The sequence below is a fragment of the Brevundimonas sp. Root608 genome, assembly GCF_001427825.1.
Lineage (GTDB): Bacteria > Pseudomonadota > Alphaproteobacteria > Caulobacterales > Caulobacteraceae > Brevundimonas.
The window spans coordinates 162705-216715 of sequence record NZ_LMGT01000001.1 but is presented as its reverse complement, the minus strand read 5'-3'; the positions used below and the strand labels follow the sequence as shown (position 1 = coordinate 216715).

The 54011-nt window shown below is 70.0% G+C and carries 56 protein-coding genes and 1 tRNA gene (2 of these 57 cut by a window edge); 22 read left to right on the top strand and 35 right to left on the bottom strand.

Annotation, left to right across the window (positions count from 1 at the left end; translation table 11 throughout):
* Positions 1–741: the 5' portion of an intermembrane phospholipid transport protein YdbH family protein gene (locus ASD59_RS01120; protein WP_055827048.1), read on the bottom strand. Its footprint begins 2442 nt before the window's first position; 741 of the gene's 3183 nt are visible here — the first part of the coding sequence; its start codon is at positions 739–741; its stop codon lies off the left edge, out of view.
* A gap of 393 nt (positions 742–1134) precedes the next feature.
* On the opposite strand from ASD59_RS01120, the gene ASD59_RS01115 reads away from it, so the two are divergent.
* Positions 1135–2511, top strand: coding sequence for a M23 family metallopeptidase (locus tag ASD59_RS01115; RefSeq protein ID WP_055827045.1), 1377 nt, complete (start codon positions 1135–1137; stop codon positions 2509–2511).
* Positions 2512–2520: 9 nt separating this feature from the next.
* Here ASD59_RS01115 and ASD59_RS01110 read toward each other — a convergent pair whose 3' ends face one another.
* The gene (locus ASD59_RS01110) at positions 2521–3171 is read right to left on the bottom strand and encodes a glutathione S-transferase family protein (RefSeq protein ID WP_055827042.1); all 651 of its coding nucleotides are present in this window, start codon (positions 3169–3171) and stop codon (positions 2521–2523) included.
* 47 nt (positions 3172–3218) lie between these two features.
* On the opposite strand from ASD59_RS01110, the gene ASD59_RS01105 reads away from it, so the two are divergent.
* The gene (locus ASD59_RS01105) at positions 3219–4109 is read left to right on the top strand and encodes an alpha/beta fold hydrolase (protein ID WP_055827040.1); all 891 of its coding nucleotides are present in this window, start codon (positions 3219–3221) and stop codon (positions 4107–4109) included.
* Here ASD59_RS01105 and maiA read toward each other — a convergent pair.
* A complete protein-coding gene (gene maiA / locus ASD59_RS01100; RefSeq protein ID WP_055827037.1) occupies positions 4106–4738 on the bottom strand; it encodes a maleylacetoacetate isomerase in 633 nt (210 codons plus the stop codon). The genes ASD59_RS01105 and maiA overlap by 4 nt on opposite strands.
* Positions 4735–5388 carry a fumarylacetoacetate hydrolase family protein gene (locus tag ASD59_RS01095; protein WP_055827034.1) on the bottom strand — a complete coding sequence of 218 codons (654 nt, stop codon included), beginning with the start codon at positions 5386–5388 and terminating at the stop codon, positions 4735–4737. The genes maiA and ASD59_RS01095 overlap by 4 nt, the downstream gene beginning before the upstream one ends.
* Positions 5389–5524: 136 nt before the next feature.
* Between ASD59_RS01095 and ASD59_RS01090 the strand changes: the two genes are divergently transcribed.
* The 3 genes from ASD59_RS01090 to ASD59_RS13775 all read left to right on the top strand — a co-directional run bounded on the left by ASD59_RS01090 (position 5525) and on the right by ASD59_RS13775 (position 6560).
* A complete protein-coding gene (locus tag ASD59_RS01090; protein ID WP_055827031.1) occupies positions 5525–5905 on the top strand; it encodes a glycine zipper domain-containing protein in 381 nt (126 codons plus the stop codon).
* Entirely contained in the window at positions 5905–6309 is a 405-nt protein-coding gene (locus tag ASD59_RS01085; protein ID WP_055827028.1) for a hypothetical protein, read from the top strand. Before ASD59_RS01090 ends, ASD59_RS01085 begins: the two co-directional genes overlap by 1 nt.
* A gap of 86 nt (positions 6310–6395) precedes the next feature.
* Positions 6396–6560 (top strand): DUF1328 family protein, encoded by a 165-nt coding sequence (locus tag ASD59_RS13775; protein ID WP_082559993.1) that lies wholly within the window; start codon positions 6396–6398, stop codon positions 6558–6560.
* A 41-nt stretch (positions 6561–6601) separates the two neighbouring features.
* Here ASD59_RS13775 and ASD59_RS01080 read toward each other — a convergent pair whose 3' ends face one another.
* The 3 genes from ASD59_RS01080 to ASD59_RS01070 are packed head-to-tail and all read right to left on the bottom strand — an operon-like array spanning position 6602 to position 8821.
* Positions 6602–7453: a metallophosphoesterase family protein gene (locus ASD59_RS01080; protein WP_055827026.1), complete on the bottom strand. Its 852-nt coding sequence runs from the start codon at positions 7451–7453 to the stop codon at positions 6602–6604.
* A complete protein-coding gene (locus ASD59_RS01075) occupies positions 7453–8424 on the bottom strand; it encodes a diacylglycerol/lipid kinase family protein (RefSeq protein WP_055827023.1) in 972 nt (323 codons plus the stop codon). Before ASD59_RS01075 ends, ASD59_RS01080 begins: the two co-directional genes overlap by 1 nt.
* A gap of 55 nt (positions 8425–8479) precedes the next feature.
* Positions 8480–8821 carry a hypothetical protein gene (locus ASD59_RS01070; RefSeq protein ID WP_055827020.1) on the bottom strand — a complete coding sequence of 114 codons (342 nt, stop codon included), beginning with the start codon at positions 8819–8821 and terminating at the stop codon, positions 8480–8482.
* A gap of 159 nt (positions 8822–8980) precedes the next feature.
* Between ASD59_RS01070 and ASD59_RS01065 the strand changes: the two genes are divergently transcribed.
* The 4 genes from ASD59_RS01065 (at position 8981) to ASD59_RS01050 (ending at position 12850) form a co-directional block, all read left to right on the top strand.
* Entirely contained in the window at positions 8981–9322 is a 342-nt protein-coding gene (locus ASD59_RS01065; protein ID WP_055827017.1) for a YMGG-like glycine zipper-containing protein, read from the top strand.
* Positions 9323–9402: 80 nt separating this feature from the next.
* Positions 9403–9849 carry an OmpA family protein gene (locus tag ASD59_RS01060; protein ID WP_055827014.1) on the top strand — a complete coding sequence of 149 codons (447 nt, stop codon included), beginning with the start codon at positions 9403–9405 and terminating at the stop codon, positions 9847–9849.
* Positions 9850–10060: 211 nt separating this feature from the next.
* The gene (locus ASD59_RS01055) at positions 10061–12109 is read left to right on the top strand and encodes a protein-disulfide reductase DsbD family protein (RefSeq protein WP_082560065.1); all 2049 of its coding nucleotides are present in this window, start codon (positions 10061–10063) and stop codon (positions 12107–12109) included.
* Positions 12110–12259: 150 nt separating this feature from the next.
* Positions 12260–12850, top strand: coding sequence for a superoxide dismutase (locus ASD59_RS01050; protein ID WP_200943562.1), 591 nt, complete (start codon positions 12260–12262; stop codon positions 12848–12850).
* Between the two features lie 122 nt (positions 12851–12972).
* On the opposite strand, the gene ASD59_RS01045 is transcribed toward ASD59_RS01050, so the two are convergent.
* Together ASD59_RS01045 and ASD59_RS01040 are read right to left on the bottom strand one after the other, a co-directional pair.
* Positions 12973–13347 carry a hypothetical protein gene (locus tag ASD59_RS01045; RefSeq protein ID WP_156376874.1) on the bottom strand — a complete coding sequence of 125 codons (375 nt, stop codon included), beginning with the start codon at positions 13345–13347 and terminating at the stop codon, positions 12973–12975.
* Positions 13348–13563: 216 nt separating this feature from the next.
* Positions 13564–13818, bottom strand: a complete 255-nt coding sequence (locus tag ASD59_RS01040) for a GlsB/YeaQ/YmgE family stress response membrane protein (protein WP_055827007.1) — start codon at positions 13816–13818, stop codon at positions 13564–13566.
* A gap of 185 nt (positions 13819–14003) precedes the next feature.
* On the opposite strand from ASD59_RS01040, the gene ASD59_RS01035 reads away from it, so the two are divergent.
* Both ASD59_RS01035 and hisN read left to right on the top strand, forming a co-directional pair.
* Positions 14004–14381, top strand: coding sequence for a helix-turn-helix domain-containing protein (locus ASD59_RS01035; RefSeq protein WP_055827004.1), 378 nt, complete (start codon positions 14004–14006; stop codon positions 14379–14381).
* Positions 14382–14478: 97 nt separating this feature from the next.
* Positions 14479–15264 carry a histidinol-phosphatase gene (gene hisN / locus ASD59_RS01030; protein ID WP_055827002.1) on the top strand — a complete coding sequence of 262 codons (786 nt, stop codon included), beginning with the start codon at positions 14479–14481 and terminating at the stop codon, positions 15262–15264.
* Positions 15265–15303: 39 nt separating this feature from the next.
* Here hisN and ASD59_RS01025 read toward each other — a convergent pair whose 3' ends face one another.
* The 3 genes from ASD59_RS01025 to ASD59_RS01015 all read right to left on the bottom strand — a co-directional run bounded on the left by ASD59_RS01025 (position 15304) and on the right by ASD59_RS01015 (position 18172).
* Positions 15304–16332 carry an alpha/beta fold hydrolase gene (locus tag ASD59_RS01025; RefSeq protein WP_055826999.1) on the bottom strand — a complete coding sequence of 343 codons (1029 nt, stop codon included), beginning with the start codon at positions 16330–16332 and terminating at the stop codon, positions 15304–15306.
* On the bottom strand, positions 16329–17240 hold the full coding sequence (locus ASD59_RS01020) for a class I SAM-dependent methyltransferase (protein WP_055826996.1): 912 nt from the start codon (positions 17238–17240) through the stop codon (positions 16329–16331). Before ASD59_RS01020 ends, ASD59_RS01025 begins: the two co-directional genes overlap by 4 nt.
* Before the next feature lie 104 nt (positions 17241–17344).
* On the bottom strand, positions 17345–18172 hold the full coding sequence (locus ASD59_RS01015) for a class I SAM-dependent methyltransferase (protein WP_055826993.1): 828 nt from the start codon (positions 18170–18172) through the stop codon (positions 17345–17347).
* A gap of 254 nt (positions 18173–18426) precedes the next feature.
* On the opposite strand from ASD59_RS01015, the gene ASD59_RS01010 reads away from it, so the two are divergent.
* Positions 18427–18891: an Hsp20 family protein gene (locus tag ASD59_RS01010; RefSeq protein ID WP_055826991.1), complete on the top strand. Its 465-nt coding sequence runs from the start codon at positions 18427–18429 to the stop codon at positions 18889–18891.
* A gap of 71 nt (positions 18892–18962) precedes the next feature.
* Here ASD59_RS01010 and ASD59_RS01005 read toward each other — a convergent pair whose 3' ends face one another.
* From ASD59_RS01005 to gpmA, 3 genes are all read right to left on the bottom strand, one after another.
* Positions 18963–20246, bottom strand: coding sequence for a pentapeptide repeat-containing protein (locus ASD59_RS01005; protein ID WP_055826988.1), 1284 nt, complete (start codon positions 20244–20246; stop codon positions 18963–18965).
* A gap of 98 nt (positions 20247–20344) precedes the next feature.
* Positions 20345–20983 carry a bifunctional diaminohydroxyphosphoribosylaminopyrimidine deaminase/5-amino-6-(5-phosphoribosylamino)uracil reductase RibD gene (locus tag ASD59_RS01000; protein ID WP_055826984.1) on the bottom strand — a complete coding sequence of 213 codons (639 nt, stop codon included), beginning with the start codon at positions 20981–20983 and terminating at the stop codon, positions 20345–20347.
* Positions 20980–21696, bottom strand: coding sequence for a 2,3-diphosphoglycerate-dependent phosphoglycerate mutase (gene gpmA / locus ASD59_RS00995; protein WP_055826981.1), 717 nt, complete (start codon positions 21694–21696; stop codon positions 20980–20982). Before gpmA ends, ASD59_RS01000 begins: the two co-directional genes overlap by 4 nt.
* 256 nt (positions 21697–21952) lie before the next feature.
* On the opposite strand from gpmA, the gene ASD59_RS00990 reads away from it, so the two are divergent.
* On the top strand, positions 21953–23452 hold the full coding sequence (locus ASD59_RS00990; RefSeq protein ID WP_055826978.1) for a phosphomannomutase/phosphoglucomutase: 1500 nt from the start codon (positions 21953–21955) through the stop codon (positions 23450–23452).
* A 174-nt stretch (positions 23453–23626) separates the two neighbouring features.
* Here ASD59_RS00990 and ASD59_RS00985 read toward each other — a convergent pair whose 3' ends face one another.
* Both ASD59_RS00985 and ASD59_RS00980 read right to left on the bottom strand, forming a co-directional pair.
* Positions 23627–24181 (bottom strand): ActR/PrrA/RegA family redox response regulator transcription factor, encoded by a 555-nt coding sequence (locus ASD59_RS00985; RefSeq protein ID WP_055826976.1) that lies wholly within the window; start codon positions 24179–24181, stop codon positions 23627–23629.
* Positions 24182–24251: 70 nt separating this feature from the next.
* Positions 24252–25724 carry an ActS/PrrB/RegB family redox-sensitive histidine kinase gene (locus ASD59_RS00980; RefSeq protein ID WP_156376872.1) on the bottom strand — a complete coding sequence of 491 codons (1473 nt, stop codon included), beginning with the start codon at positions 25722–25724 and terminating at the stop codon, positions 24252–24254.
* Between the two features lie 75 nt (positions 25725–25799).
* Here ASD59_RS00980 and ASD59_RS00975 point away from each other — a divergent pair, with 75 nt between their 5' ends.
* The 3 genes from ASD59_RS00975 to ASD59_RS00965 all read left to right on the top strand — a co-directional run bounded on the left by ASD59_RS00975 (position 25800) and on the right by ASD59_RS00965 (position 28596).
* Positions 25800–26423, top strand: a complete 624-nt coding sequence (locus tag ASD59_RS00975; RefSeq protein WP_327019536.1) for an SCO family protein — start codon at positions 25800–25802, stop codon at positions 26421–26423.
* 201 nt (positions 26424–26624) lie between these two features.
* Positions 26625–27905, top strand: coding sequence for a polyhydroxyalkanoate depolymerase (locus ASD59_RS00970; RefSeq protein WP_055826972.1), 1281 nt, complete (start codon positions 26625–26627; stop codon positions 27903–27905).
* A complete protein-coding gene (locus ASD59_RS00965) occupies positions 27871–28596 on the top strand; it encodes a M48 family metallopeptidase (RefSeq protein ID WP_055826969.1) in 726 nt (241 codons plus the stop codon). Before ASD59_RS00970 ends, ASD59_RS00965 begins: the two co-directional genes overlap by 35 nt.
* 153 nt (positions 28597–28749) lie before the next feature.
* Here the strand turns inward: ASD59_RS00965 and ASD59_RS00960 are convergent, their stop codons facing one another.
* Together ASD59_RS00960 and ASD59_RS00955 are read right to left on the bottom strand one after the other, a co-directional pair.
* Positions 28750–30837, bottom strand: a complete 2088-nt coding sequence (locus ASD59_RS00960) for a transglycosylase domain-containing protein (RefSeq protein ID WP_055826967.1) — start codon at positions 30835–30837, stop codon at positions 28750–28752.
* 44 nt (positions 30838–30881) lie between these two features.
* On the bottom strand, positions 30882–31928 hold the full coding sequence (locus ASD59_RS00955) for an alpha/beta fold hydrolase (protein WP_235561687.1): 1047 nt from the start codon (positions 31926–31928) through the stop codon (positions 30882–30884).
* A gap of 117 nt (positions 31929–32045) precedes the next feature.
* Between ASD59_RS00955 and ASD59_RS00950 the strand changes: the two genes are divergently transcribed.
* A complete protein-coding gene (locus tag ASD59_RS00950; protein ID WP_055826964.1) occupies positions 32046–33167 on the top strand; it encodes an aromatic ring-hydroxylating oxygenase subunit alpha in 1122 nt (373 codons plus the stop codon).
* Between the two features lie 51 nt (positions 33168–33218).
* On the opposite strand, the gene ASD59_RS00945 is transcribed toward ASD59_RS00950, so the two are convergent.
* Together ASD59_RS00945 and ASD59_RS00940 are read right to left on the bottom strand one after the other, a co-directional pair.
* Positions 33219–33878 (bottom strand): TetR/AcrR family transcriptional regulator, encoded by a 660-nt coding sequence (locus tag ASD59_RS00945; protein WP_055826961.1) that lies wholly within the window; start codon positions 33876–33878, stop codon positions 33219–33221.
* A 216-nt stretch (positions 33879–34094) separates the two neighbouring features.
* Entirely contained in the window at positions 34095–35930 is a 1836-nt protein-coding gene (locus ASD59_RS00940) for a cation:proton antiporter domain-containing protein (RefSeq protein ID WP_055826958.1), read from the bottom strand.
* 152 nt (positions 35931–36082) lie between these two features.
* Between ASD59_RS00940 and ASD59_RS00935 the strand changes: the two genes are divergently transcribed.
* The gene (locus tag ASD59_RS00935; RefSeq protein WP_055826956.1) at positions 36083–38209 is read left to right on the top strand and encodes a M13 family metallopeptidase; all 2127 of its coding nucleotides are present in this window, start codon (positions 36083–36085) and stop codon (positions 38207–38209) included.
* A 400-nt stretch (positions 38210–38609) separates the two neighbouring features.
* Here ASD59_RS00935 and hisS read toward each other — a convergent pair whose 3' ends face one another.
* The 5 genes from hisS to ASD59_RS00910 all read right to left on the bottom strand — a co-directional run bounded on the left by hisS (position 38610) and on the right by ASD59_RS00910 (position 43363).
* Entirely contained in the window at positions 38610–40103 is a 1494-nt protein-coding gene (gene hisS, locus ASD59_RS00930) for a histidine--tRNA ligase (RefSeq protein WP_055826953.1), read from the bottom strand.
* A gap of 51 nt (positions 40104–40154) precedes the next feature.
* Positions 40155–41420, bottom strand: a complete 1266-nt coding sequence (locus tag ASD59_RS00925) for a DUF418 domain-containing protein (protein ID WP_055826950.1) — start codon at positions 41418–41420, stop codon at positions 40155–40157.
* Positions 41421–41487: 67 nt separating this feature from the next.
* A complete protein-coding gene (locus ASD59_RS00920) occupies positions 41488–42057 on the bottom strand; it encodes a hypothetical protein (protein WP_055826947.1) in 570 nt (189 codons plus the stop codon).
* Complete coding sequence (locus ASD59_RS00915; RefSeq protein ID WP_055826943.1) at positions 42054–42932, bottom strand: 3-hydroxybutyryl-CoA dehydrogenase; 879 nt, start codon at positions 42930–42932, stop codon at positions 42054–42056. The genes ASD59_RS00920 and ASD59_RS00915 overlap by 4 nt, the downstream gene beginning before the upstream one ends.
* 125 nt (positions 42933–43057) lie before the next feature.
* The gene (locus tag ASD59_RS00910) at positions 43058–43363 is read right to left on the bottom strand and encodes a YggT family protein (RefSeq protein WP_055826941.1); all 306 of its coding nucleotides are present in this window, start codon (positions 43361–43363) and stop codon (positions 43058–43060) included.
* Positions 43364–43516: 153 nt separating this feature from the next.
* On the opposite strand from ASD59_RS00910, the gene ASD59_RS00905 reads away from it, so the two are divergent.
* Positions 43517–43592 (top strand) — tRNA-Ala (locus tag ASD59_RS00905).
* A gap of 18 nt (positions 43593–43610) precedes the next feature.
* The gene (gene trhO, locus ASD59_RS00900) at positions 43611–44582 is read left to right on the top strand and encodes an oxygen-dependent tRNA uridine(34) hydroxylase TrhO (protein ID WP_055826938.1); all 972 of its coding nucleotides are present in this window, start codon (positions 43611–43613) and stop codon (positions 44580–44582) included.
* Between the two features lies 1 nt (position 44583).
* On the opposite strand, the gene ASD59_RS00895 is transcribed toward trhO, so the two are convergent.
* From ASD59_RS00895 to ASD59_RS00875, 5 genes are all read right to left on the bottom strand, one after another.
* A complete protein-coding gene (locus ASD59_RS00895; RefSeq protein WP_055826935.1) occupies positions 44584–44862 on the bottom strand; it encodes an HPr family phosphocarrier protein in 279 nt (92 codons plus the stop codon).
* Positions 44863–44867: 5 nt separating this feature from the next.
* Positions 44868–45272 (bottom strand): PTS sugar transporter subunit IIA, encoded by a 405-nt coding sequence (locus tag ASD59_RS00890; protein WP_055826931.1) that lies wholly within the window; start codon positions 45270–45272, stop codon positions 44868–44870.
* An 86-nt stretch (positions 45273–45358) separates the two neighbouring features.
* Positions 45359–45787, bottom strand: a complete 429-nt coding sequence (locus tag ASD59_RS00885) for an HPr kinase/phosphorylase (protein ID WP_055826929.1) — start codon at positions 45785–45787, stop codon at positions 45359–45361.
* Entirely contained in the window at positions 45784–47418 is a 1635-nt protein-coding gene (locus ASD59_RS00880; RefSeq protein WP_055826926.1) for a stimulus-sensing domain-containing protein, read from the bottom strand. The genes ASD59_RS00885 and ASD59_RS00880 overlap by 4 nt, the downstream gene beginning before the upstream one ends.
* Complete coding sequence (locus ASD59_RS00875) at positions 47387–48091, bottom strand: response regulator transcription factor (protein WP_055826923.1); 705 nt, start codon at positions 48089–48091, stop codon at positions 47387–47389. The genes ASD59_RS00880 and ASD59_RS00875 overlap by 32 nt, the downstream gene beginning before the upstream one ends.
* Positions 48092–48298: 207 nt before the next feature.
* Between ASD59_RS00875 and ASD59_RS00870 the strand changes: the two genes are divergently transcribed.
* Positions 48299–50017 (top strand): hypothetical protein, encoded by a 1719-nt coding sequence (locus ASD59_RS00870; protein WP_055826920.1) that lies wholly within the window; start codon positions 48299–48301, stop codon positions 50015–50017.
* A gap of 3 nt (positions 50018–50020) precedes the next feature.
* Here ASD59_RS00870 and ASD59_RS00865 read toward each other — a convergent pair whose 3' ends face one another.
* The 4 genes from ASD59_RS00865 to ASD59_RS00850 all read right to left on the bottom strand — a co-directional run bounded on the left by ASD59_RS00865 (position 50021) and on the right by ASD59_RS00850 (position 53416).
* Positions 50021–50350, bottom strand: coding sequence for a TFIIB-type zinc ribbon-containing protein (locus ASD59_RS00865; RefSeq protein WP_055829590.1), 330 nt, complete (start codon positions 50348–50350; stop codon positions 50021–50023).
* A gap of 82 nt (positions 50351–50432) precedes the next feature.
* A complete protein-coding gene (locus tag ASD59_RS00860) occupies positions 50433–52295 on the bottom strand; it encodes a DUF885 domain-containing protein (RefSeq protein WP_055826916.1) in 1863 nt (620 codons plus the stop codon).
* A 66-nt stretch (positions 52296–52361) separates the two neighbouring features.
* Positions 52362–52979, bottom strand: a complete 618-nt coding sequence (locus tag ASD59_RS00855) for a DUF6655 family protein (RefSeq protein WP_055826913.1) — start codon at positions 52977–52979, stop codon at positions 52362–52364.
* The gene (locus tag ASD59_RS00850) at positions 52976–53416 is read right to left on the bottom strand and encodes a VOC family protein (protein ID WP_055826910.1); all 441 of its coding nucleotides are present in this window, start codon (positions 53414–53416) and stop codon (positions 52976–52978) included. Before ASD59_RS00850 ends, ASD59_RS00855 begins: the two co-directional genes overlap by 4 nt.
* A 146-nt stretch (positions 53417–53562) precedes the next feature.
* Between ASD59_RS00850 and ASD59_RS00845 the strand changes: the two genes are divergently transcribed.
* Positions 53563–54011: the 5' portion of a YqaA family protein gene (locus ASD59_RS00845; RefSeq protein ID WP_055826907.1), read on the top strand. 127 nt of this gene lie beyond the right edge of the window; 449 of the gene's 576 nt are visible here — the first part of the coding sequence; its start codon is at positions 53563–53565; its stop codon lies off the right edge, out of view.

The window sequence follows — 54011 nt, the reverse complement described above, 5'->3', positions numbered from 1 at the left end:
GTTTCCGGCGACGACGAGCCGTGGGGCCTGGCCCGCGACGCCCGGCAGGTCGGCGCTTTCGGCGGCGGCGTCGAGGCGGACGGCGATGCGGTCGCCGGTGGTGGTCAGGTCGACGACGGCCTGCAGGCCCTTCGCCTCGATCTCCCCGCTCTTGAAGGCGGTGGCGGGCATCCGGGCGTTGAGCCGCATCAGCTTGCCGTTGTCGATGCGTGCGTCGCCGAGGATGTTGGTCGGGCCATAGTCGGTGTCGAGCCGCACGCGGGCGCCCTCGACGATGACCAGGGGAGAGCGGCTGTCGGGGCGGGGCGGTCGGCCCATGAAGCGTTCCACCAGGGGGTCCAGCGAGCCGAAGGTCAGCTTGCCGCCGCGCACGCTGGCGCGCACCACGGGGCGGACCAGGCGGATGCGGGTCGGGGTGACGCCGAGGCCGCCCTTCGACCAGGGCGCGCCGATGCCATAGTCGACCTCGACCCGTTCGATCATGACGTCGGGATGGGCGGGATCGCCGATGCGGACGCGGGCGACCAGACCGTCCATCTCGAGCCGCTCGATCTGCATGTCGGCGTCGACGCCCTGTTGCTCCAGCCAGCCGACCAGCACCTGACGCGTGGCGGCGCGGCGGTTGAGCCACGCCAGGGCGACCAGCACCAGCACCACGCCCAGCACGGCGCCGACGACGATCAGCAGACGGCGACCGCGGGGACGGCGGCGGTCGGGAGCGGAGGACGCGTCGACGCTCATGGCGCGCTCATGGCCGGAGCGATGAGGCCGCGAAAAGCCCGCTGAGCAAAGGAGCCCGCCGGCCGAACACTATAGCCGTGTCCATTTAAGCACAGTTGAGTGGCGCATCGGCCACTTTGAATGCATCCAGAGTCGGGGCGAGATGGATCACACACGTCGCGGCCGACTCCTGTTCGCACGGTTGCGAATACACTGATCAACTCGCAAGGTATTCTCCTGGTTCACGCAAGCTTTACCAGCGGCGCCTGCCCCGGTTAACGGGTTGTAACGAACCGTCTTCCCATGATGGGATGGACGGGCTATAGGGCCTGTCTCGCGACGGGGGGCTCTTCGGCGCGATCCATGCTTCTAGTGGCTTTGGCGCCGGACGGCGTCGTCGTTTTTCGGGGACCGATGGCTCAGTTCGATCCACGTCGCCAACCGATGCGCATCGCGCCTCACGCCCTGACGGCGGTGGCGGCGATCTCGGTGGCTCTGCTTGCCGGACGCGTATACCAACCCGCGAAGGCGGAAGAGGCTCCGCCTCTCACCCAAATTCAGATTTCCGCCCTGGCGGACCAGGCGTTCGCCGCCGCCGGCACTCCGGCCGGCCTGACCACGCCGGAAGCCATCCCCGTCCAGATTCGCCGCGGCGAGACCTTCGAGCAGGCCGTGCGCCGCACCGGCATCGCGCCGGAAGAAGCCTCGGCCGTCGCCGCCACCCTGTCGAACGCCATGGACGTCACCGCGATGCGGGTCGGCCAGCGGTTCGAAACCGCCATCTCCAGGCCGCGCGGCGGCCGGGGCGACGCCCGCCTGATCGGCCTGACCATGCGCACGGGGCCCGCGACCCAGTTGACCGTGTCGCGCAGCTTCGACGGCGCCCTGCGCCTGCGCGCCCTTGAGGAAAAGGTCACGCACGAGACGGTGGTCCTGACCGGCAAGGTCGAGGGTTCGCTGTCGCGCACGGCGCGCCGCGAAGGGGCCCCCGCCGACGTCGCCCGCGCCGCCGGCCGGCTGTTCTCGCACAAGTTCGACATGGACCGGGACATCCATGCGAACGACGAATTCACCTATGTGTTCGGCCGCACCGTGACCGAGAACGGCCGCACCATCGGCACCGACGGCCTGTTGTACGCCGAGCTCAAGGGCGTGGTCTTCTATCGCTTCCAGCCCGCCGGAGCGAAGGAGCCGCAGTATTTCGACGGCACAGGCAAGAACACGCGTTCGGCCTTCATGCGCACGCCGCTGGAGCGGGGCTTCCGCGTCTCGTCCTCGTTCGGCTTCCGCCGCCACCCGATCGCCGGCTATCGCAAGATGCACCAGGGCATCGACTTCGCCGCGGGCATGGGCACGCCGGTGGTGGCGCCCGCCGACGGCGTCGTGGTCGAGGCCCGCCGCTGGGGCGGCTATGGCAACTGGCTGCGCATCCGTCATCCGAACGGTCTGGAAAGCGGCTACGGCCACCTGTCGCGCTACGCCTCGGGCGTCCGCGCCGGCCAACGCGTCCGCCAGGGACAGGTCGTCGCCTTCGTCGGTTCGACCGGCGCCTCGACCGGTCCGCACCTGCACTACGAACTGTGGCGCAACGGCCAGAGGATCAATCCGGCCGGCGTGCGCACCACCGAGGGCACCATCCTGGCCGGGGCCGATCTGGCCGCGTTCAGGGCTGAAAAGGCCCGCATCGACCGCATCCGCGCGGCCGGCGGCGAACGCCGTCCGCAGGTCCAGCGCGCCGCCGCGGCTCCGGCCGTCGCCGCGCCGACGGGCCTGCGTCCCGCCCAGGGCTAGGCCGCTTCCTCAGCCCTTCGCATTCGCCGCCGCGATCAGGGCGTCGTCGATCTCGCGCGCCCGCACCGCCGCCTCGCGCCCGGACAGCCGGCCCGCATAGGCCTTGAAGGCGTCGCGCTCGGGCAGGGATTTGAACTGCAGGCCCCAGCCGATCTGGCTGCCCAGATAGACGTCCAGCGCGCTGAACCGGTCGCCCAGGAGCCAGGGTCCGCCGCTGCCGGTCACCGCGGATTCGAGCGCATCGACGACCTGTTCGAAACTGCCGTAGCCGGCCATGGCGGCCTTGTCGGCCGGGGCCAACAGGTTCAGCGCCCTGGCGGTCACAGCCGCCTCGAGGGGGCCGGCGCCGAAGAACATCCAGCGCAGATAGGTCCCCCGCGCCGGGTCGTCGAGTGCCGGAGCCAGGCCGGCTTCGGGAAAGGCGTCGGCGAGGTAGGTGCAGACGGCGGCGCATTCGGTCACCGTGACCCCGCGATGGGTGATGGCCGGAACCTTGCCCATCGGGTTGATGGCCAGATACTCGGGGGCCTTCATCGTCGTGCCGTAATCCAGAACCACGGTGCGGTAGGGGCGGCCGACCTCCTCCAGCATCCAGCGCGCGATACGGCCGCGCGACATGGGGTTGGTGTAGAAGACGATTTCGTCGGACGGCTGGCTCATTGTGACCTCCCTTGCGTTTCTCACGGCAGGCTAGACTCAAAGACGGCATGGAACAAAGACGAAACATATTGATCGGGTTGGCGGCGGGAACCGTGGCGCTGGGCGCCGGCCCCGGCGCCTGGGCGCAGACCGCGTTCCGGTCGTCGCGCATCACCGTGACGACGCGCGGGCGAGGCCCCGATGTGATCCTGATTCCCGGCCTGGCCTCGACCGCAGACGTGTGGCGCGGTCTGGCGAGCCAGCTGGAGGGCCGACGGCGGCTGCATCTGGTCTCGGTGCGCGGCTTCGGCGATCTCGCGGCCCAGGCCAACGCCGACGGATCGGTCATGCCGGGCGTGGCCAATGAGGTGCGCCGCTACATGGCTGAACAGCGGCTGGACCGGCCCGCGATCATCGGCCATTCGATGGGCGGTCAGGTCGGCATCCGGGTCGCCGCCGACTCCGCCGGCCGCGTCGGCCGGGTGATGGCGGTGGACTCATCGCCCTTCTTCGCCGCCCTGATCAGTCCGGGAGCGACGGTCGGCGACGTCGAGCCGATCGCCCAGCTGGCCTTTCAGGCGATCCAGTTCCTCGGCGACGAGGCGCTGAGGACGCGGGGCCGGTCCATGGGCCTGGAGCTGGGCGGAGCCGCCGACGCGGTGTTCGGATCAATGGGCTGGCAGGGCGGCGATCGCCGGGTGCTGGCCCAGTCCCTGTACGAGGTCATGACCGTCGACCTGCGCCGCCGCCTGCCCGACATCACGGCGCCGGTGACGGTGGTCTACGGCTGGAGCGCCGACCAGAACTCGCCGCGCGCCCGCGCCGACAGTCTGTTCCGCGGCGCCTATGCGCGCCTGCGCCGGCCCGCCACCTTCGAACGGATCGAAGGGGCCGAGCATATGGTGATGATCGACCAGCCGCGGCGGTTCCTGGCGGCGGTGGAGCGGTTCCTGGCCTAATCTGCGTCGGGCTGGACGTCCGGGTGGGCGGCGGCGAAGGCGGGGTGGCGTTTCGCCGTTTCGTCGATAGCCAGCAGCCTCGGGAAGGCGTCGAGGGGGACGTTGAAGCGCCGGGCCGAATAGATCTGCGGGATGAGGTAGCAGTCGGCCAGGGTCGGGGCGTCGGCGAAACACCAGCCCCCGCCATGCCGTCCGACGAGCGCCTCCAGCGCCGTGAAGCCGGGGACGATCCAGCGCGCGGCCCAGGCGTCGACGGCGGCCTGATCGGCGCCGAAGGTCTCGCGCAGGGCCTTGCCGACCCGCAGATTGTTGAGCGGATGAATGTCGCAGCCGATCAGGGCGGCCATGGCGCGAACGTGAGCGCGGTCGACAGGGCCCATGGGCAGCAGCGGCGGCCGCGGATGGGTTTCCTCCAGCCATTCGAGAATGGCGGGGCTCTGGGTCAGGACGGCGCCGTCCACCTCCAGCGCGGGGACCATGCCCTGCGGGTTGAGAGTGACGAAGGCGTCGGACCTGTGAGCGCCGGTGCGCAGGTCCACGCCCTGCTGATCATAGCTCAGGCCCTTGAGATTCAGGGCGATGCGGGCGCGATACGCCGCGCCCGAGCGCCAGTATCCGTGCAGGATCATCGCGGCCTCAGGGTGAAGACGAGGGGCTGGAGGCCGCCGATCGAGGCCTCGACCCGGTCGCCGGGCTGAAGCGGTCCGACGCCCTCGGGCGTGCCGGTGAAGATCAGGTCGCCGGGCCGGATATCCCAGAGGGTGCGCGCCTTGGCGAGGATTTCATCGGGATTCCAGACCATGTCGTCCAGCGCGCCCGACTGGCGGACCTCGCCATTGACGGACAGGGCGATAACGGCGGCGGGGTCCGGCAGGGCGCCGAGGCTGATCGGGCCGCAGGGGGCGGACTGGTCGAAGCCCTTGGCGGCGTCCCAGGGACGCCCCTTCTCCTTGGCGGCGGCCTGGAGGTCGCGGCGGGTCAGGTCGCAGCCGACGGCCCAGCCGGCGATCGCCCCGTCCGCGCCGACCGCGCAGACCAGTTCGACCTCGTGGTGCAGGTTGGCCGTCGCCATCGGAAACACCGGGTCGCCGCCGTCGGCGACCACGGCGTCGGCCGGCTTGGTGAAGAAGAAGGGCTCGGCGCGATCATGGCCCATTTCCCGGGCATGGGCCGCGTAGTTCTGGCCCACGCAGAGGATGCGCCGCACGGGGAAGCGCTGCGCGCTCCCGAGGATCGGCAGGGACGGGGTCGGAGCGGGGTCAAACAGCCAGTCGGTCATGAGCGCCTGTCTATGCCGGGATGCGGCGCTTCGCCACCCGTCGGAAATGGTGCGATGCGGAACCGGCGCCGCGCGGTGGCGTTTCCGCTCTGAATTCTCTATTTAACAGCCAAGCTTGAACACCGGAGCGCGCATCATGGCCACGACCAAGGCGGCACGAGCTGCCGTAAAGAACGACCTCAACACCCTGAAGGACGACCTGAAGGTCCTCGGCGCCGAGGAAAAGGCGCGTCTGCGCGAGAAGGCGGCGACCGCGGAAACGCGCGTGCGCGCCAAGGCCGCCGAGGCCGAAGCCCGCCTGCGTGAACAGTCCGAGGTCATGCGCGAGCGGGCCCGCGGCTATTACGACACCGCCCGCGTGCGCGGCCAGGAATACTATGACGAGGCGCAGGAGCGTCTGGACGAAGCCCAGCGCTACATCACCGAGCGGGTCCAGGAGCGCCCCGTGCAGTCGACCGCCATCGCGCTCGGCGTCGGCGTCGTGCTCGGCCTGCTGCTCGCCGGTCGTCGCCGCTGATGTTCGGCGGGGGGCTGGCCAGGGGTCTGGTCAAGAAAGCCGTCGCGGCTTCGGTCGTGGCGGGGGCCGCCCTGGTGGCGGTCATGGCGCTGGGGGCGACGATCTTCTTCGCCCTGCTGCTGGTGCTCGTGCCGCTGGCCGCCGCGGCGACCACCTTCCTTCTGTTCGCGATCGTCGCCATCGTCGTCGCCCTGGTCCTGGTGAACCGGTCAGAGACCGAGGAGGACTTTGAAGACGAACCCTCCGGTCTGGGCGCCCGCGCCTACAGCCTGTTCCGCCAACGCCCCATCCTGGGCACGGTGGCGGCCCTGGCCGGCGGATGGATCTTCCTCAGGAATCCGGCCCTCGCCACCATGGTCGCGGCCGCCTTCACCGAAAAGCCGCACCGGTCACGTCGGCGCTGAATCGGAACGGCGCCGGTTCCGGAACGTTGGTCCGTCAGGCGCGGCGGTTGTCGCTCCTTGGATCAACCGCTCTGGAGGAACCGCTGATGCTTCGTTGGGCTCTCATCTTTCTCGTTCTGGCGCTGGTCGCCGGCGCCCTCGGCGCCGGGGGCGTGGCCGGTCTGTCGATGAACATCGCCTATGTGCTGTTCGTCGTCTTCATCATCCTGCTGATCGTGCATTTCGTCACGGGCAGGGGACGCCGGATCTAGACCGGCTCAAACCCCGGACAGACGGACGAGGCCGCGGTCGCTCAGACCGCGGCCTTTTCCTTTGCGCCCGCGACGTTCGGGTTGGGCGCCGTGGCCGTCCTGAGGGTGTCCTGACGGCGCGGAAGCTTCCAGGTCTGGCTCGGTTCGAACCGCTGGCCGTCCCAGCCGACAGCGGTCACCGTGATGTGGTCCGCGTCCCATTCGATCTGGTTGAAGCTGGGCGGCGCGCCCCGCTCGCGATGTGACAGCGTCCCGCAGCCGACAGCGTAGGAGCAGTGGTCGCCCAGACTGATCGGCAGGGCGAAGGGCACATGAACGTGGCCGGTGGCGATGATGTCGACCCCGGCCTCGGCGAAGATCTGGGCGGCGCGGTCGCCGCGTTTGACGTCGCCGGTCATCGGCGTGCCGATCATTTCGACGAGGGGGTGGTGGCAGGCGAGGACGCGCAGTGCGCCCACCGGCGCCTGACGCAGGGCCTCGGCCGCCTTGCGCGTCTGCATCAGGTCGATCACCCCCTTGGACCAGTTGGTCCGGGCCTGCCAGCCGCGCGCGGTCACCACGCCCCGCACCATCACCGTGGGACTGAGGAACTGGTGGTCGTGGGCCGGATGGCCCGTGGCCTTCTCGAACGCCTTCCACGGGTAGAACAGGCGGGCGAAAAGGCTCCAGTAGGGGACGTCGTGGTTGCCGACGATTACGAACTGCGGGTCTGGCATCTGATTGATCCAGCGGCCCGCGGCCTCGAACTCGTCGGGGAAACCCTGCTGGGTGATGTCGCCGGTGATCAGGACCAGGTCGGGGGAATTGGCGTGCGCATATTCCAGCGCGGCGGCGCAGGCATGCTTGTGCTCCACGCCGAAATGGATGTCCGAGAACTGGAGAATCCGCCCCACTAGACGCTATCCTCGGCCGCGGGGGGATTGGGAGCCAGCGCCTGAAACGCCTTGCGGATGAATTTCACCCTGGCCTCGTGGGACAGCAGGATGGGTTCGCCGTCGATCACGGCGGGAATGCGCGAACGCGCGCGGACGGTGGCGCGCTGGATCGCCCGGGTGGTCACCGCCGGGTCCTGACGCCAGTCGCTGAACACGGCGTGGGCGGCCAGGCGAAAGGCCTGGGCGGCGTCCGACGGATTCATCGCCGCGGCTTCGAGACCGGTGTTCTCGTCCATCGCCCGGGAGATCATCGGACTGATCAGGACCAGGGCTTCGGCCCGCCGGGCGACCTTGCCGTCGAGAGAGTAGCGAAGCCGGCCCGAGAAGGCGCGGCGCAGCGCGCGGCGGGCGTACATCCACGCCAGACGCATCTGGCCGTCGCGGACGGCCTCGCGCGCCGGAGCCCACAGGGCCGGCGATCCGAGAATGGCGGCGCAATAGAAGGCCTGGGTCGTCCGGCCGTCGGAAACCTCGCCGCCGGCGACGCACTGCGGCGCGCCTTCCTCGAGCGCCAGCCGGAGGGCCGCCTTCCAGTCAGCGGTCCCGTACAGCGCCTTGGGCAGCATGTTCATCGTCCCGCCCGGCAAGGGCGCGATCAGGGGGCCGTCCGGCCCCGCGCGCGAGGCGATGGTCCCGGCGGTGCCGTCTCCCGCCAGGACGAACAGCACGTCCGGCCGCGCGTCCAGCGCCGCCTGGACCTGGGAGTCGAACGCGCCGGACTCCAGGGAGACGACAGACGCGTCGCAGGCGTAGTCGGCCAGAATGGCTTCCGCCTCCCCGACCGCGCCGGAGCCGACGCCGCCCGCGGCGGGATTGACCAGCATGATGACCCGCCCCAGCACTGTGTGGGGTGTCAGCACGCGTGGTTCGACGGCCGCGTCTTCAGGCGCGGCCGTCGGATCAACGGTCGGGGTCAGGCTTTCAGTCATGCCGCCCGAACGCCCCGGTGAGGGCGATGTTCCGGCGCCTTCGCCCCCGGTGAAGCTATTGCTTCTTCAGCTCGTCAGAAGCGGCCGCCGCGCCGGCCTGGGCGGCGTCGCCCGCCTTTTCGGCGGCCGCTACGGTGGCGTCGGCGGCCTGGTCGGCGGCCTCGGGCGCCTTGCCCTTCACCGTGGCGACGCCCTGGGCGATCCAGCCGTCCATGACGGCTCCGCCCTCGGCCAGCGAACGCTCCTTGACGCCGAGCACCGCCGTCAGCACCCCGAACAACGCCAGCAGCGTCACGATCAGTCCGATAAGCGGATTGCCGGAGCGGCGTTTCGAGCGCGCCCACACCGGACTGTGCTCGCCATCGTCCGCCATGCGGACCGGTTCAGAAAAACGCATACAAGACCCCCGTCTCTACCCATGAAGCATCGGCCGCCGCGTCTGGCGCGGCGCCGCCCGAACCTGACACAGGCCCGTCCCCCATCATAGCGGGGGAACCGCCACGCTTATCCAGCGTTCTCACCGCAGGGGCGAACCCAAGGGATGAAGGACATACCCATGAACAAGGCAATCATCGCGATCGCGGCTTCGGGCCTGCTGGCCAGCGCCTGCGCAAGCGACGGCTACGGCGGCGTCAATGAGACGACCCGTCAGGGCGCGATCGGCGCGGGCCTCGGCGCGGTCGCCGGCGCCATCATCGGCAACAACGTCGGCAGCGGCAACGCCGGGACCGGCGCGGCCATCGGCGCCGTCGTCGGCGGCGCGGCGGGCGCCATCCGCGGTTCGCAGCAGGACCGCGCCAATCAGCAGCGTTATCGGGACAGCTCGAACCGGTACTACTACTGCTACGACGGCCGTCAGGACGAATGCTACTGGGAGAACGGCCAGCGCCGCTACTAGGCGTCGGCTTTTCGCTTGAACATCGGGGCGGTTCGTCGGCTGGCGGGCCGCCCTTTTCACGGGTCGGTGGAGGGCTGGATATGAAGCGATCGATTGTGCTGCTGGGCCTGGCGGTGGCCGTCTCCGGCTGCGCCGTGGGCGGATTCAGGCACCGAAGCGACCTGGTCGCGGAGCCTTCGGCCTGCGCGACCAAACGGTTCGAGGTGTATTTCGCCGATGGCGAGGCGCGGCTGACGGAGCCGGCGCGGCAGGCCATCGGCATGACGGCGGCCCAGTTGCAGAGCTGCGAGATTCGCAAGGTGCAGGTCCTTGGCCTGTCCGACGCCCGCGGCGGCGGGGCGGCCAACCAGAGCCTGTCGGAGCGCCGCGCCATTGCGGTGGCCGAGGCCCTGACGGCGGCCGGCTGGCCGGCGCCGGCGTTCGATGTCGAGGCGGTCGGCGACACGGGCGCCGTGGCCGAGACCGGCGTGCGCGAGCCCATGCGGCGGCGCACCGAGGTGCTGATCGAGGCCGTCCCGCGCAGCTGAGGCGACGCGCCGCTGCGACGGACGGTGACGCGGCGGGGTCGGGACGGCTAAGGTCGCGCCGACGCCTCGTGGAGCCCGTGTGTCCCTGCTCACCCGAATCCTGACCGCCGCCCTGCTGTGGCTGGCCGCCGGCGCCGCCGTCGCCCAGCCCGCACGCACCTCCGCGCCGGGGCCGCAGCGCACCGAACGGATCGAGGCCGAACTGGTCCCGATGTCGGCCTGGGCCGCGCCCGGCTCGACCGCCGTGGTGGCCGTCAGACAGATCATCAAGCCCGGCTGGCACACCTACTGGCGAAATCCCGGCGATTCCGGCGGGGCGACGACCCTGACGTGGACGACGCCGCAGGGCGTGAAGGCGGGTGAGATCGTCTGGCCCCTGCCCGAGCGCCAGCGGCTGTCGGGCCTGATGAACTATGGCTATTCCGGCGAGGTCTATCTGCCCGTTCCGGTCGATGTCCCCGCCACGGCGCGGGCGGGGACCCCTGTGCCGCTGACGGTCAAGGCGCTGTTCTTCGTCTGCAGCGCCGAGATGTGCGTCCCGGAAGAACTGATCCTGAACCTCGACCTGCCGGTGCGCGAGGGCGCCGCGCCGCTGGACCCGCGCCACGGAGCGGCGATCACCCGCGTGCTGGAGACCGCGCCCCGGCCGGCCGGGATCGAGGCCCGCATCGCCCTTGAGGACGGCGTCCTGGTGCTGAGCGCGGTCGGCGGACCGTTGGCGGGCCGCGATCCGGGCCCGAGCTATTTCTTCCCCTTCGAGGGCGGCGTCATCGGCCATCCGGCCGCCCAGACCGGCGGCTGGGGGCCGCAGGGACTGACGCTGCGGCTGCAGCCGGGCGGGGCGACGCGGTCGGACGGCCTGGCGGGGCCGGTGGCGGGCGTGCTGGCCACGGCCCACGGGGCGTTCGAGATCGCCGCCGTGCCCGGGGCGGCGCTGCCCGGCAGCGACGGATCGGGCGATCTGGCCGCGGCGCCGGATGGCGGCGCGGCGGCGGCGGCCGCTGAAGGGACCGGCCCGACGGTCTTCGCCCGGGCCGTGCTGTTCGCGCTTCTGGGCGGGCTGATCCTGAACCTGATGCCCTGCGTCTTCCCCATTCTGGCGATGAAGGCGGCGGCGCTGGCGGCCTCGGCGCATGACCCGCGGCACGCGCGGCGCGACGGACTGGCCTTCCTGGCCGGGGTGCTGACGACCTTCCTGCTGCTGGCGGGCGTGCTGCTGGCGCTGCGGGCCGCGGGCGAGGCCGTGGGCTGGGGCTTCCAGCTGCAGTCGCCGCCGGTGACGGCGGGGCTGGCCCTGCTGATGCTCGCCGTGGCCCTCAACCTGTCCAGCGTCTTCCACGTCGGCGCCGGACTGCAGGGCGCCGGCTCGGGCCCGCTGGCGCGTCTGCCGGGCGGGGTTGGCGCCTTCTTCACCGGGGCGCTGGCCGTGGTGGTGGCGGCCCCCTGCACCGCCCCCTTCATGGCCTTCGCCCTTGGGGCGGCGCTGCTGATGCCGTGGCCGATGGCGCTGATGGTGTTTCTCGGGCTCGGGCTGGGACTGGCCCTGCCCTATGTGGCCGTCAGCCTGAGCCCCGGTCTGCTGGCCCGCCTGCCGCGGCCCGGACCTTGGATGGAGCGGCTGAAGGGCCTGCTGGCCTTCCCCCTGTATGCGACGGCCCTGTGGCTGGCCTGGGTGTTCGGCCGCCAGGCGGGAGCGGACGCCCTGGGCCTGCTGTTCGCGGCCGGCGTGCTGCTGGCGCTGGGCCTCTGGCTGATCGGCGGGGCGCAGGCCGAGCGGATGGCCGGGCGCCGCGGCGTGCTGCAACTGACGGCTGGCGCGACAGCCCTATTGCTGGCCGCCGGAACCGGGTGGCTGGCGGCCGTCCTGCCCGCGGAGAGTCCGGTCGCCGAACCCGGCGAAGGCCTGGCCGGGCCCCGGGCCGCGCCTTGGTCGCCCTCCGCCGTCAAGGCCGCCCTGGCCGAGGGCCGGCCGGTGCTGGTCAATTTCACCGCCGACTGGTGCGTGACCTGCAAGATCAACGAACGAACGTCGCTGACCTCGCCCGGCGTCGCCGCGGCCATGGCGCGGACCAGGGCCGTCTATCTGGTGGGCGACTGGACGCGACGGGACGACGCCATCACCGCCGAACTGCAGCGTCACGGCCGCTCCGGCGTGCCCCTGTATCTGCTGTATTCGCCCGGATCGGCCGAGCCGCGCATCCTGCCGCAGCTGTTGACCGAGGGGGTGGTCGTCGAGGCCCTGACGCACGCCGAAGAGTGACCCGGTACGCCATGTGGCGCTCCGGAAGCCGGAATCGGCCAATCCGGGCAGGGCCAAGGTCATTTCGGGGCGGACGAAACAAGGCGTCATCCGCTGTGTTAGCCAGTCGGTGCGAGCCCCTCCCCGCTCGCTTTGACCAAGGCAGACATCATGCGAAAGACCGCGCTCCTCACTGGCGTCGCCGGCCTGTTCCTCATGACCGCTCCCGCGTTCGCCCAGGACAGCACGGCCCCGCAAACCCCGGCCCCGGCCGCCGAACAGGCCGCCCCCGCGCCGACGCAGAACCTGACCCTTCAGCCCGGATCCGACGTCAAGGGTTCCGACGGCGCGCTGCTGGGCAAGCTTGAAGGCGCCCGCAATACGGAATCCGGCCAGGAGCTGACCGTGCGCGGCGCCGATGGCGAGCTGCGCGGCGTTCCGGTGTCCGGCGGCGTGCGCCAGGACGGCGCCGGCGTCGCCGTGGGCTGGACCAGCGCCCAGTTCGCCGCCGCCGCCGCGATCGAGGATGCGGCGACGCCGGTCGACGAACCGGCCGCCGAACCGACTGAAGAGGCTGCATCCGAGCCGGCGACGCCGGCGACCCCCGCTACCCCGGCGACGCCGGCGAACCCGGGCGTGACGCCCGCCACGCCGGCCACTCCGGCCACCCCCGCGACGCCGGCCAGCCCGGATCATTCGGGTCACCACGGCGCCACGCCGGCCCCCGGCGAAGGCCAGAAGCCGAACAAGCCCGGCGCCTGATCCCGGGATCGAGGCAAGAAAAAAGGGCGGCTCCGCACGGAGCCGCCCTTCGTCGTTTCGGATGGGTCAGAGGCGGGCGAAAGCCAAACTCCTGTTGGGCGTCGCCCTGCGCGGTTTCCAGATCAAATCCTGTGCACGCTCATGGGAAGAAGAGCCTTGGCCTCGGCCACGCTGCGCGCCACCAGGTGTCGGCGTCGAAGGAAGGTGCGGGCCATGAGGGCGCACCGGTCGTAGGTCGCAGGGTCGTGGCTGATGAAGATCGTGTAGCTCTGCTGGCTCGTCACGGCGTTAAACGCGGCCGAGATGCTTTCGATCTCTTCCGGCGTCGCCTGTGCGTGCGGATTGCGTATGTCGATGATCCAGTCCCAACTGCCGAGGACGGGACGCTGGTCGGTCAGCTGCAGCACCGTCTCGGCGACCGTACTGGTCTGGGGCTCCGGGAGAACGGTGACCCAGGCCCGGCAAAGGCCCTCGTCCAATTTGACCTGAATAGACATGGGCTGAGACTGAAGCGAAGCGAGCAAAAAAGGGGTTAACGTTCAAGACGCTAAGTCGACATCGCTTGAGCGCGCCGGAGATTCCTCCTCACCCGCACCGTGATCGCCGAAAGGGTCGAGTCGACGCAGGACCGACGGCGTCTCCCGCCGTCTCGCCATGGAAAAAGGGCGGCTCCGGAGGGAGCCGCCCTTCGTCATTTCAGACCGGCGAAGCGCCTAGGTGCGACGCTTGACCAGGCCGACGAGGAACAACAGCAGGCAGGCGCCGAGGAAGGCGACCAGCAGCGTGATCAGATTGAAGCCGCCGACCGGAATACCCAGCAGATTGCCGGCGATGAAACCGCCCAGCAGGGCGCCGACGACGCCGACGATCAGGTTGGTCACCAGGCCGTGGCTGCGGCCCATAACTTTTTCAGCGAGCCAGCCGGCGACGATGCCGATGACGATCCAGCCAATGATACCCAAGCCCATGTTGTCTCTCCCTTGAAGCCCAATGCTCTGTCGCCGTAATGCGCGTGAAGCGTAACGGTTGCGGAACCCCACACAGAACATTGCTCACCGACTCTCTCCCGTCAGGCGAGCGCGGCACGGTGCTTGCCGCGTGAAGGGCGAGCCGTCCCGCTTCGGGACAGCCTGCCAATACGGGGAATAGGGCCATGGCCACCGACATCGACCTGCACTTGGGACGCCGCCTGCGCCGCCGCCGGCGCCTGCTGGGCCTGACGCAACAACAGCTGGCCAACCAGGTCGGCATCCGCTTCCAGCAGATCCAGAAATACGAATGCGGCGCCAACCGCATCTCGGCCGCCCGCCTGTGGCAGCTGTCCGAGGCGCTGGAATCGCCGGTCAGCTATTTCTACGACGGTCTGGAAGAGGCCATCGAACGCCGCGAGGTCGCCAACCAGGGCGGCGAGATGTTTTCCCGCAAGGAAACGCTCGACCTGATCCAGGCCTACTATCAGCTGGACGAGAAGCCGCGCCGGCGCCTGCTGGACCTGGCCAAGTCCCTGCACGTCGAGGCCGACGCCGCATAGGGGTCAGGGACCTGGGATTAGGGATTAGCGGGCGAGGAGCAGTATTTGCGTTGAGTGGCTTGACTAACACCTAGCCCCTGACACCTAACCCCTCCCCATGACCGAGTACGAACTGTTCGCCGTCGAGCTGGCCCGCGAGGCCGCGCGCGTCTCCCTGCCGTATTTCCGGGGCGACTATGCGCAGTCCGACAAGGGCGGAGCGGGCGCCTTCGATCCGGTCACCGAGGCCGACCAGGAGGCCGAGGCCGCGCTGCGCCGGCTGATCGCCGCCCGCTATCCCGACCACGGCGTGATCGGGGAAGAGTATGGCGAGGACCGGCCGGACGCCGACCATGTGTGGATTCTCGACCCCATCGACGGCACCCGCGCCTTCATCGCCGGCCTGCCACTGTGGACCAATCTGATCGCCCTTCGGGCCGGGGGGCGGCCCGCCGTCGGCGTGATCGCCCAGCCCTATCTGGACGAGATCTTCCTCGGCGGCCCCTCCGGCGCGCGCCTATTGCGGGGCGATACGGAGACGGCGCTGGCCGTCCGGCCCTGCCCGCGGCTGAACGACGCCCTGATCGCCACCACCGATCCCGACCTGTTCACCGGCGCGGAGCTGGGGGCCTGGACCCAGGTCCGGGCCGCCGCGCGTCTGGCCCGGCTGGGCTGCGACGCCTACGCCTACGCCATGCTGGCGGCGGGCCGGATCGATCTGGTGGCCGAAAGCGCGCTGAAGGTCTGGGACTGGTCGGCGCTGGTCCCGGTCATCGAGGCGGCCGGCGGCGCGGTCAGCAACTGGCGCGGCGAGGCGCCGGACGGGTCCGGGCAGATCCTCGCGGTCGGGGACGTGGGCATCCGCGAGCAGGCGCTGGTGACGCTGCGAAGGGCGGCGGTATAGGCCGTTAAATCCTCCCCCGAACGGGGAGGATTTGGAGCCTCAGGCCGCTTCGATCGGCTCCTTCGCCGGCAGCGGCGACAGGTCCTCGACCGGCGAGACATAGGCGGCCATGGCGTCGAACTCGTCGAGGAAGACCGCGCGCTTGTCGTCGGTCTCCATGATGACCTCGTGCTTCGCCCCCGGAATCTCGACGTAGCGGCCGCGGCCCAGCCGTTTGGCGGCCCATTTGTTGGTCTGTTTCCAGACGCGGTCGTCCTCGGCGGCCTGGACGATGGCGACCGGGACGGACACCGCCTTCAGGGCCCTGGGCTTGAGCGCGCGTTCGCCGGCGTCGAGGCCCACGGCCAGCCAGCCCCAGGTCGGGCCGCCGACGGCCAGATGCGGGCAGGCGTACAGCTGTTGCCGCCACTGTTCGTAGCGGCTCTCGTCGGTCGTCAGGGCGTCCTTTTCGAAGGTGTGGTCGAACGGGTCGTCGGCGTCGTCCAGCACATAGTCGCCGGCCTTGCCGTGGCGCAGGTTCCAGCGCACCGCCAGCTTGACCGACCACATCGACCGCTTGCCGGTCCTGATGCGCAGCATGGGGCTGGTCAGCAGGGCGCCGGAAAAACGGCTCTCGCCGCCCTCCAGGCTCATCAGGTTCAGGACGCCGCCCATCGAATGGCCGACCATGATCCAGGGCTTGGGCGCGCGGCCTTCCCAGGCGTCCAGCAGGCGGGCGTAGTCGTCGAGGAATTCCTCCACCGCCCGGGCGTGGCCCTTGAGCCGGTCCGGCAACAGGCGGGCCGAAAGGCCCTGACCGCGCCAGTCATGGGCCAGGACGCACCAGCCGCGGGCGAGGAAATTGCCGATGACCTCGTAGTATTTCTCGATCGGCTCGGTCCGGCCGGGGCTGACGACGACGGTGCCGCGCGGCTTCCTGGCGATGAGGGCCGACGGCGTCCAGAAGGCGGCCCGCAGGCGCAGGCCGCCGGCGCCGCGGAACCATTCGCCCTCGCCCCCCGGAGGCGCGGAGGCGCCCGGAACGCCCATCAGGGGCGCATTGGCGGCGTAGGCGACGGCTCGGTTCACTCTGGCTTCCTGAATCTCAAGGTCATGCGGTCACTCTCTCCGATGCGGTCGTACTTCGACCGGTCGAAGGCCGGGTTCGGCGGCGAACCGCGCGGGGCGGTCAGCGACATCGGCGGCAGGGTCTCGACCCCGAACGGATGATCCTTGGTATCCCTTTCATTCGCGTTGATTTCCGACGCGGCGACGAAGGCGAAGCCCGCTTCCGCCGCCAGCTGTTTGACGAACGCCTCCTGGACGTATCCGTTCGCGGCCGCGGGGTCCTGATCTTCCTCGGGGCCGAGGCGGTGCTGTTCGACCCCCAGGATCCCGCCCGGACGCAGGGCGGCCCAGGCGTCGGCGAAGGCCTTCTCGGCGATGCCGGCGGCCATCCAGGCGTGGATGTTGCGCATGAACAGCACCATGTCGACCGTGCCGGCGGCGGTCACCGGGCCCGAGGTGGGGCCGAAGGCGCTGAGCTCGATCTCGCCGTAGAGGCGCTTGTCGGTGGTGAATCGCTGCTGGAAGGCGGCGGCCAGCTGGACCTGGGACGGGTCGGCGCCGGGGCCGGTCTGGAAGCCGGCGGCGACGTATTTTCCGGCGCCCTCGGCCAGATATGGGGCCAGAATCTCGGTGTACCAGCCGCTGCCGGGCCAGAATTCGACCACCGTCATGCGCGGCTGCAGGCCGAAGAAGCGCAGGGTCTCCATCGGATGGCGGGCGGCGTCGCGCGCCTTGTCCTGGGCGCGCCAGGGACCGGCCACGGCCCACTCGAGCGAGCCCTTGGGCGGGCCGTCGGGCGTCGGCGGCGGCTCGGCGGTCTTTTCCTCGCGGCCGCAGGCGGCCAGACCGGCGACGGCGACCACCGCGACGCCGGACAGCAGGCTGCGGCGCGACAGCGGCCCGTGACGGCGTTCGGTGGATTCAGCCATGCACGCTCCCTGCGGCGCGGCCCCGTCTGATCAGGCGCCGCCCCGGCACGCAGGCCTTAACCGCGTTCCCCGAGCCCGTCAAAAGGGTTCCCGGCATGACGCCGTCAGGCCGGCTTGCGGAACCGCAGCGTCATGCGGTCGCTTTCGCCGATGGCGTCGTACTCGGCCCGCTCGGCCTCGGTCAGGGGGGTGGAACGGTCGTTGGCGTTGCCCTCGCGCGGCGCACTGGTGCGGACGGGCGGCAGGGTCCAGACGCCATAGGGGTGGTCGTGGTCGTCCTTCGGATTGGCGTTCAGCTCGCTGCGGGCGTCGAGCACGAAGCCGGCGGCCTGGGCGGCGTGGATGACATAGCTCTCGGAGACATAGCCGAAGGGGGCCGTCGCGTCGGCGTTCAGACCCTCGGCGCCGCGGTGCTGTTCGACGGCCAGGACGCCGCCCGGCTTCAGCGCCTTGAAGAAGGCGGCCATATAGGGGGCGGTGCGGCCGGCGCGGTGCCAGTTGTGCAGGGCCCGGGCGACCACGACCAGATCCGCCGTCCCGTCCGGCACGCCCATGCTTTCGAGCGGACGGTTGACGGCGACATAGGTCCCGCCGGTGGCCTGGGCGTAAGGCTCCAGGATGTTGCGCCACCAGCCGGCGCGACCCGGCTCGATCTCGACCACGGTCGATCCGGGCGTCAGGCCCCAGAAGGTCAGGGTCTCGAACGGATGGCGGAAGGGGTCGCGGGCGACGTCGGCGGCGGGACGGGCGTCGGAGCCCACGGCGGCCTGGAGGGCGGCGTCTTCCTGAAGGACCGGAGGCGTCATGGCGGCGCGACGAACGGTGCGCTGGGCCCCCGTCTCATTCAGGGCCGGAAGCGCCGGCAGGGCCTGGGCCGCGGCGATCGACGGCAGGACGAGGGCGGTGGTCACGGCGAGGGCGAGCAGGCGCATGGGTGGCTCCAGAAATGTGCGGGCGAACCCTACGGCGTCTGCGGACGGGAGCAAGCCTCGCGAACGGACGGCGACAGATTGGCGCGGTCTTGACGCCGGACGAACGCTTCCCACATCGCAATCGAGGCCGCCGGTTCCGGGGCCTCCAGACCGGGCGGGGCCGATATCCGGACCGCCGGGGCTGAACTCCCACCGCCGTCCCGGGCCAAATCGCTGGGGCGGTTCAACCTTGCTGATCCTCAGGAGGATGACCCATGCGTACCTATGATTTCACCCCGCTGTACCGTTCCGCCGTCGGCTTCGACCGTCTGGCCGGCCTGCTGGAAAGCGCCGCGCGCACCAGCCAGGAAAACGGCTGGCCGCCCTACAACATCGAGACGACGGGCGAGAACGCCTATCGCATCGAGCTGGCGGTGGCCGGGTTCAAGCCCGACGAGCTGACCCTCGAGGTCAAGGAGAACCTGCTGACCGTCACCGGCCGCAAGACGGCCAATGACGACGCGGCCGGACGGACCTATCTGCATCGCGGCCTGGCCGAGCGCGACTTCGAGCGCCGGTTCCAGCTGGCCGACTATGTGGTGGTGAAGGGCGCCGACCTGGCCGACGGCCTGCTGTCGATCGAACTGGCCCGCGAGCTGCCGGAGGCCCTCAAGCCCCGCCAGATCGAGATCAACACCGGCCAGCGCCTGATCGAGGGCAAGAAGTCCAAAGCCGCCTGACGCCTCAGGAAGCGCGAAGCGCGGCAGGAAGACTGGAGAGGGCGGCGTTCGCGCCGCCCTTTTTTCGTGCGTCAGGGCTGGGGAGCGGGCGTCGGCTCCGGCATGCCGCGCACGCCGTTGACCGTGGCGTCGGTCAGGTCCGTCTGGTGCATGGTGGCGCCGTGCAGCATGGCCCGGGTGAGATCGGCGCCCGCCAGCACCGCTCGGTTCAGGTCGGCCCCCGACAGGTCCGCGCCGCGCAGGCAGGCGCCCGTCAGGTCGGCGGGCAGCAGCCGGTCGGCGGCGATCAGCAGCGGACCCAGCTTGGCGCCGCGCAGATCCGAGCCGTTCAGCCGCACCCGCGCGAGCCGCGCGCCGCGCAGATCGGCGCCCTTCAGATTGACCGAGCGCAGGTCAGCGTCCTCCAGGTGCGCGCCCTGAAGCTGCACCCCCTCCATGTCGAGGCCGTAGAAGACCGCGCCCTTGGCGGACAGGGCGGTCAGATTGTAGCCGTGGATGGAGCGCAGGGCCCGCAGGTCGACGCCGTCGAAGACCGAGGGCCGGCCCTGAACGCCGCCGGTCTCGCACCACTGGGCGTGTTCGGCCAGCATATCGGCGGCGGGCATCTTGCCGACAGGGGCCCCGGCGGGGCGGTCGTCGGTCAGGCAGCCCGTCATATTGGCCCCGTCGGTCCGCCACATGGCCATCTTGCAGCCCACCAGCACGGCGTCGCGCATGTCCGCGCCCGAGAGGTCGGCGCCCGACAGGTCCGCGCCCGCCAGATCCGCGCCCCGGAAGCTGGCCTGCTTCAGGTTCGCGCGGACCATCTTGCAGTCCTTCATGATGGCGTCGGAGAAGTCGGCCGCGACCGCGACGATCCCCGTCAGCTTGGAGCGTTCCAGATTGGCGCCGGCCAGGCAGGCGCCCTGGGCCTGGGTGTCCTGGCGCGACTTGGCCTCGACGACGCGGAAGCCCAGCTTGGAGTCGGCCGCGGCGATGGTGCCCTCGCGCAGATCGGCCTCGAACAGATCGGCGCCGCTGAGGTCGGCGCCGCGCAGGCAGGCGCCGCGCAGATCGGCCCGACGCATGCTCGCGTCGATCAGGATGCAATCCTGCATGTCGGCGCCGAAGAAGGTGGCGTTGTCGAGCTTGGCCCCCGTCAGGTCGGTCCCGTGCAGCGAGGCGGCCGCGAAATCGGCGTCGGCCAGATTGCGTCCGGCGAGGCTGAGGCCGGACAGGTCCAGCCAGGCGAAGACGGCGCGGGCACCGCCGGGCTTGGCCTGCCACAGGCGGTCGTGCCGGGCGCAGATGGCGTCCAGTTCGGTCTGGTCGAGGCGCCTTCTGGCGCTGGAGGAGGCGGTGGGGGCGGGCGACATAAGTCCCGTTCTGGCACGTCGGCGCTTAAGGAAGGCTGAAATGGTTACCGGCGGACCCTCGGGCCCGCCTTACGCGAAACTCCAGGCCCCGGCGGCGATCAGGCCGTCAGCAGTCCCTGGGTCTGAAGCGCCTCGGCCAGTTCGCCCGGCCCGACCCAGATCCGGGTGTAGCCGGCCTCGCCGAGGCGCTGAAGTTCGGTGGTCAGATCGGCCTTGGCCGAGGCGGCGAAGCGGGCGTCGAAACCCGCGCCGTCCTCGCTGATCCGGACCATGGGCCGTCCGGTCTCGACCCGGTGCAGATAGCCCTCGTAGAGAACCGCCGCCTCCTGGGCCAGCAGCCCCGTCTCGACCTCGAGCCCCGCCTTCTTCAGCCGTTCGACGCCCCGGCCCGCGGCGAAGGGCGAAGGGTCGACGGCGGCCACGACGACGCGGCTGACGCCGGCGTCCATCAGGAAGTGGGAACAGGATTTGCGGCCCGACGAGCGGGCGCCGCACGGCTCCATGGTGACGTAGGCGGTGGCGCCACGCGCCTTGTCGGCGGCGGCGGGCGCGGCCTGCTCCTCGGCGTGAGGACGGCCGCCGGGCGCGGTGGCAGCCTCGGAGACCACCTCGCCGTCCCTGACGATGACGCAGCCGACGGCCGGGTTGGGCCAGGTCTGACCCATGCGCGCCTTGGCCAGCTCGATGGCCCGGCCCATGAAGCGGATGTCGTCCGAGGCCTGCCGGGCGGAGGTCATGCGGGGAGTCCCGGCAGGTCCGTCGCCCGTTCCGCGTCGAGATAGCGGGCGGCGACCGGCTTCAGGTCGGCGTCGAGGTCGATCTCGAGCGGATTGCCGGTCGGGATCTCGACGCCGACGATCCGGTCGTCCGGCACGGCGAACAGGTGTTTGACGATCGCCCGCAGCGAATTGCCGTGGGCGGCGATCAGCACGTCGTCGCCGGCCCTCAGGCGCGGGGCGATGGCGGCGTCCCAATAGGGCAGGACGCGGTCGAGCGTCGTCTTCAGGCTTTCCGTATCGGGAATGGTCTGGCCGGCGTAGCGGGGGTCGGCGCTGAAATCCCATTCGCCGCCCGGAGCCAGCGGCGGAGGCGGAATGTCGTAGCTGCGGCGCCAGATCTTCACCTGGGCGTCGCCGTGCAGGGCGGCGGTCTCGGCCTTGTCGAGGCCCGTCAGGCCGCCGTAGTGGCGCTCGTTCAGGCGCCAGTCCTCGACCACGGGAATGTCCTTGAGCCCGGCGGACTCCATCGCCAGGGCCCCGGTGCGTTTGGCGCGGGTCAACACCGAGGTGAAGATGACGGCGGGATGGAAGCCGGCGTCCCGGATCAGCTCTCCGCCGCGCCGGGCCTGGGCCTCGCCCTCGGCGGTCAGGTCGACGTCGACCCAGCCGGTGAAGCGGTTTTCGAGGTTCCACTGGCTCTGGCCATGGCGCAGCAGGATCAGGCGGGGCATTCACGTCTCCGAACAGTCCTTCGGGGGTAGGACCGGCGGCGGCGTGGGTCAAGCCGATGTGACAGCGCCATGACCGCAGGGGGCGTCCGGCAAAGACCGCCGATACGGGGCCTGCATGACCGGCATTTCGTAAACGGCCATCCGCGCCGCCAGCGCCCTTGCAGCCAAGGACCCGGGCCCGCGTTGTTGTGGCCCCGTTGTTGTGACGTGGGGGCCGACTGCTATACCGGGCGCCGCTTCCGGACAGGACCCGACCATGATCAAGCCCCGCCAGGACCTTCGCCCCAACACGGCCGAATACGAGACCGTGCCGCTGGTGAAGCCGACGGGCTTCCGCGAGTACGACGCCCGCTGGATCCTGGAGAAGGAGATCAACCTCCTGGGCATCCAGGCCCTGGGCCTCGGCCTGGCCACCTATGTCCACGAGATCGGCCAGACGCCGCGCATCGTGGTGGGCCACGACTACCGCTCCTATTCCCTTTCGGTGAAACAGGCGCTGATCCTGGGCCTGCTGGAAGGCGGGATGGAGGTGCTGGACATCGGCCTGGCCCTGTCGCCGACCGCCTATTTCGCCCAGTTCGAGCTCGACGCCCCCTGCGTCGCCATGGTCACGGCCAGCCACAACGAGAACGGCTGGACCGGGGTCAAGATGGGGGCCCAGCCGCCGCTGACTTTCGGCCCCGACGAGATCGGCCGGCTCAAGGACATCGTCCTGAACGGCGAGGGCGTGGGCCGGCCGGGCGGGTCGCTGACCCGGATCGAGGGCTTCCGCGAGGCCTATCTGGCCGACATCGTCTCCAAGGTGAAGCTGACGCGTCCGATCAAGGTCGTGGCCGCCTGCGGCAACGGCACGGCCGGAGCCTTCGCGCCCGAGGCCCTGCGCCGCATGGGCGCCGAGGTGATCGAGATGGACACCGAGCTGGACTACACCTTCCCCAGATACAATCCGAACCCCGAAGACCACGCCATGCTGATGCAGATGGCGGCCAGGGTGCGCGAGACGGGGGCGGACCTGGCCCTCGGCTTCGACGGCGACGGCGACCGCTGCGGCGTGGTCGACGACACGGGCGAGGAGATCTACGCCGACAAGATCGGCCTGATGCTGGGCCGCGACCTGTCGGCCCTGCACCCCGACGCCACCTTCGTCGTCGATGTGAAATCGACCGGCCTGTACAAGACCGACGAGGTGCTGAAGGCCAATGGGGCGACCACCGTCTACTGGAAGACCGGCCACAGCTACATCAAGCGCAAGACGGCCGAACTGGGCGCCCTGGCCGGGTTCGAGAAGTCGGGGCATTTCTTCTTCAACGCGCCGCTGGGCCACGGCTATGACGACGGCATCGTCGCGGCGGGCGCGGTTCTGGCCATGCTGGACCGCAATCCGGGCAAGAAGCTCAGCGAGCTGAAGGCCGCCCTTCCCGACGCCTGGACGTCGCTGACGATGAGCCCGCATTGCGACGACGAGCTGAAGTACGAGGTGCTGGAGCGGATCGTGGCCGAGTATCAGGCCCTGGCCGATGCTGGCGGGTCTATCCTGGGCCGCAGGATCGTCGAGGCCATCACCGTCAACGGCGTGCGGGTGCACCTCGAGGACGGCTCATGGGTGCTGGTCCGCGCCTCGTCGAACAAGCCCGAGCTGGTGGTGGTGGTCGAGAGCATGCGCTCGGCCGACGACATGCGGGCCCTGTTCCACGAAGAGGTGAAGCCGAGGCTGGCCAAATACGCCGAGGTCGGGGCGTACAACCAAGAGATCTGAGCCACCTCTCCTCCCCATGAAATGGGGAGGTGGATCGTCGGCGAAGCCGGCGAGACGGAGGGGGTGGCTCGGTGATGAAGGATTGGCAGACGACTGGTTAACACCGGCGTCGCCCCCTCCGTCACGGCGCGAAGGCGCGCCGCGCCACCTCCCCGCTGCGTGGGGAGGAGAGCCTTACCGCGGCGCCCGCTTGGCCAGGATGCGTTGCAGCGTGCGGCGGTGCATGCCCAGACGCCGCGCCGTCTCCGAGACGTTGTGGTCGCACAGTTCGTAGACCCGCTGGATATGCTCCCAGCGCACACGGTCAGCGCTCATGGGGTTGTCGGGCGGCTCCGGGGCCTCGCCGGTGGAGAGCAGGGCCTTGACCACGTCGTCGGCGTCGGCGGGTTTCTGCAGATAGTCGACCGCCCCGGCCTTGACCGCCGCCACGGCGGTGGCGATGGCGCCGTAGCCGGTCAGCATGACGATGCGGGCGTCCTCGCGCCGGTCGCGGATGGCCTCGACGATCTTGAGGCCGTTGCCGTCCTCGAGCCGCATGTCCAGCACGGCGAAGGCCGGGACCGAGGTCTTCAGGGCTTCATTGGCCTCGGCCAGCGAGGCGGCGAGGGTGACGACGAAGCCGCGGCTTTCCAGCGCGCGGCCCAGCCGGGTGCGCAGGGCGTTGTCGTCGTCCAGCACCAGCAGGGTCTTGTCGGCGAGGGCGGCGATCCGGTCTTCGGCGTCGGGCATCTGGGGTCTCCGGTGGCTCAGGTCATTAACAGTACGGTTGCGGTCAAGGTTCATCTGCGGGGGTGCGACATCACGACGGGATCTCGAGCGCCGGACGCGGCCAGCGGACAGCCACGCGGGCGCCCCTGGGCTGGCCCTTGCCGCCGTCGCCCGCCCCGACGAACACCTTGCCCCCGGTGCGCTCCAGCAGGGTGCGGGCGATGAAGAAGCCCAGGCCCATGCCGCCCTGGCTGGGAGCGATGGCCTCGGGCTCGGGAGCGGCCGCGCCCTTCCTCGCCTTGCGGCCCGGGGTGGCGGCGGCGACCGAGGCGGCGATCTGGGCCGCCAGGGCCCGGCGCGCCTTGCCCTGGGGCCGGCTGGTCACATAGGGCTCGCCCAGACGCGGCAGGATGTCGGCGGGGAAGCCGGGGCCGTCGTCGACCACCTCGATCTCGATGAAGCCGGCGTCGACGATGGCGCGGACCCGGACCCGTGAGCCCGCGAAGTCGGCGGCGTTCTCGACCAGGGTCGACAGGCCGTGGATCACCTCGGGCAGGCGGCGCACGCGCGGCGCGGGCTCGCCCGAGGCGGTGCGGACATCGACCTGGAAATCCAGATCGAAGCCGCGGTGGGGCTCGATCACCTCTTCCAGCAGGGCCTTCAGGCCCACCTCGGCGAAGGCGGAGTCGCCGTCTTCGGGCTGCTGGGACAGGCGTTTCAGGATGTCGCGGCAGCGTTCGGCCTGTTGCAGGATCAGGGCGGCGTCCTCGGCGGCGGAGCCGCCCTTGGCCGAGGCGCGCAACAGTTCGCGGGCCACGACCTGGATGGTGGCCAGCGGCGTGCCCAGCTCATGCGCCGCCGCGGCGGCCAACCCGCCCAGCGCCGCGAGACGTTGCTCGCGCTGCAGCACGTCCTGGGTGGTGGCGAGGGCCAGCTCCAGCTTCTCGGCGTCGGCGGCGACGCGCCACGCATAGGCCGAGGTGAAGATGACGCCGGTGAACAGGGCCAGGCCGATGCCGAAGCGATAGAGGGGCGGCAGGTTCAACTCGGTGCCCGCCTGCCACGGCAGGGGCATGGAGAAGAAGAACAGGGTGGTGGTCGCGACCAGCACCAGCAGGCCCATGAAGGCCGCCTGACGCCCGGGCAGGGAGGCGGCGGCGACGGTCACCGGCGCGACCAGCAGCAGGCAGAAGGGGTTCTGCAGCCCCCCGGTCAGGGCCAGAAGGACGGACAGCTGCAGGATGTCGAAACCCAGGTGCGCCGCGGTCATCCGCCCGTCGGGCAGGGAGCCGTCGGTGCGCTTGAGCCGGGCTGTGGCGTTCAGATTCATCGCCACGCTGGCGGCGATCACGGCCAGACAGCCCCACAGCGGCAGGTCGAAATGGAAATACAGGGTGGCGATGGCGACGGTCGCGGTCTGGCCGGCGATGGCCATCCAGCGCAGGATGACCAGGGTGCGCAGGGACAGGCCGCGGCTGCGGCGCGGCAGGTTGCGCCAGCCCGGGAAACGGTCCGGCTCGTCCGTCGCGAACCGCGACGGGGCCCGCGGCGCGGACTGCGGCAAGGGAGGGTCTTGGGAGAGGCTCACGCGTCTTCTATAGACCGGTCGCGCGCGGGCGTGCGCGTTTTCGAGAGGGCCATGATGCCACGCCGTTCCATCCTTCTGTTCGCCGGCGCCTGCATCGCCATCGCCGTCGCCCTGGCCGTGACGACGATCGTGGTGGTCAACCGGCGCGACGGGGCGGTCCCGTCCATGGAGACCTCGACCGGCCAGCCGTCGGTCGGCGGGCCGTTCCAGCTGGTCGACCAGGACGGGCGGACGGTCGACCAGACGATGCTGGACGGGAAATGGTCGCTGGTCTTCTTCGGCTTTACCTATTGCCCCGATTTCTGCCCGACGACCCTGACGGCGCTGGAGGCGACGAAGCGGCAGCTGGGCGACAGGGCGAAGGACGTGCAGATCGTCTTCATCACCGTCGATCCCGAACGCGACACCCCGCAGGCCCTGAAGGACTATCTGTCCTCCGACGGCTTCCCGCAGGGGGTCATCGGCCTGACGGGCACGCCGGACCAGGTGAAGGCGGCCGCGGACGTCTATCGCGCCTATTATCAGAAGGTCGGAGAGGGCGAGGGCTACACCATGAACCACTCGCTGACCGTCTATCTGATGGGGCCGGACGGAAGGTTCCGCAGCGCCCTCGCCCACGACCTGGGACCGCAGCGCTCCGCGCAGGTGATCGAACGGGCCATGGCGCGCGGGTAGGACACGTCTCCCTCCCCTTCATGGGGATGTCGGCGCGAAGCGACGACAGGGTGGGGTGTGGCTGGAGTTCCCCACCCGGCCGCTCCGCGGCCACCCTCCCCATGAAGGGGAGGGAGAACTGTATTCGCCTATAATCTTTTTGCAGTGCGGTGCGTTCTATGGTGCTCTGCCACGTACGGCGGGGGCCGCTTCAAGGATTCCATGCTCTATTCGCTTCACGAGCTCGCCTATCACTCGGCGACGCCGTTCCGGTTCGGGGCCCAGATGGCCCGCCAGTTCTGGAGTTCTCCGTTCAATCCGGCCGCGGACACCGCGCTGGGCCGCACGGCCTTCGCCTCGGCCGAGCTGTTCGAGAGCGTGACGCGCCGCTACGGCAAGCCCGCCTGGGGTCTGGAGACCATCACGGTCGCGGGCAAGGACGTGCGGACCACCGAACAGGTCGTCTGGTCCTCGCCGTGGTGCAGACTGGTGCGGTTCGCGCGGCACATCGGCGATGTGAAGCGGGCCGGCAAGCCGGCCACGGCGCCGGCGGTGCTGATCGTGGCGCCGCTGTCGGGCCACTACGCCACCCTGTTGCGCGGCACGGTCGAGGGCTTCCTGCAGGACCACGACGTCTATGTCACCGACTGGGTCAACGCCCGTCAGGTGCCGATGCTGGAGGGGCGGTTCGACTTCTTCGACTATATCGACCACGTCCGGACCATGCTGGGCGTGATCGGCCCGCGCGCCCACGTCGTCGGCGTCTGCCAGCCGGGCCCGCCGGTGCTGGCCGCCTGCGCCCTGATGGCCGAGGACGAGGACCCCAATCGTCCGGCCTCCATGACCTTCATGGGCTCGCCGATCGATGCGCGCCTGTCGCCGACGGTGACCAACGAACTGGCCGAGGAAAAGCCCTTCGCCTGGTTCAAATCGAACATGATCCACACGACGCCCTGGCCCTATCCGGGGTTCGGACGGCGGGTCTATCCGGGCTTTGTCCAGCTCTACAGCTTCATGTCGATGAACGAGGACCGCCACCGCGACGCCCACCACGAGTATTTCCAGCACCTCGTCAACGGCGACGGGGACGGGGTCGAGAAGCACGAGGAATTCTACAACGAATACCTGTCGGTGCTGGACCTGACCGAGGAGTTCTATCTCCAGACCATCGACATCGTCTTCCAGCAGCATCTGCTGCCGCGCGGCCTGCTGGAGCATCGCGGGCGCAAGGTCGATCTGACGAAGATCACGGACATCGGCCTGATGACGGTCGAGGGCGCCCGGGACGACATCTCGGGCGTGGGCCAGACCCAGGCGGCGCATACGATCTGCACCCGCCTGCCGGACGACATGCGCAAGCTGTACGTCCATCCCGAGGTCGGCCACTACGGCGTGTTCAACGGCCGCCGGTTCCGCGACGACATCTATCCGGCGGTGCGCGACTTCATCGCCAGACACGAGGCCATCAGTGCAGTACCGGAACGGCCAGCGGCTGCCGCCTGAGAGCCCTGAGCGGCTCGGCGTCGCCGCGCGGCTGTCGGTCAATCCGCGCGCCCGGCGCCTGTCGATCCGCATCGACGCGCGCGCGGGCGAGGCGGTGCTGATCGCCCCGTCCGAACGCAAGCTGGCCGACGTCGTCGCCTTCGCCCGCACCAAGGCGTCGTGGATGCGCGAGCGTCTGGCCGAGCGGGTTCACGGGACGCCGCTGGAGCCGGGGGCGGTCATCGACCTGTTCGGCCAGCCGGTCCGGCTGGTCGCCACGGGCGGCGCCGGCGCGGCGCGGCTCACCGAGGACGGGGACGGCCCGCTGATCGCCTCGGGCGGCGAGGGCGAGGCCTTCGCCCGGCGGGTCGAGAATCTGTTCAAACGGGTGGCGCGGGACACGCTGCAGACCCGCACCGACGTGCATCTGCGGACCCTCGGCCAGCGCCCGGTCAGGATGTCGATCGCCGATCCGAAATCGCGCTGGGGCTCGTGCAGCCCGCACAACCGCAGCATCCGCTACAGCTGGCGGGTGGTCATGGCCCCGCCAGCGGTGATCGACTATCTGGCCGCCCATGAGGTGGCGCATCTGGTCCACGCCGACCACAGCCCGGCCTACTGGTCGGTGGTGCAGCGGCTGGTCGGGGACCACCGGCCGTTCAGGAAGTGGCTGCGCGACAACGGACCGGCGCTGCACGCGGTGGGGCGCTGACGTCTCCTCCCCATGAGCGGAGCGAGTGGGGAGGAGACCCATACGCCAGAGGAACAGCAGTCGGCCCCTGTCCAGCATGTGTCGCTTGTCACCCGTGTCGCGGGCCGCGATGTCCCGGTTATCCAGCCCGGATTGTCCCGGTCGGAAAACCACTCAGAAGAACAGCGGGTCGGCCTTTTTCTCCGGCTGGGTCGGTTCGGGCTCCCGCTGGGGCTGGGGCGCGGTGGGGCGGACGACGGGCGGGCCCGGTTCCGGACGACGCGGCTCGAGCGTCGGCTGGTCCTCGGGCGGGACGGCTTCGTCGGCCGGAGGACTGTCGCCGAACAGGTCGCCGATCTCGCCCAGAAGATTTTCGACGGGACTGGCGGGGGGCTGCCAGCCCTCGGGCATGGCCGGGCCGTTGGGGATGGCCGGGGCGTTGAGGCGCGGCAGAGCCGCCTCCATGAAGCCCCGCCAGATCGCCGCCGGGGACGAGCCGCCCGTGACCCCGCGCATGGCGGTGTTGTCGTCCTTGCCGACCCAGACGGCGGTGACGAAGCCGCCGGTGTAGCCGACGAACCAGGCGTCCTTGTAGTCCGAGGTGGTGCCCGTCTTGCCCGCCACGTCGCGGCCCGCGATCGCCGCCGAGCGGCCCGTGCCCGAGGTCATCACGCCGCGCAGCATCTGGTTCTGGTAATAGAGGAAGGGGTTGGAGATGGCCTGCACCGCGCCGTCGGCCCGGGCCGAGCGCTGGTAGATCACGCGCCCCTGCGGCGTGCGGATGCGGCTGATGCCATAGGCGCGGACGCGCTTGCCGCCGTTGGCGAAGGCGTCGAAGGCCTGGGCCATTTCGAGCGGCGAGACCTCGACGGCGCCCAGGGCCATGGCGGGCTCGAGCCCGATGCGGCTGGTGATGCCGAGGCGGCGGGCGGTGCGGGCGACGTTGTCGCGGCCGATCTGGTCGGCGAGACCGGCGGCGACGGTGTTGGTCGACTGGGCCACGGCGTTGGCCAGGCTCATCTCGCCGGCATAGGCCCCCGAATAGTTGCGCGGCGACCAGTTGCCGATGCGGATCGGGGCGTCATTGACCCGCGTCTCCGGCGTGTAGCCGCTTTCCAGCGCGGTCAGATAGACGAAGGGCTTGAAGGCCGAGCCGGCCTGACGGCGGGCGTCGACGGCGCGGTTGAACTGGCTGTCGGCGTAGGAGGCGCCGCCGATCATGGCCCGGACCCGGCCCTCGCCGTCCAGCGCGACCAGGGCCGCCTGCTGCACGCCCTTGGACCGGTCGCGGCGCAGGATGCGGTTCACGGACCGCTCGGCCTGGGTCTGCAGCGTCAGATCCATGGTGGTCTCGACGACCATGTCCTCGGTCGGTTCGCCGACCAGCTCACGGATCTGCTTGTCCAGCCAGTCAATGAAATACTGGGCATGCTGGCTCGACAGGGTGCGCGACACGCGCACGGGCGAGGCGGCGGCCTCGGCGCGTTGTTCCGGGGTGATGACCCCGGCGTCGACCATTTCGTTCAGGACCACGGTGGCGCGGGTTCCGGCCCGCTCGCTCTCGGACACCGGCGAATACCGCGACGGGGCCTTCAGCAGGCCGGCCAGCAGGGCGGCTTCGCCGACGGTCAGCTGTCTGGCGCTCTTGTCGAAATAGCGCTGCGACGCGGCCTCGATGCCATAGGCGCCGGCGCCGAAATAGACGCGATTCAGATAGAGGGCGAGGATCTCGTCCTTGGAGAATTTCATCTCCAGCCAGACGGCCAGCATCAGCTCCTGGACCTTGCGCTTCATGTTCTGGTCAGGAGACAGGAACAGGTTCTTGGCCAGCTGCTGGGTCAGGGTCGACCCGCCCTGGACCACCCGCCCGGCGCGCATGTTCGCCGCCATGGCGCGGGTCATGCCGACGGGATCGAAGCCGGGGTGGTGATAGAAGCGCCGGTCCTCGATAGCGATGAAGGCGGCCGGGACATAGTCCGGCAGGGCGTCGAGATCGGCCGGCGGGGCCTGCTGGGTCCCGCGCGTGGCGATCAGGGCGCCGTTGCGGTCCAGATAGGTGATCGAGGGCTGGCGATCGACATTGTACAGGGTCGAGGTGTCGGGCAGGTCGCGAGCGAAGACCGCGAAGAAGACCACCATGAATATGGCGCCCCAGACGGCGAGGACCGCGGCCCAATAGACCAGCCTCTGCACCGGGGTGCGCGGGGGCCGGGGACCGGCGGCGTTGCCGCCGCGTCCGAAGCTGAAGCCGGAACCCGCCATGAAAACCTCATCTGACCTTGATCGGTCCTAGCCGATCAGGCCGTCTACGGAAACGCCCCCGTACCGATCACACGACCGTGAGGGACGTTTCCGCCGAAACCATGACGCTTCGGGCCCCAATCTAAAAACGCGTTCACCTCGGCGGCGAACCGGGCGGGCTGGTCCAGCATGATGAAGTGGGCGCTGTCGTCGATCCGCTTCAGCTCGGCCGCGGGCAGGGTCGCGAACGAGGCGCGGTAAATGCCGTCCACCATCTCCTCGGTCATGCGCGGGTCGTTGAACTTGACGTACAACACCGTGACAGGGGCCGTGATGCGCGGCAGTTCCGGGCGCAGGTCGGTGACGATCAACTCCCGGAAGGCCGCCGCCGAGACGGCCCGGTCGCTGGTCGCCGCGGCTTCCAGCGGACCGGCGCGCAGCGACTCGGTGTTGATCATGCTGGTGACAGAGGCGGCGGCTTGCTGGCGGTAACCCTCCTCGGGTCCGTTGGCCATGGCGGCGTAGATCTGGTCCGCCGTCGGGGTGACGCTTTCGGCGGTCGCGCCCGGCGCGCCGAACATGGCCCCCATGAAGGGCACCATGTCGACCACCATCAGCTTGCCGACGCTGTCGGGATGGCGGGCGGCCAGCATCATGCCGATGGTCCCGCCCATGGAGTGGCCGATCACCGCCGGCTTGTTCAGCCGCTGCTCGGCGATGTAGCGGGCCAGGTCCTCGGCCACCGGGGCCGAGACGGGGCCCGTGGCGTTGTCCTCGGCCGGTGCGCCGGCGAAGCCCTGGACGTGGATGCGGTGGACGCGATAGCGGCCCTTCAGTTCGTCTGTCAGGCCGTCCCAGACCTCGGGCGAGGACGACAGTCCGGGGATCAGGATGACGTCGCCGACCGGATGCTCGGGCCCGTCGACGCGGACGTGGAAACGACCGGACTCGAAGTCGGCGTGGGCGTGACCATGGGCGTGGGCGGGGGCCGCCGCGGGGGCCTGGCCTTGCGGAAGATGCTGATGCTCCTGCGCAAGAGCGGGCGCGGCGGCAAGGGCGAGCGCGCCGGCGAGGGAGGCGGAAAGCGCCGCGACGGCGGTCATGGTCTTCATGGTCGGATTCCCCGGATGGGCGGGCGATGCGCCCGTCTCTGTCCCTAGTCGCCGCAGAGGGCGCGATCGGATGCGGCCGGTCAAGACTTCGCGCATCCGGCCCGCTAAACTCACCTCATGAGCCCAGCCGACAGCGCCCCCGTTTCCGCCAATTCGCCCGAGGCCAAGGCCCCGCCGACCGCGTTCGGCAAGGGCTTCGTGCTGGACGCCTGGTATTTCGCCGCCCTGTCGCGCGACGTGGCCGCCGCCTCGCTGAAACGTCACGAACTGCTGGGCGAGCCGGTCCTGATCGGCCGGACGCGGGCGGGTCAGGTCTATGCGATGCGCGACATCTGCCCCCACCGCGCCGCGCCGCTGTCAGCCGGACGGCTGGTCGAGAAGCCGGGCGAGGGCGAGACGATCGAGTGCTGCTATCACGGCTGGCGGTTCCGGCCGGACGGGGTCTGCGCCGCCATTCCGTCGCTGGTCGAGGACCAGGCCTATGAAACCGACCGCATCCGGGTGCGCAGCTATCCGGTGCGCGAAAGCCAGGGGATGGTGTTCGTCTGGATCGCGTCGGACCCGCGCAATCCGGCCGAGCCGGACCATGAGCCCCCGATCTTCCCCGGCGTCGTCGGCGGCGAGGCGAAACTCGTCGAATCGATGGATTTCGACGCCCATATCGACCACGCGGTCGTCGGCCTGATGGATCCCGCCCACGGCCCCTATGTGCATCAGCAGTGGTGGTGGCGGTCCGAGCATTCGATGCACGAGAAGGCCAAGGCCTTCGAACCGCGCGACCAGGGCTTCGCCATGGTGCGGCACGCGCCGTCGTCGAACAGCCGGGCGTACAAGATCCTCGGCGGCGCCCCCGCGACCGAGATCACCTTCCGCCTGCCCGGCTATCGCTGGGAGCATATCCAGGTGGGGCCGAAGCAGGTGCTGGCCCTGACCTGCCTGACGCCCCGGACCCAGACCCGGACGACGATCACCCAGATCTTCTGGTCGGACCACTGGGTGTTCGCGCTCGCCAAGCCCTTCCTGCGCATGGGGGTGGTCGCCTTCCTGAAACAGGACGGCGGCATGGTGAACCTGCAGAACGAGGGCCTGCGCCATGACCCGGCGCTGATCTGGATCGACGACGCCGACAAACAGGCGAAATGGTACCAGCAGCTGAAGCGCGAGTGGATCAAGAGCCGCGCCGAGGGCCGACCGTTCGCCAACCCGGTCAAGCCGACGGTGTTGAGGTGGAAAAGCTGAAGGCCGCGACGGGGGTCGCGGCCTTCGAAACGCTCTGCGTTGCGGTACAGCCTACTGACGGCTGAGCGCGCCGGCGAGGATGACGTCGGTCTGTTTGCCGATCTGGTCCGTCAGCTGCTGGATGGTCCAGCCGTCGTAGGCGGCGCGACGGTAGTTCGAAAGCCAGGCGCCGTAGATCATCTCGCCCAGCAGACGCACGTCGGCGTCCTGGCGCAGTTCGCGGTCGCCGACCCCGGCCTGCAGGGTGTCGGTGACGACCGAGATCAGCGGCTTGATGGCGGCGCGGATGCGCATTTCGGCGGCGACCGGCTGGAACCACGAGCGCGCGATGACGGCCTGAACCAGCGGAAGCTGCTCCAGCGAGGCGTGGTAGCCGGCGGTCAGGGCGGCCAGAACGCGGGCCCGCACGGTGGTCTCGGCGGCCGCGGCCGACTTCAGCGTCTCGGCCAGCTTGATCATGTCGGTGGACAGGACCGCCTCGAACAGCTCGGCCTTGTCCTGGAAGTTGGCGAAGACCGCGCCGGTGGACATGCCGGCGCCCTTGGCGATGTCGCGGATGGTGGCGGGCTCATAGCCGCGCTCGGCGAACAGCTGGCGCGCCGCGTCCAGCACCTTCTGACGGGTGCGAACCTTGGCGGCCTGACGGCGGTTCAGCCGGGGGGCTTCACCATCGACGTCGGCTGCGGGGGAGGGGGAGGCGACATCTCGCATGAACGATTACTCACGAAGCGGCGGCTGACATCCGCCGGTAAAACTGAACGCCGAAGCGATGGGTCATTCGGGGGCGCACGCGGCGCGCGCAAAACACGCCTGAACGGCGAGGGGGGCACTCATCACGCAACGATGACCAAATTGGGGTAACCCGATTAACGGGACGGTTAGCCGGGAGGTTAACGCCGCGTGGGCGGGAAATCCGTCGCGTGCGTCTCAGCGCCGCAGCGTGGAGCGCAGGGCGCGGGCCCGGCGCGGCTGTTCGCCCGCCGGCATGGCCGCCTGGAACACCTTGCGGAACTGGTCGCGGCGCTCATGGATCGAGGCCAGCACCAGACCCATGGGGACGCCCAGGTCGATCAGGGTGTTCTCGGCCAGCTGAAGGCTGGCCTCGGTCGTTTCGGGCACGGCGTCGGTGACGCCCAGCCGGTACAGGCGCACGGCGTGCTTGTCGTCCCGGGCCCGGGCGATCAGGACCAGGTCGGGCCGCAGGGCGCGCACCGCCCTGACCACCTCGTCGACCTTGGCCGGCGCATCCATGGTCACGACCACCGCCCGCGCCGTATCGATGCCGCACCGGGCCAGCATCTCCGCCCGGGCGGCGTCGCCGTAGAAGACGTTGGAGCCCTCGGCGCGGCCCTTGCCGACGGTCGAGGCGTCAGCGTCGATGGCCAGGAAACGCTGGTCGTGGGTCAGCAGGATCTCGCCCACCAGCCGGCCGACCCGGCCGAAGCCGACGATCAGGACCTGACCCTCCTCGGCCAGGGGCTCCATCGCCCCGGCCGGCAGATCGGGATGCCGGACCTCGGCGCGCTGCGTCAGCCGGGAGGCGATCAGGGCCATCAGCGGAATGCTGAAGATGCTGATCGTCGCCGCCAGCAGCACCTGCTGGGTAAAGGCCGGGGCGGCGATGCCCTCGACCAGGCCGGCGCCGAGGATGACGAAGGCGAACTCGCCGGCGGGGCCCAGCACCAGGGCCGTCTCGATGGCGGTGCGGTTGCCCAGCTTCCACGCCCGCGCGGCGCCGTAGATCAGGCCCGCCTTCAGGAGGGTCATCAGCGCGGCGAGGCCGAACACCGCGACCGGGTCGGCGGCCACGGCGTCGAGGTCCAGCCCGATGCCCACGCCGACGAAGAAGACGCCCAGCAGCAGGCCCTTGAAGGGTTCGATCGACACCTCCACCTCGCGCCGGAATTCGGTCTCGGCCAGCAACAGGCCCGCGATCAGGGCGCCGAGGCTCATCGACAGGCCGGCGGCCTGGGCGGCCACGCCCGCGCCGACGACGACCAGCAGGCTGGCGGCGATGAACATCTCCTGCCCCTGCCCTCTGGCCTTGGCCCTGGCGACCGAGCGGAACATGGGCCGCAGCACCAGCCGGCCCAGCAGCACCAGCAAGGCCAGGCCGACTGCTGCGGGGATCAGGGTGAACAGGGCCGGCCCCAGAACCGAGGGATCGAACTCGCCGGAAGACGTCGCGCCGCCCTGGGCCATGGCGGCCAGGACGGTGACGGTGATCAGGATCGGCGCGACCGCGAGGTCCTGCGCCAGAAGGATGGCGAAGGTGGATCGGCCGGCGGTCGTGGAGATGCGGCCGCGCTCGGCCATCACCGGCATGACCACGGCGGTCGAGGACAGGGCCAGCCCCATCCCCAGCACCGCCGCCGAGACCAGCGGCTGGCCCATCAGCATGAAGACCGCGCCGAGGCCGACGGTGCAGATCGCGACCTGGGTCAGACCGAGGCCGAACACCAGCCGGCGCATGGACTTGAGCCGTTCCCACGACAGCTCGAGTCCGATCATGAACATCAGGAAGGCGACGCCGAGTTCGGACAGGGAGCGGATCTGCCCCGCATCCGAGATCGTCAGCCAGGCCAGCCAGGGGACGGTCTCGGCCAGCCGGGCCAGACCGTGCGGCCCCAGCAGCACCCCCGCCGCGAGAAACCCCAGGACGGGACTGATCCTGAGCCGGTTGAACAGCGGAACGATGACGCCCGCGGCCGCGAGAAAGACCACGAGATCGCGATATTCGCCGCCGCCGCCGTGAATCGTCATTCAGCCCCCGATGACGTTCAGCCTACAGGCTGAAACGCCGCCCTGTCCGGGTTTCCGTCGCACATGACAAAAAATTCAGGCGACAGGCGGGGCCCGCGGCGTAGGGTCCCCGCCGACGCTGTCCACAGAGATGCGAAGTCGAGGAAATCCCCATGAAGAAACTGCTGATCGGCGCCGCGCTCGGCGCCCTGCTGCTGCCCGCTTCGACGGCGGCCGCCCAGGATCACGAACACGGCTGCATCGACGAGAGCTGCACCGTCTTCGAACTGTTCCAGACCCCGCCCGAAGGCGCGACGGTTCTGGGCTATCAGGGCACGGAAGCGCCGAAATACGGGACCTGGGGCTTTGACCTCGCCGGCCGCGACACCTCGGTTTCGCCGGGCGACAACTTCATGCGCTACGCCAACGGCGCCGCGCTGGACCGCATGCAGATCCCCTCGGACCGCACCAGCTACGGCTCGTTCGCCCTGCTGCGCGAACTCTCGGACAACCGCGTCAAGGCGATGATCGAAGGCCTGACGGCCCGCACCGACCTGACCGCCGGATCGGACGAGCAGAAGATCGCCGACGCCTATCGCTCCTACATGGACGAGGCCCGGATCGAGGCGCTGGACGCCGAGCCGCTGAAGCCCTACCTGGCCGCCATCCGCGCCGCCGACACCCATGACCTGGCCGCCGTCTACATGGGCGAGACCCAGGGCCGCATCGGCGGTTCGATCTTCGGCACCGGCATCACCACCGACCAGAAGGCGCCGACCCGCTATGTGGTCTCGACCGGGCAGTCGGGCCTGGGCCTGCCCAACCGCGACTACTATCTGGAGCAGCGCTGGGCCGAGAAGAAGGTCCTGTACCAGGCCTATGTCGCCCGAATGCTGGGCATGATCGGCTGGGAGAACGCCGAACAGGCCGCCGCCGACATCGTCGCCTTCGAAACCCGCATCGCCGAAGCGCACTGGACCCCGATCCAGAACCGCAACCGCGACGAGACCTACAACGAATACACCATCGCCCAGCTGGCGTCGGAGGCCCCCGGCTTCCCTTGGCAGGCCTATTACTCGGCCGTCGGCGTGGGCGAGGTTCCGCGCCTGATCGTCCGTCAGGACACGGCCATGCCGAAGATCGCCGCCATCTACGCCGAGACGCCGATCGCCACGATCCAGGCCTGGCAGGCCTTCCACACGACGGACGACGCCGCGCCGCGCCTGTCGCGCCGGTTCGCCGACGCCCAGTGGGAGTTCCGCTCGCGCGACCTTAACGGCCAGCCGATGCAGCGTCCGCGCGACAAGCGCGGCATCACCTTCGCCGAGGGCATGCTGGGCGAGGCCGTCGGCCGGCAGTATGTGGCCGAATACTTCCCGGCCGAATCCAAGGCCAAGATGGAAGAACTGGTCGCCAACCTGCGCATCGCCCTGGGCAACCGCATCCGCAACTACAGCTGGATGAGCGCCGAAACGCGCGCGGCGGCCGAGGAGAAGCTGAACAAGTTCACCGTCAAGATCGGCTATCCGAACAAATGGCGTGACTATTCGGCGCTGGAAGTCCGGCCCGATGACCTGTTCGGCAACGCCGAGCGCGCCGGCCTCTTCCAGTGGAACTACCAGCTGAACCGCCTGAACGACCCGGTCGACAAGACCGAGTGGGGCATGACCCCGCAGACGGTGAACGCCTATTACAACTCGACCAACAACGAGATCGTCTTCCCGGCCGCCATCCTGCAGCCGCCGTTCTTCGATCCGGACGCGGACCCGGCCGTCAACTACGGCGGCATCGGCGGGGTCATCGGTCACGAGATCGGCCACGGCTTCGACGACCAGGGCTCCAAGTCCGACGGCGACGGCGTTCTGCGCAGCTGGTGGACCGCTGAGGACCGGGCCAATTTCGACGGCCTGACCAAGCGGCTGGGCGAACAGTACGATCAGTTCGAGCCGATCCCGGGCTTCAAGGTCCAGGGCGGCCTGACCATGGGCGAGAACATCGGCGACGCGGCCGGCAACGCGGTGGGCCTGGAAGCCTATCACCTGTCGCTGAACGGCCAGCCGGCGCCCGTGCTGGACGGAATCACCGGCGACCAGCGCTTCTTCTACGGCTGGGCCCAGGTCTGGCAGTCGAAGATGCGCGACGACGCCCTGCGCAACCAGATCGCCACCGATCCGCACAGCCCGGCCGAGTTCCGCGTCATCGGCCCGGTGCGCAACATCGACGCCTGGTACGAGGCCTTCGATGTCCAGCCGGGCTCGAAATACTACCTCGCCCCGGAAGACCGGGTGCGTATCTGGTAGAAGTCACGTTCTCCCTCCCCTTCATGGGGAGGGACGATCGCGAAGCGATCCGGGTGGGGAACTGCAGCCTCGGGCGCCGACGGCAGATGGGTCGCACTTCCCCACCCGGGCTCGGCTGCGCCTCGCCTTCCCTCCCCACTTCGGGGGAGGGAGAGCCGCGCCCAGGCGGCGGGCCATAGCGCTGATCTCCAGACGCAAAAAAGCCCGCCGCGGGGGATACATCGCGGCGGGCTTCTTTTCGCTCTTTGACGAGCGGACGTTTCCTCCCCGAAACGCCTCCGGGCCGCTGCTGCGCCGAAACGCTGCGCTTCCCGAGTGCGTCAGAAAAACGACATTTCGCCGTTCAAGTCAATGAAAGCCTTGCGGAACCATCGGGAATTTATGGGTTATCGGCGATAACTCACGAACCTGTGCGCGCGCCCTCGACGATGGCCCGGACGGTCGCGACCAGCTCGCCGCGCGCGACCACCCTTTGGCCCGGACGCTCCGATTTCCACGCCTCGTTGTCGGTCACGCCGGCGGCGAGAATTCGGCCGGCGTCGAGGTCCTTGACCGTGACCTGGCCGGCCGCGATCTCGTCGCCGCCGAGGATGACGGCGGCGGGGGCGCCGCGCCGGTCGGCGTATTTCATCTGCGCCTTCATGCCCGCCCGGCCGAGGTAGAGTTCGGCGGCGATCCCGGCGTTGCGCAGCTCCGACACCGCGTCGAGATAGTGCTGCATGTCGGCGTCCGAAAAGACGATGACCACGACCGGACCGCGCACCGAATCCGCCGCCCCCCTGCCCGCCGCCTTCAGGGCCGAGGCCAGGCGCGAGACGCCGAACGAGAAGCCGGTGGCCGGCAGGCGCTCGCCGGTGAAGCGGGCGACCAGATCGTCATAGCGCCCGCCGCCGCCGATCGAGCCGAAGCGCACGGCCCGGCCCTTGTCGTCGGTAGTGTCCAGCAGCAGCTCGGCCTCGAACACGGCGCCGGTGTAGTATTCCAGCCCGCGCACGATGGTGGGGTCGAAGCGCACGGCGTCCTCGCTGACCTTCATCGCGGTCAGGGCGCGGTCGATCGCCGCCAGCTCTTCCAGCGCCGCCTCGCCGGTGGCGCCCAGGCCTCCCGCGCGGGCCACGGCCTCGAGCGTCGCGGTCCGGGACAGGGCCGAGTCCCCCGCCGAGGCGAGGAAGGCCTCGATGGTCGCGGCCACGCCGATCGGCAGGTTGGCCCCCTTCGTATAGTCGCCGGACTCGTCCAGCCGGCCCTCGCCGAGAAGGGCCGACACCCCGTCCCAGCCCAGCCGGTCGAATTTGTCGATGGCGCGAAGCGCGGTCAGGCGCTGGCCGGGATCGATGACGCCGCCCGCCTCGAACAGGCCGTCGAACAGCTTGCGGTTCGAGACCCGGACCACGGCCTTGTCCGCGTCCAGACCGGCGGCGCGCAGGCCCTCGCAGGCCATGGCGATGATCTCGGCGTCGGCCTCGGGCCGGTCCGAACCGACGGTGTCGGCGTCGCACTGGACGAATTCGCGGAAGCGGCCGGGGCCTGGCTTCTCGTTGCGCCACACCGGGCCGAAGGCGTAGCGGCGGAACGGCTTGGGCAGGGTCTCCCAGCCCTGGGCCGCGAACCGGGCCAGCGGCGCGGTCAGGTCGTAGCGCAGGGCCATCCACTGATCGTCGTCGTCCTGCAGGGCGAAGACGCCCTCGTTCGGACGGTCGGCGTCAGGCAGGAATTTGCCCAGGGCGTCGGCGTATTCGAAGGCGCCGGTCTCCAGCGGCTCGAAGCCCCAGCGCTCATAGACCGCGGACACGCGCGCCACGAGGCGGCGCTCGGCGACAAGGTCCGCCCCTCGGCGGTCGGCGAACCCCCGCGGATTGCGGGCTTCGGGGCGGGACGGCGCGTCGGTGCTCATGCCGCGCCGCTTAAGCCATCGCCCGTCGCCGGGCAACGACGCCGATCAGCCTCAGGCGAGCGGGGCCTTCCGCAGAGGCACCATCCGCCTGTAGGTCAGGCAGCGCCACAGCCACTCCAGCGGGCCCATGGTGAAGACCGACAGCCACAGCGGCGACCAGATCAACTGGGCGATCCACACCGCCGCGACCACGCCCCACAAGGCTCCCGGCCCCATGGTCCCGAACCAGTGCGGACCCCAGGGCATGTAGAACAGGGTCGACATGATCAGGGTCTGGGTCAGGTAGTTGGTGAAGGCCATCCGTCCGACCGGGGCCAGCAACTGCGTCAGCGGCTTCAGGCCGAACCGGGTCATCAGGATCAGCAGGCTGGCGTAGCCGAGGGTGATCAGGGGCGCGAAACTGCCCCCCACGCCGGCGAGGCCGCCGGTCGGATCCTCTCCGGGCGCCGCATTGGCCTCGATCCATTGGTGCCAGCCGAAGAAGGCGAGGTTGGCCGCGCCGAGGATCAGCACCACCAGATAGATCCAGGTCGGGGCCCGGCCGGTCAGGAAGCCGGCCTTGAACAGACCCAGGCCCAGCAGCATCAGGCCCACGGTGATCGGGACCAGCGTCAGGCTTGCGGCCTGCAGGATCGCCCAGGCCTTGAGGTTCTCGATCTGCGCCGCGGGCCAGCCCGACTGGTAGGCGTGGATGGTGGCGGTCAGGGCCTCGGGCGTGACCGCGAACGGATTCCCGCCGCCGCCTGCCTGGCCGCCCCCGCCCCCGCCGAACGCCGCCTCGGCCAGCATGGCGGCCGCCGACAGCAGGCCGAACAGCAGGTTGAGCCCCCCTCCGACCCAGATCAGGCGGCTGGCCTTCCACGACCGCATGACCATCACGATCAGTCCGCAGTAGGCGTAGTGCAGCAGGATGTCGCCGAACCAGAAGGCGGCGCCGTGGACCAGGCCGAAAACCGCCAGCCAGAACAGCCGGCGGCGCAGCAACTGGCCTCGGGGGCCGTCGAACCGCTCGCCGCCGATCAGGAAGATCGAGACGCCGAACAGCATCGAGAACATCGAGCGGAACTTGTCCTGGAAGAAGACGTCGGTGACCCAGGCGCCCAGGATGTTGGAGGAATTGTGCGGCCAGGGCTCGGGCAGGCCCGTCGTCATCTCCAGCGCCACCGGCCAGACGAACGACATGGCGTTGACGGCGAGAATGCCGAGAATCGCCCAGCCCCTGAGCATGTCGAGCGTGAAGATGCGGTCCGCAGGCCTGACCGGCCCGAGCGTCGCGTCCGCCGCGGGCGGCGGCGCCTGAAGTTCGACTGCGGCCATGACGTGTCCCCCGGATTGGCCCGACAAGCTTGGCCGAACCGCCGGCTGCGTCAAACGGAAATCGGCCTCAGCCCGGGTCGCGGTCCCGCATGACGCCCAGCCGGTCGCGCACCTCGGGCTGGGGCATGAAGGCGATGAAGGCGGCGCACAGGCCGGCCCACAGCGCATAGCTGACGCCCAGCAAGACCGCGATCGGCAGGCCGCCGACCCCGTAGATCAGAAGGGTCGTCTCGGTCGCGCCCGCGGCCTGGGCGATGCCGCCGGCCTCGAACAGGCCCACGACCGACACGATCAGGGCCAGCATGGCCTGAAGACCCGCCGCCAGCAGGCCGCCGTAGAACATGAAGCGCCAGACCACGCCCAGCCGGGTCGCCGGACGGCCGGTCATGTCCCGCTCGCGCGCCAGCAGCCAAAGTCCGCCCGGCACGGCGGCCATGCCGATGACCAGCACCAGCAGCCGCCAGTCCATCTCTAGGCTGGGCAGCCAGTTCCGCGGCGGCCAGATGAGCAGGGTGACGACCAGCGGCGGCCACAGGGCGCCGGCCAGCGCCGCCAGCACGATGCGCTGCGGGTCGCGCCGCCAGGAGACGCGCTGCTGGCCCGGGAAGTCTTCCGGCTTTTCCAGCGTGGGGATCATCGGGTCGGCGCCGGTTCCGGGCCGGAATAGTCGTAGAAGCCGCGCCCGGACTTGCGCCCCAGCCAGCCGGCCTCGACGTATTTCACCAGAAGCGGACAGGGCCGGTATTTGCTGTCGGCCAGACCGTCGTAGAGCACGTTCATGATCGCCAGGACGACGTCCAGCCCCATGAAGTCCGCCAACTCCAGCGGCCCCATCGGATGGTTGGCGCCCAGTTTCAGCGCCTTGTCGATCGAGGCGACGTCGCCGACGCCCTCGTAGAGGACATAGACCGCCTCGTTGATCATCGGCACCAGGATGCGGTTGACGATGAAGGCGGGGAAATCCTCGGAATTGGTCGTCGTCTTGCCCAGTGACTCGGCGAAGGCGACCGCGGCGTCATAGGTGCTGGCCGCGGTGGCGATGCCGCGGATGATCTCGACCAGCTTCATCACCGGGGCCGGCTTCATGAAATGCAGGCCGATGAAGCGCTCGGGCCGGTCGGTGGCCGAGGCCAGGCGGGTGATGGAGATCGACGAGGTGTTGGACGCCAGCAGGGTGTCCTTGCCCAGATGCGGCGTCAGGTCGGCGAGGATGGATTTCTTGACCGCCTCGTCCTCGATCGCGGCCTCGATCACCAGATCGGCCTTGGCGGCGGCGGCGAGCGAGGGCGCGGCGGAGATGCGGGACAGGGCGGCGTCGGCGGCGGCCTGGTCGATCAGGCCGCGCGCGACCTGGCGCGCCAGGCTGGCGGCGATCGCCCCCTGGGCTTGGGGCACGCGGTCGCGGGCGGCGTCGTACAGCAGCACCTGATAGCCGCCCGCGGCCACGGCCTGGGCGATGCCTGCGCCCATCTGGCCTGCGCCGACGATGGCGACGGATCGGATCGTGGTCATGAAGTCCGGTTGGCTGGCGGGCGCTGGGCCCGGTCGGAGCGGCACCTTAGGACCCTCGCCGGACGGCGCAAGGCCGGAAGCGCCGGACCGTGGCGAAGGGGCGAAGGCGTGTCACGGCGGTCGCGCTATCCCAGCATCTGGATCAGCACGGGCGCGGTCAGACGCATGAACAGGATGCGCACGAAATTGATCAGCAGCAGGACCACGATCGGCGAGATGTCGATGCCGCCCAGAGGCGGGATGATCCGCCGGAACGGCTCCAGCAGGGGCGCGGTGATCCGGTCGAGGAAGTCCGCCAGCTGGCTCACGAACCGGTTGCGGCGGTTGATGACGTCGAAGGCGAACAGCCAGCTGAAGATGGCCGACAGGATGATCGCCCAGGTCATGAGCGACAGGATCGTAGTGACCAGCCAGACGATGGCGTAACCCATGAAAGGGGCTCCCGAAACAAGATCAGTCCCGCTTCTAGCGTGACCGCGCCCCGCGTCCAACGATTCCGGCGTCGCAGGCGTCGTGGAGCCTCAACCCCGTTGACACTCCCGCCCCGCCCCTCGTATGTCGCCGGCTCGCCTGCACCCGGAAACGGGGCCGTAGCTCAGTTGGTAGAGCGCGTCGTTCGCAATGACGAGGTCAGGGGTTCGACTCCCCTCGGCTCCACCAGGCACCCGCACTGTCGACATGACCCAGTCCGCCCGTTCAGCTCCTGTGCGCTCCCCCGGGCCGGTGACGGTGGCCGCCCTCTACCGGTTCGCGGCCATCATGGACTGCGAAGCCGTTCGGGACCGGCTCGAGGCGCTTTGCCGCCCCGATTTGCGCGGCACCCTGCTGGTCGCCCATGAAGGCCTGAACGGCACCATCGCGGGTCCTGAAGCGGCGATCGAGCGCGTGCTGGCGGGCATTCGCGCCCTGCCCGGCTTCGCCGACCTCGACGTCAAATACGCCACGGCGGCGGCCATGCCCTTCCACCGCATGAAGGTGCGGATCAAGCCCGAGATCGTGACCATGGGCCAGCCAGGCCTCGATCCCGCCGACGCCGGGACCTATGTCGCACCCGGGGACTGGAACGCCCTGATCCGCGATCCCGGCGTGATCGTCATCGACACCCGCAACGACTATGAGGCCGCCGTCGGCGCCTTCGAGGGGGCGGTCCAGCCCAATACGCGCGGCTTCCGCGACTTCCCGGACTGGTTCCGCACCGAGGGGCGGGCGCTGCTGGACCGGCCCGATCCGCCGAAGGTCGCCATGTACTGCACCGGCGGCATCCGCTGCGAGAAGGCGACCGCCTTCCTCAAGGCCGAGGGCGTCCGGGACGTCTTCCATCTGGAGGGCGGCGTCCTGCGCTATCTGGAGATGACGCCCGAGGCCGAAAGCCTGTGGCGTGGCGAATGCTTCGTCTTCGATGAGCGCGTCGCGGTCGGCCACGGCCTGACGCCGGGCAGCCACACCCTGTGCCGGGGCTGCCGCATGCCGGTCAGCGCGGAAGGCCGGACCTCGCCGCGTTATGTGGAAGGGGTCAGCTGCGAGCGCTGCGCCGATACGCGCACCGGGGCCGACCGGGCGCGATATCTCGAGCGGGCGAAGCAGGTGGAGATCGCGGAGCGGCGCGGCGTCGACCACATCGGGGCGGTCCAGGCCTCGCCCGAGGACTGACCTACTGGTCCTCGTCGAACTTCCGTTCGACGAGGTCGGCGAGAGCGGCCACGGCGGCCTCGGCCTCCGCGCCCTCGCCGACGATCTCGATGCCGCAGCCGTTGCCGGCCCCCAGCATCAGCAGGCCCATGATCGACAGGGCGTTCACCGTCACCCCGTCGCGGGTGACATGGATCTCGGCGTCGAAGCTGGACGCCAGTTTGACGAATTTGGCCGAGGCGCGGGCGTGGAGGCCGCGCGTGTTGCAGATGTTGGCCGTGGCGGTGAACGTGCCCGACATCGCCGTCACTTCTCGCCCTGGAGCACCCAGCTGGCCACCGAGATATATTTGCGGCCGGCGTCCTGGGCGTGGGCCACGCAGGCTTCCAGCGGTTCGCGGCCGCGCACGCTGGCCAGTTTGATCAGCATCGGCAGGTTCAGACCGGCGATGACCTCGGCGCGGGTCTCCTCCATCACCGAAATGGCCAGGTTGGACGGCGTGCCGCCGAACATGTCGGTCAGCAGGATGACGCCGTCCCCGTCGTTGACGGCGTTGGCCGCATCGACGATGTCGCGCCGGCGGCGCTCCATGTCGTCCTCGGGACCGATGCAGATGGCCGCGACCCCGCGCTGGGGGCCCACGACGTGCTCCATCGCCGCAAGGAATTCCGAGGCCAGTCCCCCGTGGGTGACAATCACCAGCCCGATCATGAAGGCATTACCAAAGCTCGCGCCCCGCGTCCGACGGCCCTTGAGCACGCCGCAAGCCGGGCGGAATAGCCCAACTCCGCCTCGGGTTAAAGCGGCCTGGTCAGGAGTGTGACCTTTTCGACCGCCGACGACTCGAAACCGCACAGCCGGACGAGCGGCAGCCGCACGCCCCCGATGACGCTCCCGGCCGCCTCGGGCAGGCGTTCGATCGGCTCCGCGGACAGCTCCACGGCCAGCACGAGCCGCACCAGGCCGAGGGCGCTGGCCGGAACGACGCCCACGCCCCGCGCCTCGATGCGGCCCTCGATCGCCGTCGGGCAGGTCGCATAGAGGGCCCCGCCCGAGGCGACGACGTGGGCGTAGTCATCGGCCACCAGCCGCCAGCCCCGCCCGATCAGGCGCAGGGCGAGGTCGCTCTTGCCCGCGCCGGACGGACCGGTGATCAGGACGCCGCGCCAGCCGTGGGCCGGGGCCCAGCGCGCCACGACCGTGCCGTGCAGGGGCTGGCCGCTCATCCGCGCCGGCCGGCCGCCAGCGGCAGGGCGACCTCGAAGCGCGCGCCCGTGATCGCCCCGCCCGCGTCCGCGCGATTTTCGGCCCGGATGCGGCCGCCGTGGGCCTCGACGATCTGGCGGGCGATCGACAGGCCGAGGCCGGAATTGGCTCCGAAGGCCGTGCCCTTGGGCCGGGAGGTGTAGAATCGCTGGAAGACGGTCTCGAGGTTATCGGGCGGAATCCCGGGGCCGTCGTCGTCGATATGCACGCGGGCGGGGCGGTCGGGGTCGGCCGGATCGCGGGACAGCGTCACCCGCACCACGCCGTCCGGCGGGCTGAACGACCGCGCGTTGTCGATCAGGTTCCGGAACACCTGCCCCAGCGGTCCGTCGCGGCCCACGACCAGGGTGTGATCGCCGGTCGAGGCTTCAAAGGCGATGCGCGGCTCGCCGGCCTTCCGGCCCGCCTCATAGACGCCCACGATCTCGCTCAGCAGGGTGGTGAGATCCAGCGTCCGGGGCCGGTCCCGGGCCAGTTCGGCGTCCAGCCGCGAGGCGTTGGAGATGTCGGTGATCAGCCGGTCCAGCCGCCGCACATCCTGTTGCAGCAGGCCCGTCAGCTTCTCGCGCTGGGCCTCCGTTCTGACCAGCGGCAGGGTCTCCAGCGCCGAACGAATCGACGTCAGGGGGTTCTTGATCTCGTGCGAGACGTCGGCGGCGAAGCGTTCGATGGCGTCCATGCGGTCGGACAGGGTCTCGGTCATGGTCTCCAGCGAGCGGGCGAGGTCGCCGATCTCGTCCTTGCGGCCCTCCAGATCGGGCAGGGAGATGGCGCGGGCGCGCTGCAGCCGGACCTCGTCCGCCGCCGCCGACAGGCGCATGACCGGACGGGCCACGAACAGGTGCAGCAGCAGAGACCCCAGCAGATTCACCGCCAGGGCCACGAGGGCGAAGGGCATCAGGGCGCGGCGCTGGGCGTCCAGGGTCTCGTCGACGTCGCCGGCCTCCAGCGTCAGCACCCCCAGCACCTGCTGCACATGGCGTACGGGGATGGAGACCGACACCACCCGGTCGCCGCTCTCGGAGCGGCGCACGGTGGACTGGACCTGACCGTCCAGCGCCGCCTCGACCTCGGCGGCGAGGGCCGCCCGGGCCCGCTCCACATCGGCCCCGCTGCGGGCCTCGAGCGCGGGATCGACCGCCGGCGCCGGCGTGCCGGCGGGGCGGGCGGGCGGCAGGGGCTGTCCGGGAATGACCTCGGTCACCGCATAGCTGTCGGCGACCAGCAGGCCGTCGATATCGAACAGCCGCGCGCGCTGGCCCGCGGGGATGAAGTTGTCCCGCAGCAGCAGGGGCGCCTTCTCGACGTTGAACTGCGGCGTCGGCACGCCGACCGTGTATTCCTTGTCCGCCAGCACATTGGCCAGCAGCTCGGCCTGGGCGACCAGGGTTTCCTGCCGCGCCTCGATCAGGCCGCGTTTCCACTCGTTCAGCAACAGGGCGCCGACGAACAGGATCAGCAGGCTGAGCAGATTCAGGGCCAGGATCAGGCCGCCGAGCCGCGACCCCCCGAAGCGTTTCAGCGGGCGGCGCGGTTCGTCGTCTCCCGACGGGAGCGGATCAGCTTTCGCGATAGCGGTATCCGACGCCATACAGGGTCTCGATGGCGTCGAACTCGGGGTCGACCACCCGGAATTTCTTCCGCATGCGTTTGACGTGGCTGTCGATGGTGCGGTCGTCGACATAGACCTGATCGTCGTAGGCGGCGTCCATCAGGTTGTCGCGGCTCTTCACGAAGCCCGGGCGCTGGGCCAGGGCCTGGAGCAGCAGGAACTCGGTGACGGTCAGCTTGACCGGCTTGCCCTCCCAGGTGCTCTCGTGGCGGGCCGGGTCCATCGACAGCTTGCCGCGCTTGATGGCCTTGGCCGAATTCTCGCCCGAGGGCTCGGGCTCGCCGCCGTCCGCGCCGGTCCGGCGCAGCAGGGCCTTGACCCGCTCGATCAGCAGACGCTGGCTGAACGGCTTGTGGATGTAGTCGTCGGCGCCGAGGTTGAAGCCCAGGATTTCGTCGATCTCCTCGTCGCGCGAGGTCAGCATGATGACCGGGATCTGCGAGGTCTGGCGCAGGCGGCGCAAGACTTCCATCCCGTCCATGCGGGGCATCTTGACGTCCAGGATGGCCAGATCCGGGGGATTGGCCTCCAGCGCCTCCAGCCCGGCGGCCCCATCGTGGTACGCCGTGATCTTGTGACCGTGGCTTTCCAGCGCCAGCGAGACGGAGGCGACGATGTTCTCGTCGTCGTCGACCAGGGTGATGTTGGCCAAAGGCGGTCTCCTTGCAGACTCTTCGTTCGCAGTCTCAACGCACGGCAAGCGTTACCGTTCTAATCCATCATTGTTCGGCGCCGGTCGACCAAAAACCCGACAACAGCGGCCGCGGGCCAGAAGATGGGGCGCGCGATCATGATCCACAACGAAACCCTGCCTTAAAGCCTTGGCGCCATCATGGAGGCGAACAGTAAGAGCGTTTTGATGGCCGGCTCCGTCCACTACGAAGTTTATATCCGAAAGACGGCTCCCGCGCCCTGGACGCTCCAGATGGCCACGGAAGACCGCACGATCGCGGTGCAGACGGCGGAAGACATGCTGGCCGACAGCCGCGCGGCGGCGGTGCGGGTGACCCGGGAAACCCTTGATCCCGACACCATGGAGTTCGCCAGCCTGACCCTGCTGACCCGTGGCGCGCCCGAGGTGAGGCACAAGCGGGTGGTGCCCGATGGCCAGAGCGGTCCGCGCTGCAATGGACCGCAGGACTTCTATACGTCCCAGTCCCGCGAGTTGATCGGCCGGGTGCTCGAGGACTGGCTCGGGCGTCAGGGCGTGACGGCGTTCGAACTGCTGCACCGTCCCGACCTGGCCGAGAAGCTGGAGGCTTCGGGGGTGGAGCTGCAGCACGCCATCCAGAAGGTCGCCGTGCCCGAGAGCCAGGCCGTGGGCCAGCCGGTGCACGATCTGGTGCGCCACTATCAGAAGCTGGCCGACGGGGCGATCGAACGGGTCATCGCCGCGGGCCGGCGCGGACAGTTCCCCAGTCTGGAGGATTGCTCGATCGCCGACCTGGCGCACCGGCTGGCGGGCCAGGCTGACCGGGCCTTCATCATGGGCGGAGTGGTGTCGGGCGCGGTGATCGGGGTCCGCGGCGGCCGCGCGCGGCTGGATCGCCTGATGGATCTGGCCGAGCGCGCGCCCATGGAGGGTCCGCCCCGCGCCATGGTGCTGGTGCCGATCGAACAGATCCTGTGCGAAATGCTGGCGGCGCGCACCAATCTGACGGACATCCTCGGGCCCGCGCTCGATCAGGGCGCCTCGCTGGCGGCCGTGGTGCGGATGGTCGCTCCCAACGAGATCGCCGCCCTGATCCGCCAGGACGTCCGGATGGCCCTGCAGGTTCCGAACGTCGAGGGGCCCGCCGCCCGCCTCGGCGCGCGGCTGGAGGCCGGGGAATTCCCGCTGCTGGCGGCCGCCCTCGCCCGGATGGTGCTGCGCGAGCTGATGAGCCCGCGTCGCCTGCGCCCCAACGACGCCGCGGGCGAGATCGACATCCTGCGCACCCTCGCCATGGCCTTGACCGTCACGGCCGGCCGCCTGCTCACCCTTGAAGAGGTTCAGAACGCGTTCAACGAGCGCTCCAAGGCGATCGTCACCGCCGATTTCGTGGCCGCCTATGTCAAGCCGTGCACCACGGTGCTGTGCGAGGCCGAGGCCCTGACCCGGCTGTGCGAGAACGTGACCGGCACCGCCAACAAGCGCTCGGCGGCCCGCTGGCTGTCGGCCTGCGTCGGCTCCCTGCGGTTCGAAACCGAGATGCGCGCCGCCGCGGTCGGCCAGACCGCGGCGCAGAAGCTGGGCGTCCTCGCCGGCCTGCAACGGGCGGTGCACGGCTGCGGCCTGACCGAGCGCGACGACACCCAGATTTCGGCGGCCATAGGCGCCGTCGGCGGCGCGGTCGAGAGCGAGGCGAAGATCGTGATGATGCTGGCGCGGTCGCCCGCGCCCCTGCCTCAGAAGCTGTCGGTTCTGCTGCGGCTGGCGGCCGGCGAGACCGCGCCTCTCGGGCCCGCGGCGGACCGGGCCAAGGCCGAGGCCGTCAGGCTGTTCCGCGCCCCGGAATCGCGCGCGACCCTGTCGTCCACGCCCGAGGTCCTCGCCCCGCTGAAGGGCCTGATGAGGGCCGCCGGCCTGGCCGCCTAGACCTCAGTCGAAGATGTCGAAAATGCTGTCCCGCTTCTTTTTCCTGTAGCGGTGGTCGTCATCGTCGCGGCTGCGATACCGTTCGTCGCGGTACGCCGGTTGCGCGCCCCAGGGCTGGGGCGCGGGCTGTTGCGGCGGATAGGATGGCTGCTGCGGCGGCGCGGCCTGGGGCGCTGACGCGCGGCCCTCTTCCGTCGCCGAGGCCATCAGCTTCTCCAGCTCGCCCCGGTCCAGCCAGACGCCCCGGCAACTGGGGCACATGTCGAACTGCACGCCGCCCCGTTCCAGCGTCTGCATGGCGGCGTTGTCGTTCGGGCACATCAAGAGCGGCATCGGCGTCTCCATTCACGGTTCAGACGGTAGAGTTGGGGCGGGGCCATGGTTCCGCCAACGCGACCAAGGGCCGCGCCGCGTCTCAGGCGGCGGGCGCCCCGCCCCCGGCCGCGATCCAGGCGTCGATCTGGTCCTCCAGCACCTCCAGCGGCACCGAGCCCGAGCCCAGGACGACGGCGTGGAAATCCCGGATGTCGAAGCGTGATCCGAGCGCCGCCTGCGCCCGCCGGCGCAGCTCCATGATCTTCAGCTCGCCGATCTTGTAGCTGGTCGCCTGACCCGGATTGGTCAGATAGCGCTCGACCTCCTTGACGATGTCGCGCTCGCTCAGCAGCGAGTTCCGCTGGAAATATTCAATGGCCTGTTCGCGGCTCCAGCGCTTCGCATGCAGGCCGGTGTCCGTGACCAGCCGCACCGACCGCCACAGCTCCAGCGACAGCCGGCCGAAGTCGGAATACGGATCCGGGTAGAAGCCCAGCTCCTTGCCGAGGCGCTCCGCGTAGAGCCCCCAGCCTTCGGCGTAGGCGCCGTAACCCCCGAACCGGCGGAAGCGCGGCAGGCTCTCCATCTCCTGGGCGTAGGCGATCTGGAAGTGATGGCCCGGCGCGCCCTCGTGATAGCTGATGGCCTCGATCTGGGGCTTCAGCACCTGGGTCATGTCCGACAGGTTGACGTAGTAGATGCCGGGCCGCGACCCGTCGGGAGCCGGCGAATTGTAGAAGGCGACCGAGGCCGTCGCCTCGCGCCACGGCTCGACCGACCGCACCTCCAGCGCCGCCTCGGGCAGGTCGTGGAACCAGCGCGGCGCGGCCTCCATCACTTGGGCGATGAAGGCCCGCGAGTCGGTCAGATACTGCTCCTTGCCCTCGGGCGTGTTCGGATACTGGAAGCGCGGATCCGTCTTGAGGAAGGCGAACATCTCCTGCAGCGAGCCGGTGAAGCCGACCTGGGTCATGATGGTCTGCATCTCGCCCTGCAGCCGCGCCACCTCGGCCAGACCGATCTCGTGAATCTGGTCCGCCGTCAGGTCGGTGGTCGTCGAGAGCTGCAGACGGGCGTTGTAGAAGGCCTCCCCGTCCGGCAGCCGCCAGACGCCGCCGTCCCGGTCCGGCATGGCCGCGGCCTGGACCTGCACCTCGGCCAGGGCCGACAGCACCCCGTCATAGCCACGCTTCCACTCGCCGGTCAGGGCTTCGCGCCCCTCGGCCAGCAGCCGGTCCTTCGTCGCCTGGTCGGCGTCCAGCGCGCCGACCTTCTTCTGGAAATCGGCCCAGACCGGATTGTCGGCGCCGCCGTCGAAGGGCGCGCCGGCGATGATGTTGCGGGTGTTGGCGATCGACGGCTCGAACACGAAATTCGGCGAGATGATCCCCTTCGACGCCCGGTCGCGCAGCTCGGCGGAAATCTCGTCCATGACCCGCCCGGCGTCGCGCAGCCGGGCCACATAGGCTTCGGCGTCGGACACGTCGCCGACGCGGTGGTTGTTGATCATGAAGACCGGCAGACCCGTGGTGGGATTGCCGTTGGCCGCGAACTGATAATTCCAGTCGCGCCAGCGGTTCGACAGCCGCGCCTGCTCGACCCCGTATTCGAACAGCCGCCACGACACCCGGCTTTCGGGGCTCAGGGTCCGCGGATTGAATTCGTCGTTCAGCCGCACCAGCTGGCTCTCGGCCAGGGCCAGCTGGCGATCGGACGCGGCGTCGGTGGCGTCGTCCAGCCTGTCGTAGCCGGTCTTGAGCCCCAGCGAGGTCATGGTCTGCGGGCTCAGCGCGACCCGCTCCTGGAAGGCCTGTTCGAAGAAGGCCGCCAGCCGGGCGTCCTCGCTCTGCGCCGGGACCGGGACCGCATGCCCGGCGTGGCCGGCGTGGGGGTCCTGCGCCAGGGCGGGCGTCCCCGCCAGCAGGGCGAAGGCGGCGGCGGACGAGACGAGCAGACGGCGCATGGGAACCCCCGGAACACTGAGCCCGCGACCATCTCCGGTCACCGCGCGGGGCGCAAGCCTTGGTCTCTAGAACTGCCGCCAGCTGTCGCCGGGGTCGCGTTCGCCGGGTTCGACGCTCTGCTGGCCCCAGGCGGCGATCATCAGCAGTTTGTGGCTGCGGATGCGGTACTCGCCCGTCATCGGTACGACCGCCCCCAGCGGCGCGCCCGTCCGGGGTTCGTAGAGGAAGCCCGAGAACTCGGCGACGCCGACGCGATCGCGCTGGCTGTAGAGCGACAGTTCGGGCACCGAGACGACGTTGAAGCTGTCGTTGATCGGCACGCGCATCTCGGGCAGGCCGAAGACGCGGCGCATCTGTTCCAGCGACAGCGCCCCGGCGCGCAGTTCGAACACCGCGTCGGCCTCGACCCTGGACGGGGCAAGCGCGTAGCCCGCCTCGGACAGGGCGCCGCGGATGGCGCTGACCGCATAGGCGGCGTTCTCGGCCTGGAAGAAGGCGGCGTCGACGAAGACCCGCGATCCCGCCGGGATCGGCAGGGTCAGGCCCTCGACCGCGCGGTCGGCGGCGCGCGCGACCAGCAGCTGTTCCGTCGCCGTGCGCGACGGATAGGTCTCGGAGGTGGAGGCGCAGGCCGCCAGCGTCCCGGCCGCGGCGATGACGGCGATCAGGGTCCGCACGGTCACCAGCTGCCGGTGTTCGGCATGGAGGCCCAGGGCTCGGCGGGGGCCAGGGGCGCGCCTTCCTGCAGCAGTTCGATGGAGATGCCGTCGGGCGAGCGGACGAAGGCCATATTGCCGTCGCGCGGCGGCCGGTTGATCACCACGCCCCCGTCCATCAGCGTCCGGCAGGCGGCGTAGATGTCATCCACCCGATAGGCCAGATGGCCGAAATTGCGCCCGCCGTCATACGGCTGGGGGTCCCAGTTGAAGGTCAGTTCGACCTCGGGCGACCGCTCGGCCTCCGCGCGCGTCCGGTCGGCGGGGGCCGCGAGGAAGACCAGGGTGTAGCGCCCGGCCTCGTTCTCCATCCGGCGCGTCTCCACCAGACCCAGCAGGTCGCGGTAGAATCGCAGCGAGGCGTCAAGGTCCGTGACCCGGACCATGGTGTGCAGATAGCGCATGGGAAGGTCCATCCTGGGGAGGGGCGGGAAGCCGGCCTCTATAGCGACCCTTCGCCGCGATCGCGAATAACGGCCTGTTTCGGCAGGTGCGCCGGTCCACGCCGCCTGCTAGAGGCGACCGGTCCGGCCGCCGCCGAAGGAATTCCATGCTCCGCAAGCTCTACGACTGGGTCTTCGCCCTGGCCCGCAGCAAACACGCCACGCCGGCCATGGCCGCGGTTTCGTTCGCCGAGAGTTCCTTCTTCCCCATTCCGCCCGACGTGATGCTGGCGCCGATGATCCTGGCCCGGCCGGATCGGGCCTATTTCTATGCGACCGTCTGCACCGTGGCGTCGGTGCTGGGCGCCGTGCTGGGCTATGCGATCGGCTATTTCCTCACCGATGTCGGGATGATGATCCTGACGTGGCTGGGCAAGGCCGACACCTTCGAGGCGTCCAAGGCCCTGTTCCAGAAACACGGGGCCTGGGTGATCCTGATCAAGGGCCTTACGCCCATCCCGTTCAAGCTGATCACCATCGCCTCGGGCATCTTCCAGTTCAACTTTCCCCTGTTCGTGGCGCTGTGCGTCGTGACCCGGGGCGCGCGCTTCTATGC

Excerpts from the sequence above, each read along its gene's own strand:
- ASD59_RS00970 (WP_055826972.1), top strand. The coding sequence starts at position 26,625 with ATGCTCTATTCGCTTCACGAGCTCGCCTATCACTCGGCGACGCCGTTC.
- ASD59_RS01035 (WP_055827004.1), top strand. The coding sequence starts at position 14,004 with ATGGCCACCGACATCGACCTGCACTTGGGACGCCGCCTGCGCCGCCGC.
- ASD59_RS01015 (WP_055826993.1), bottom strand. The coding sequence starts at position 18,172 with ATGCGCCTGCTCGCCCTCGCCGTGACCACCGCCCTCGTCCTGCCGTCG.
- hisN (WP_055827002.1), top strand. The coding sequence starts at position 14,479 with ATGACCGAGTACGAACTGTTCGCCGTCGAGCTGGCCCGCGAGGCCGCG.
- ASD59_RS00935 (WP_055826956.1), top strand. The coding sequence starts at position 36,083 with ATGAAGAAACTGCTGATCGGCGCCGCGCTCGGCGCCCTGCTGCTGCCC.
- ASD59_RS01040 (WP_055827007.1), bottom strand. The coding sequence starts at position 13,818 with ATGGGCTTGGGTATCATTGGCTGGATCGTCATCGGCATCGTCGCCGGC.
- ASD59_RS00895 (WP_055826935.1), bottom strand. The coding sequence starts at position 44,862 with ATGTCGGGCACGTTCACCGCCACGGCCAACATCTGCAACACGCGCGGC.
- ASD59_RS00890 (WP_055826931.1), bottom strand. The coding sequence starts at position 45,272 with ATGATCGGGCTGGTGATTGTCACCCACGGGGGACTGGCCTCGGAATTC.
- trhO (WP_055826938.1), top strand. The coding sequence starts at position 43,611 with ATGACCCAGTCCGCCCGTTCAGCTCCTGTGCGCTCCCCCGGGCCGGTG.
- ASD59_RS00940 (WP_055826958.1), bottom strand. The coding sequence starts at position 35,930 with ATGACGATTCACGGCGGCGGCGGCGAATATCGCGATCTCGTGGTCTTT.
- gpmA (WP_055826981.1), bottom strand. The coding sequence starts at position 21,696 with ATGCCCCGCCTGATCCTGCTGCGCCATGGCCAGAGCCAGTGGAACCTC.
- ASD59_RS00910 (WP_055826941.1), bottom strand. The coding sequence starts at position 43,363 with ATGGGTTACGCCATCGTCTGGCTGGTCACTACGATCCTGTCGCTCATG.
- ASD59_RS01070 (WP_055827020.1), bottom strand. The coding sequence starts at position 8,821 with ATGCGTTTTTCTGAACCGGTCCGCATGGCGGACGATGGCGAGCACAGT.
- hisS (WP_055826953.1), bottom strand. The coding sequence starts at position 40,103 with ATGAGCACCGACGCGCCGTCCCGCCCCGAAGCCCGCAATCCGCGGGGG.
- ASD59_RS00865 (WP_055829590.1), bottom strand. The coding sequence starts at position 50,350 with ATGCCGCTCTTGATGTGCCCGAACGACAACGCCGCCATGCAGACGCTG.
- ASD59_RS01105 (WP_055827040.1), top strand. The coding sequence starts at position 3,219 with ATGGAACAAAGACGAAACATATTGATCGGGTTGGCGGCGGGAACCGTG.
- ASD59_RS00985 (WP_055826976.1), bottom strand. The coding sequence starts at position 24,181 with ATGCCCGACGCCGAAGACCGGATCGCCGCCCTCGCCGACAAGACCCTG.
- ASD59_RS01045 (WP_156376874.1), bottom strand. The coding sequence starts at position 13,347 with ATGTCTATTCAGGTCAAATTGGACGAGGGCCTTTGCCGGGCCTGGGTC.
- ASD59_RS00945 (WP_055826961.1), bottom strand. The coding sequence starts at position 33,878 with ATGCGAGATGTCGCCTCCCCCTCCCCCGCAGCCGACGTCGATGGTGAA.
- ASD59_RS00920 (WP_055826947.1), bottom strand. The coding sequence starts at position 42,057 with ATGATCCCCACGCTGGAAAAGCCGGAAGACTTCCCGGGCCAGCAGCGC.
- ASD59_RS00975 (WP_327019536.1), top strand. The coding sequence starts at position 25,800 with ATGATGCCACGCCGTTCCATCCTTCTGTTCGCCGGCGCCTGCATCGCC.
- ASD59_RS00885 (WP_055826929.1), bottom strand. The coding sequence starts at position 45,787 with ATGAGCGGCCAGCCCCTGCACGGCACGGTCGTGGCGCGCTGGGCCCCG.
- ASD59_RS01110 (WP_055827042.1), bottom strand. The coding sequence starts at position 3,171 with ATGAGCCAGCCGTCCGACGAAATCGTCTTCTACACCAACCCCATGTCG.
- ASD59_RS01020 (WP_055826996.1), bottom strand. The coding sequence starts at position 17,240 with ATGGCTGAATCCACCGAACGCCGTCACGGGCCGCTGTCGCGCCGCAGC.
- ASD59_RS00990 (WP_055826978.1), top strand. The coding sequence starts at position 21,953 with ATGATCAAGCCCCGCCAGGACCTTCGCCCCAACACGGCCGAATACGAG.
- ASD59_RS00955 (WP_235561687.1), bottom strand. The coding sequence starts at position 31,928 with ATGAAGACCATGACCGCCGTCGCGGCGCTTTCCGCCTCCCTCGCCGGC.
- ASD59_RS01095 (WP_055827034.1), bottom strand. The coding sequence starts at position 5,388 with ATGACCGACTGGCTGTTTGACCCCGCTCCGACCCCGTCCCTGCCGATC.
- ASD59_RS01055 (WP_082560065.1), top strand. The coding sequence starts at position 10,061 with ATGTCGGCCTGGGCCGCGCCCGGCTCGACCGCCGTGGTGGCCGTCAGA.
- ASD59_RS00915 (WP_055826943.1), bottom strand. The coding sequence starts at position 42,932 with ATGACCACGATCCGATCCGTCGCCATCGTCGGCGCAGGCCAGATGGGC.
- ASD59_RS00860 (WP_055826916.1), bottom strand. The coding sequence starts at position 52,295 with ATGCGCCGTCTGCTCGTCTCGTCCGCCGCCGCCTTCGCCCTGCTGGCG.
- ASD59_RS01065 (WP_055827017.1), top strand. The coding sequence starts at position 8,981 with ATGAACAAGGCAATCATCGCGATCGCGGCTTCGGGCCTGCTGGCCAGC.
- ASD59_RS00870 (WP_055826920.1), top strand. The coding sequence starts at position 48,299 with ATGGCCGGCTCCGTCCACTACGAAGTTTATATCCGAAAGACGGCTCCC.
- ASD59_RS01060 (WP_055827014.1), top strand. The coding sequence starts at position 9,403 with ATGAAGCGATCGATTGTGCTGCTGGGCCTGGCGGTGGCCGTCTCCGGC.
- ASD59_RS01090 (WP_055827031.1), top strand. The coding sequence starts at position 5,525 with ATGGCCACGACCAAGGCGGCACGAGCTGCCGTAAAGAACGACCTCAAC.
- ASD59_RS00925 (WP_055826950.1), bottom strand. The coding sequence starts at position 41,420 with ATGGCCGCAGTCGAACTTCAGGCGCCGCCGCCCGCGGCGGACGCGACG.
- ASD59_RS13775 (WP_082559993.1), top strand. The coding sequence starts at position 6,396 with ATGCTTCGTTGGGCTCTCATCTTTCTCGTTCTGGCGCTGGTCGCCGGC.
- ASD59_RS00880 (WP_055826926.1), bottom strand. The coding sequence starts at position 47,418 with ATGGCGTCGGATACCGCTATCGCGAAAGCTGATCCGCTCCCGTCGGGA.
- maiA (WP_055827037.1), bottom strand. The coding sequence starts at position 4,738 with ATGATCCTGCACGGATACTGGCGCTCGGGCGCGGCGTATCGCGCCCGC.
- ASD59_RS01085 (WP_055827028.1), top strand. The coding sequence starts at position 5,905 with ATGTTCGGCGGGGGGCTGGCCAGGGGTCTGGTCAAGAAAGCCGTCGCG.
- ASD59_RS01050 (WP_200943562.1), top strand. The coding sequence starts at position 12,260 with ATGCGAAAGACCGCGCTCCTCACTGGCGTCGCCGGCCTGTTCCTCATG.
- ASD59_RS01000 (WP_055826984.1), bottom strand. The coding sequence starts at position 20,983 with ATGACCTCCGCCCGGCAGGCCTCGGACGACATCCGCTTCATGGGCCGG.
- ASD59_RS01075 (WP_055827023.1), bottom strand. The coding sequence starts at position 8,424 with ATGACTGAAAGCCTGACCCCGACCGTTGATCCGACGGCCGCGCCTGAA.
- ASD59_RS00950 (WP_055826964.1), top strand. The coding sequence starts at position 32,046 with ATGAGCCCAGCCGACAGCGCCCCCGTTTCCGCCAATTCGCCCGAGGCC.
- ASD59_RS01005 (WP_055826988.1), bottom strand. The coding sequence starts at position 20,246 with ATGTCGCCCGCCCCCACCGCCTCCTCCAGCGCCAGAAGGCGCCTCGAC.
- ASD59_RS01010 (WP_055826991.1), top strand. The coding sequence starts at position 18,427 with ATGCGTACCTATGATTTCACCCCGCTGTACCGTTCCGCCGTCGGCTTC.
- ASD59_RS01115 (WP_055827045.1), top strand. The coding sequence starts at position 1,135 with ATGGCTCAGTTCGATCCACGTCGCCAACCGATGCGCATCGCGCCTCAC.
- ASD59_RS00850 (WP_055826910.1), bottom strand. The coding sequence starts at position 53,416 with ATGCGCTATCTGCACACCATGGTCCGGGTCACGGACCTTGACGCCTCG.
- ASD59_RS00960 (WP_055826967.1), bottom strand. The coding sequence starts at position 30,837 with ATGGCGGGTTCCGGCTTCAGCTTCGGACGCGGCGGCAACGCCGCCGGT.